Origin of the sequence: Bacillus sp. AFS088145 (assembly GCF_002564465.1) — a bacterium.
Lineage (GTDB): Bacteria > Bacillota > Bacilli > Bacillales > Bacillaceae_G > Gottfriedia.
Genome location: NZ_NUUX01000001.1, coordinates 57,672 through 115,342, shown reverse-complemented (window position 1 = coordinate 115,342; position 57,671 = coordinate 57,672). Strand labels below are relative to the sequence as shown.

Annotated in this window: 46 protein-coding genes and 2 pseudogenes (1 of these 48 only partly in view); 35 read left to right on the top strand and 13 right to left on the bottom strand. The window is 31.5% G+C overall.

Features of this window, described 5'->3' with window-relative positions; all coding sequences use genetic code 11:
• The 7 genes from COI44_RS00445 to COI44_RS00415 form a co-directional block, all read left to right on the top strand.
• Nucleotides 1-835, top strand: partial view of an ATP synthase beta subunit C-terminal domain-containing protein gene (locus COI44_RS00445; RefSeq protein WP_098426176.1) — the 3' portion only. It extends 209 nt beyond the left edge of the window; only the last 835 of its 1,044 coding nucleotides appear in the window; the start codon falls outside the window, past its left edge; it ends in the stop codon at nucleotides 833-835.
• A gap of 216 nt (nucleotides 836-1,051) precedes the next feature.
• Nucleotides 1,052-2,137 (top strand): sensor histidine kinase, encoded by a 1,086-nt coding sequence (locus COI44_RS00440; RefSeq protein WP_179886958.1) that lies wholly within the window; start codon nucleotides 1,052-1,054, stop codon nucleotides 2,135-2,137.
• Nucleotides 2,138-2,154: 17 nt separating this feature from the next.
• On the top strand, nucleotides 2,155-2,844 hold the full coding sequence (locus COI44_RS00435; RefSeq protein WP_098426175.1) for a response regulator transcription factor: 690 nt from the start codon (nucleotides 2,155-2,157) through the stop codon (nucleotides 2,842-2,844).
• Between the two features lie 293 nt (nucleotides 2,845-3,137).
• Nucleotides 3,138-3,689 (top strand): hypothetical protein, encoded by a 552-nt coding sequence (locus COI44_RS00430; RefSeq protein ID WP_098426174.1) that lies wholly within the window; start codon nucleotides 3,138-3,140, stop codon nucleotides 3,687-3,689.
• 245 nt (nucleotides 3,690-3,934) lie between these two features.
• Entirely contained in the window at nucleotides 3,935-4,960 is a 1,026-nt protein-coding gene (gene desA, locus COI44_RS00425) for a Delta(5) desaturase DesA (RefSeq protein WP_098426173.1), read from the top strand.
• Nucleotides 4,961-5,064: 104 nt separating this feature from the next.
• Nucleotides 5,065-6,201 carry a sensor histidine kinase gene (locus tag COI44_RS00420; RefSeq protein WP_098426172.1) on the top strand — a complete coding sequence of 379 codons (1,137 nt, stop codon included), beginning with the start codon at nucleotides 5,065-5,067 and terminating at the stop codon, nucleotides 6,199-6,201.
• The gene (locus COI44_RS00415; protein WP_098426171.1) at nucleotides 6,198-6,797 is read left to right on the top strand and encodes a response regulator transcription factor; all 600 of its coding nucleotides are present in this window, start codon (nucleotides 6,198-6,200) and stop codon (nucleotides 6,795-6,797) included. The genes COI44_RS00420 and COI44_RS00415 overlap by 4 nt, the downstream gene beginning before the upstream one ends.
• A 106-nt stretch (nucleotides 6,798-6,903) precedes the next feature.
• Here COI44_RS00415 and COI44_RS00410 read toward each other — a convergent pair whose 3' ends face one another.
• A complete protein-coding gene (locus COI44_RS00410) occupies nucleotides 6,904-7,764 on the bottom strand; it encodes an alpha/beta fold hydrolase (protein ID WP_098426170.1) in 861 nt (286 codons plus the stop codon).
• Between the two features lie 338 nt (nucleotides 7,765-8,102).
• Here COI44_RS00410 and COI44_RS00405 point away from each other — a divergent pair, with 338 nt between their 5' ends.
• On the top strand, nucleotides 8,103-8,342 hold the full coding sequence (locus COI44_RS00405; protein WP_098426169.1) for a hypothetical protein: 240 nt from the start codon (nucleotides 8,103-8,105) through the stop codon (nucleotides 8,340-8,342).
• 43 nt (nucleotides 8,343-8,385) lie between these two features.
• Nucleotides 8,386-9,255 (top strand): proline iminopeptidase-family hydrolase, encoded by an 870-nt coding sequence (locus tag COI44_RS00400; protein ID WP_098426168.1) that lies wholly within the window; start codon nucleotides 8,386-8,388, stop codon nucleotides 9,253-9,255.
• A gap of 716 nt (nucleotides 9,256-9,971) precedes the next feature.
• Here the strand turns inward: COI44_RS00400 and COI44_RS00395 are convergent.
• On the bottom strand, nucleotides 9,972-10,619 hold the full coding sequence (locus tag COI44_RS00395; RefSeq protein WP_098426167.1) for a 2OG-Fe(II) oxygenase: 648 nt from the start codon (nucleotides 10,617-10,619) through the stop codon (nucleotides 9,972-9,974).
• A 468-nt stretch (nucleotides 10,620-11,087) separates the two neighbouring features.
• Nucleotides 11,088-11,915 (bottom strand): 5'-nucleotidase, lipoprotein e(P4) family, encoded by an 828-nt coding sequence (locus tag COI44_RS00390; protein WP_098426166.1) that lies wholly within the window; start codon nucleotides 11,913-11,915, stop codon nucleotides 11,088-11,090.
• 216 nt (nucleotides 11,916-12,131) lie between these two features.
• Here COI44_RS00390 and COI44_RS00385 point away from each other — a divergent pair, with 216 nt between their 5' ends.
• The 5 genes from COI44_RS00385 to COI44_RS00370 all read left to right on the top strand — a co-directional run bounded on the left by COI44_RS00385 (nucleotide 12,132) and on the right by COI44_RS00370 (nucleotide 14,763).
• Nucleotides 12,132-12,596 (top strand): GNAT family N-acetyltransferase, encoded by a 465-nt coding sequence (locus COI44_RS00385; RefSeq protein ID WP_098426165.1) that lies wholly within the window; start codon nucleotides 12,132-12,134, stop codon nucleotides 12,594-12,596.
• Nucleotides 12,597-12,716: 120 nt separating this feature from the next.
• Nucleotides 12,717-13,568, top strand: coding sequence for an alpha/beta fold hydrolase (locus COI44_RS00380; RefSeq protein WP_098426164.1), 852 nt, complete (start codon nucleotides 12,717-12,719; stop codon nucleotides 13,566-13,568).
• 27 nt (nucleotides 13,569-13,595) lie between these two features.
• Complete coding sequence (locus tag COI44_RS00375) at nucleotides 13,596-13,934, top strand: NIPSNAP family protein (protein WP_179886956.1); 339 nt, start codon at nucleotides 13,596-13,598, stop codon at nucleotides 13,932-13,934.
• Between the two features lie 292 nt (nucleotides 13,935-14,226).
• Nucleotides 14,227-14,379: a hypothetical protein gene (locus tag COI44_RS23970; RefSeq protein WP_179886954.1), complete on the top strand. Its 153-nt coding sequence runs from the start codon at nucleotides 14,227-14,229 to the stop codon at nucleotides 14,377-14,379.
• A 24-nt stretch (nucleotides 14,380-14,403) separates the two neighbouring features.
• Nucleotides 14,404-14,763, top strand: coding sequence for a histidine phosphatase family protein (locus COI44_RS00370; protein WP_179886953.1), 360 nt, complete (start codon nucleotides 14,404-14,406; stop codon nucleotides 14,761-14,763).
• A gap of 58 nt (nucleotides 14,764-14,821) precedes the next feature.
• Here COI44_RS00370 and COI44_RS00365 read toward each other — a convergent pair whose 3' ends face one another.
• The gene (locus tag COI44_RS00365) at nucleotides 14,822-15,286 is read right to left on the bottom strand and encodes a hypothetical protein (RefSeq protein WP_098426161.1); all 465 of its coding nucleotides are present in this window, start codon (nucleotides 15,284-15,286) and stop codon (nucleotides 14,822-14,824) included.
• 198 nt (nucleotides 15,287-15,484) lie between these two features.
• Here COI44_RS00365 and COI44_RS00360 point away from each other — a divergent pair, with 198 nt between their 5' ends.
• On the top strand, nucleotides 15,485-15,865 hold the full coding sequence (locus COI44_RS00360; protein ID WP_179886952.1) for a FixH family protein: 381 nt from the start codon (nucleotides 15,485-15,487) through the stop codon (nucleotides 15,863-15,865).
• A 126-nt stretch (nucleotides 15,866-15,991) separates the two neighbouring features.
• Here the strand turns inward: COI44_RS00360 and COI44_RS00355 are convergent, their stop codons facing one another.
• Entirely contained in the window at nucleotides 15,992-16,432 is a 441-nt protein-coding gene (locus COI44_RS00355; RefSeq protein WP_098426159.1) for a cupredoxin domain-containing protein, read from the bottom strand.
• A gap of 200 nt (nucleotides 16,433-16,632) precedes the next feature.
• On the opposite strand from COI44_RS00355, the gene COI44_RS00350 reads away from it, so the two are divergent.
• From COI44_RS00350 to COI44_RS00330, 5 genes are all read left to right on the top strand, one after another.
• Nucleotides 16,633-17,388 carry a sporulation protein gene (locus COI44_RS00350; protein WP_098426158.1) on the top strand — a complete coding sequence of 252 codons (756 nt, stop codon included), beginning with the start codon at nucleotides 16,633-16,635 and terminating at the stop codon, nucleotides 17,386-17,388.
• A gap of 179 nt (nucleotides 17,389-17,567) precedes the next feature.
• The gene (locus tag COI44_RS00345) at nucleotides 17,568-17,864 is read left to right on the top strand and encodes a hypothetical protein (RefSeq protein ID WP_098426157.1); all 297 of its coding nucleotides are present in this window, start codon (nucleotides 17,568-17,570) and stop codon (nucleotides 17,862-17,864) included.
• A gap of 364 nt (nucleotides 17,865-18,228) precedes the next feature.
• Nucleotides 18,229-18,432, top strand: a complete 204-nt coding sequence (locus tag COI44_RS00340; RefSeq protein ID WP_142329202.1) for a hypothetical protein — start codon at nucleotides 18,229-18,231, stop codon at nucleotides 18,430-18,432.
• 14 nt (nucleotides 18,433-18,446) lie between these two features.
• Complete coding sequence (locus COI44_RS00335; protein WP_483295445.1) at nucleotides 18,447-18,770, top strand: DUF2085 domain-containing protein; 324 nt, start codon at nucleotides 18,447-18,449, stop codon at nucleotides 18,768-18,770.
• Nucleotides 18,771-18,859: 89 nt separating this feature from the next.
• Entirely contained in the window at nucleotides 18,860-18,991 is a 132-nt protein-coding gene (locus COI44_RS00330) for a DUF4023 domain-containing protein (protein WP_056466015.1), read from the top strand.
• 99 nt (nucleotides 18,992-19,090) lie between these two features.
• Here the strand turns inward: COI44_RS00330 and COI44_RS00325 are convergent, their stop codons facing one another.
• Nucleotides 19,091-19,243, bottom strand: a complete 153-nt coding sequence (locus tag COI44_RS00325) for a YpzG family protein (RefSeq protein ID WP_069032114.1) — start codon at nucleotides 19,241-19,243, stop codon at nucleotides 19,091-19,093.
• Between the two features lie 452 nt (nucleotides 19,244-19,695).
• On the opposite strand from COI44_RS00325, the gene COI44_RS00320 reads away from it, so the two are divergent.
• Nucleotides 19,696-20,481: a DUF4931 domain-containing protein gene (locus COI44_RS00320; protein WP_483295448.1), complete on the top strand. Its 786-nt coding sequence runs from the start codon at nucleotides 19,696-19,698 to the stop codon at nucleotides 20,479-20,481.
• Between the two features lie 104 nt (nucleotides 20,482-20,585).
• On the opposite strand, the pseudogene COI44_RS00315 reads toward COI44_RS00320, so the two are convergent.
• Nucleotides 20,586-21,071: pseudogene (locus tag COI44_RS00315) on the bottom strand (DinB family protein); the annotation flags it as partial.
• A 294-nt stretch (nucleotides 21,072-21,365) separates the two neighbouring features.
• Between COI44_RS00315 and COI44_RS00310 the strand changes: the two are divergent.
• The 6 genes from COI44_RS00310 (at nucleotide 21,366) to COI44_RS00285 (ending at nucleotide 28,774) form a co-directional block, all read left to right on the top strand.
• Entirely contained in the window at nucleotides 21,366-22,121 is a 756-nt protein-coding gene (locus tag COI44_RS00310; RefSeq protein ID WP_286163677.1) for a DeoR/GlpR family DNA-binding transcription regulator, read from the top strand.
• The gene (gene pfkB, locus COI44_RS00305) at nucleotides 22,118-23,029 is read left to right on the top strand and encodes a 1-phosphofructokinase (RefSeq protein ID WP_098426152.1); all 912 of its coding nucleotides are present in this window, start codon (nucleotides 22,118-22,120) and stop codon (nucleotides 23,027-23,029) included. Before COI44_RS00310 ends, pfkB begins: the two co-directional genes overlap by 4 nt.
• A gap of 11 nt (nucleotides 23,030-23,040) precedes the next feature.
• The gene (locus COI44_RS00300) at nucleotides 23,041-24,891 is read left to right on the top strand and encodes a PTS fructose transporter subunit IIABC (protein WP_098426151.1); all 1,851 of its coding nucleotides are present in this window, start codon (nucleotides 23,041-23,043) and stop codon (nucleotides 24,889-24,891) included.
• Nucleotides 24,892-25,067: 176 nt separating this feature from the next.
• Nucleotides 25,068-26,564 carry a spore germination protein gene (locus tag COI44_RS00295; RefSeq protein WP_098426150.1) on the top strand — a complete coding sequence of 499 codons (1,497 nt, stop codon included), beginning with the start codon at nucleotides 25,068-25,070 and terminating at the stop codon, nucleotides 26,562-26,564.
• The gene (locus COI44_RS00290; protein WP_179886950.1) at nucleotides 26,554-27,657 is read left to right on the top strand and encodes a GerAB/ArcD/ProY family transporter; all 1,104 of its coding nucleotides are present in this window, start codon (nucleotides 26,554-26,556) and stop codon (nucleotides 27,655-27,657) included. Before COI44_RS00295 ends, COI44_RS00290 begins: the two co-directional genes overlap by 11 nt.
• On the top strand, nucleotides 27,647-28,774 hold the full coding sequence (locus COI44_RS00285) for a Ger(x)C family spore germination protein (RefSeq protein WP_098426148.1): 1,128 nt from the start codon (nucleotides 27,647-27,649) through the stop codon (nucleotides 28,772-28,774). Before COI44_RS00290 ends, COI44_RS00285 begins: the two co-directional genes overlap by 11 nt.
• A 33-nt stretch (nucleotides 28,775-28,807) precedes the next feature.
• On the opposite strand, the gene trhA is transcribed toward COI44_RS00285, so the two are convergent.
• Nucleotides 28,808-29,455 (bottom strand): PAQR family membrane homeostasis protein TrhA, encoded by a 648-nt coding sequence (trhA, locus tag COI44_RS00280; protein WP_098426147.1) that lies wholly within the window; start codon nucleotides 29,453-29,455, stop codon nucleotides 28,808-28,810.
• A gap of 141 nt (nucleotides 29,456-29,596) precedes the next feature.
• Between trhA and COI44_RS00275 the strand changes: the two genes are divergently transcribed.
• The 3 genes and pseudogenes from COI44_RS00275 to COI44_RS00265 all read left to right on the top strand — a co-directional run.
• The gene (locus COI44_RS00275) at nucleotides 29,597-30,169 is read left to right on the top strand and encodes a DUF1836 domain-containing protein (RefSeq protein WP_098426146.1); all 573 of its coding nucleotides are present in this window, start codon (nucleotides 29,597-29,599) and stop codon (nucleotides 30,167-30,169) included.
• Nucleotides 30,170-30,832: 663 nt separating this feature from the next.
• A complete protein-coding gene (locus COI44_RS00270) occupies nucleotides 30,833-31,345 on the top strand; it encodes a methylated-DNA--[protein]-cysteine S-methyltransferase (protein ID WP_098426145.1) in 513 nt (170 codons plus the stop codon).
• Nucleotides 31,346-31,375: 30 nt separating this feature from the next.
• A pseudogene (locus tag COI44_RS00265) lies at nucleotides 31,376-31,495 on the top strand (radical SAM protein); the annotation flags it as partial.
• Nucleotides 31,496-31,871: 376 nt separating this feature from the next.
• Here COI44_RS00265 and COI44_RS00260 read toward each other — a convergent pair.
• Genes COI44_RS00260 through COI44_RS00245 form a run of 4 tightly spaced genes read right to left on the bottom strand, consistent with a single transcriptional unit; the run spans nucleotide 31,872 to nucleotide 40,340 of the window.
• Nucleotides 31,872-32,714 carry a hypothetical protein gene (locus COI44_RS00260; protein ID WP_098426144.1) on the bottom strand — a complete coding sequence of 281 codons (843 nt, stop codon included), beginning with the start codon at nucleotides 32,712-32,714 and terminating at the stop codon, nucleotides 31,872-31,874.
• Nucleotides 32,711-35,302 carry a hypothetical protein gene (locus tag COI44_RS00255; RefSeq protein ID WP_098426143.1) on the bottom strand — a complete coding sequence of 864 codons (2,592 nt, stop codon included), beginning with the start codon at nucleotides 35,300-35,302 and terminating at the stop codon, nucleotides 32,711-32,713. The genes COI44_RS00260 and COI44_RS00255 overlap by 4 nt, the downstream gene beginning before the upstream one ends.
• Nucleotides 35,303-35,342: 40 nt before the next feature.
• The gene (locus tag COI44_RS00250) at nucleotides 35,343-38,402 is read right to left on the bottom strand and encodes a tyrosine-type recombinase/integrase (protein WP_098426142.1); all 3,060 of its coding nucleotides are present in this window, start codon (nucleotides 38,400-38,402) and stop codon (nucleotides 35,343-35,345) included.
• Between the two features lie 39 nt (nucleotides 38,403-38,441).
• Nucleotides 38,442-40,340 (bottom strand): site-specific integrase, encoded by a 1,899-nt coding sequence (locus COI44_RS00245; RefSeq protein ID WP_098426141.1) that lies wholly within the window; start codon nucleotides 40,338-40,340, stop codon nucleotides 38,442-38,444.
• Nucleotides 40,341-40,998: 658 nt separating this feature from the next.
• Here COI44_RS00245 and COI44_RS00240 point away from each other — a divergent pair.
• Together COI44_RS00240 and COI44_RS00235 are read left to right on the top strand one after the other, a co-directional pair.
• The gene (locus tag COI44_RS00240; RefSeq protein ID WP_098426140.1) at nucleotides 40,999-41,226 is read left to right on the top strand and encodes an AAA family ATPase; all 228 of its coding nucleotides are present in this window, start codon (nucleotides 40,999-41,001) and stop codon (nucleotides 41,224-41,226) included.
• Between the two features lie 367 nt (nucleotides 41,227-41,593).
• Complete coding sequence (locus COI44_RS00235; protein WP_098426139.1) at nucleotides 41,594-42,370, top strand: methylamine utilization protein MauJ; 777 nt, start codon at nucleotides 41,594-41,596, stop codon at nucleotides 42,368-42,370.
• A 202-nt stretch (nucleotides 42,371-42,572) separates the two neighbouring features.
• On the opposite strand, the gene COI44_RS00230 is transcribed toward COI44_RS00235, so the two are convergent.
• On the bottom strand, nucleotides 42,573-43,025 hold the full coding sequence (locus COI44_RS00230; protein WP_025672097.1) for a site-specific integrase: 453 nt from the start codon (nucleotides 43,023-43,025) through the stop codon (nucleotides 42,573-42,575).
• A 358-nt stretch (nucleotides 43,026-43,383) separates the two neighbouring features.
• On the opposite strand from COI44_RS00230, the gene COI44_RS00225 reads away from it, so the two are divergent.
• The 3 genes from COI44_RS00225 to COI44_RS00215 all read left to right on the top strand — a co-directional run bounded on the left by COI44_RS00225 (nucleotide 43,384) and on the right by COI44_RS00215 (nucleotide 57,324).
• A complete protein-coding gene (locus COI44_RS00225) occupies nucleotides 43,384-47,484 on the top strand; it encodes a S8 family serine peptidase (RefSeq protein ID WP_098426137.1) in 4,101 nt (1,366 codons plus the stop codon).
• Between the two features lie 1,396 nt (nucleotides 47,485-48,880).
• Nucleotides 48,881-53,005 (top strand): S8 family serine peptidase, encoded by a 4,125-nt coding sequence (locus COI44_RS00220; protein WP_098426136.1) that lies wholly within the window; start codon nucleotides 48,881-48,883, stop codon nucleotides 53,003-53,005.
• A 797-nt stretch (nucleotides 53,006-53,802) separates the two neighbouring features.
• The gene (locus tag COI44_RS00215) at nucleotides 53,803-57,324 is read left to right on the top strand and encodes a S8 family serine peptidase (protein ID WP_098426135.1); all 3,522 of its coding nucleotides are present in this window, start codon (nucleotides 53,803-53,805) and stop codon (nucleotides 57,322-57,324) included.
• The last annotated feature ends 347 nt before the right edge of the window (nucleotides 57,325-57,671 follow it).

Sequence of the window (57,671 nt, the reverse complement as noted above, 5' to 3'; positions counted from 1 at the left end):
GATTGAGATGATTGAAACGGGAATAAAAACACTTGATTTATTTGCTCCATTAGTAAAAGGTGGTACAGTCGGGTTGGTTGCAAGACCAGGCATGGGTCAATTAGTTGTATTAGCAGAAATGTTCTATAAATTAAAGAATGATTCATATTTTACGATTTTATTAAAACCAGAAGGTGAGCATCCAGAAATAGAGGATATTTCAGCTGATGTAAATTTAGTATGTTATTCAATTGATGAAGTGTATGAAGTGATTGCAAAAGCGGGAAAAAATGTTGAGTTTGCTTTCGCAGCGGATCGTTCAAACGTTATTACAGGTGATATAAACCGTCTCCAGCAAAAATTAGCAGATATTGGTATTGAAGGTGTAACTACTTTTTTAGTTGATTTAAAAGGAGAAGCGGTGGACGAAGATTTTCCATACGGACCATTAGAAACATTATGGCAGTTTGATGCAGACTTAGCTTTCAGACATAAATACCCTGCAATTAATCCTATTCATTCAACATCTACAGTTTTAGAAGATAATCAACCAGACCAAACCCACAACCAAGTACAAAAAGCAGCTCAGAAATTACTACGAAGATATAGAGAGTTAAGGTCATTAGTAGCAGTACATGGAATTGATTCATTACCTGAAAATGAAAAATTAACATTTAAACGTGGTGAATTATTAGAAGCCTATCTAACTCAACCATTTTTCGTTGCAGAAGAATTCACAGGTACAAAAGGGGCATCTGTTAATTTGCAAAATACTTTACAAGATGTTCGAAAACTAATCGATGGTGCTTATGATTCAATGGAAGTAGATAAAATGAATTTTATTGGTAGCCTGTAGAAAAGTTAATGAAAAGTGTGACACTTATACATGTGTCACACTTTTTATTATTTTACTTAATTATAGTTTTCTGGAGGATGGTAGTATAAAATTTAAGAATTATTTAAGAATTTAATAATAGGTAATTAATTTTTTTGAATTATACTATGCCAAAAACAAGGATCAAAACTGAAAGAAAGTAATAGTTCATCACTCACTTGAAAGTTGGAATATATTTTGTCGATTCGAAAACGCTTAATCTTATCTAATATTGCTATGATTGTTATTCCAATCATTTCTTTTATCCTCATCGAGATTTTACTCGGTGTGTTTTACTATAAAGTTTTTGTACCTAAATTTAATGGTCATCCACCACATTCATTTTATTTTTTCCGTTTCGGAATCATTGTCCCTATTTTTGCAATTACAAATGGAGTACTATCATATTTTGTTTCAAGAAGTATACTAAGACCAGTAAAAAATCTTACAAATGCTGCTAAACAAATTAGTGATGGAAATTTAAATTTTGAAGTTAAACCAATAAACAAAGATGAACTCGGTCAATTAGCAATTAGCTTTGAATTAATGAGAAGAAATCTAAAAGAGGCAGCTGAAATACAGAAAAAATACGAAGAAAATCGTAAAGAATTAATTGCCAATATTTCACATGATCTAAAAACGCCAATTACATCAATAAAGGGATATATTGAAGGAATTAAAGATGGCGTGGCAAACACACCAGAAAAAATGGACCGGTATATTGAAACAATTTATCTGAAAACCTTGGATATGGATCAATTGATTAATGAACTATTCCTTTATTCGAAGTTAGATTTAAAACGAGTACCATTTCATTTTGAAGAAGTAAATATTCATGATTATTTAGTCGATCGGATCGAGGAATTGAAATTTGATTTAGAACCGATAAATGTAAGTATTACTTATAGTGAGAATGTGGATCGAGAAGATAGTATAGTACTAATAGACCGGGAACAATTCAAACGTGTAATGACTAATATCATTCAAAATAGTTTGAAATACATGGATAAAGCTGAAAAACAAATTACCATAAAATTAATAGATGCCAAAGAAAAAATAACGATAACATTTCATGATAATGGTAAGGGGATTTCTAAAGAGGCACTACCGTTTATTTTTGATCGTTTTTACCGCGCCGATCCATCAAGAAATCTATCAACAGGTGGAACGGGACTCGGGCTGGCTATTGCAAAAAGAATCATAGAAGAGCACGGTGGAGAAGTATGGGCAGAAAGTCAAATTGGTGAATATACTAACATTTTTCTTTCATTAAATAAGAAATGAATAGTAAAGGTGACAAAATGAAAAAGGTTTTAATTATTGAAGATGATCAAAGTATCGCATTATTACAAAGAGATTATTTAGAAATAAATGATTTTGAAGTTGAAATAGAATCAAATGGGAAAAGCGGACTTCAAAAAGCTTTATCGAAGGAATATGATTTAATCATACTCGACTTAATGTTACCAGAATTAAATGGATTTGAAATATGTAAAAAAATTCGAGAAAGTAAAGACATTCCAATCTTAATTGTTTCAGCAAAAACAGAAGATATTGATAAAATTAGGGGATTTGGTCTAGGGGCAGATGATTTTATCGTGAAACCTTTTAGTCCAAGTGAATTAATAGCCAGAGTTAAAGCTCATCTTTCAAGGTATCAACGTTTAGCAAGTAAAGGTCAAATTAATGAGGAAGAACTTCAAGTAAGAGGACTCACAATTCAAAAAGATTCTAGAAAAGTTCTAGTTAATGGAGAAGAAAAAATATTCACAACGAAGGAGTTTAACTTACTTACCTTTCTTGCTTCAAATCCAAATAAAGTATTCAGTAAAGAATTATTATTTGATCGAATTTGGGGATTTGAAACGGTCGGAGATATTTCAACTGTAACTGTTCACATCCGTAAAATCCGAGAAAAAATAGAAGTTGACCCATCCAATCCGAATTATATTGAGACGATATGGGGAGCGGGATATCGGTTTAAAGAATAAATTTCAATAATTTAAATTAAAGGGTGATCCTGTGAGTTAGTAAACTGGCTTATAGGATGGCTCTTTTTATTTGCCTAATCATTTTTAATGCATTTATCAATACTTCACCAAAGTAAATACAGATATTTTCATGTTATAACATCTTGAAGAAAGTTAAACTGGTTGTCACACAACAAGCAATATTTTCATTAAGAAATGATTTAAGAATTATTTAAGAAATTGATAATAGTAGTTTTATATCTTGCCACTATGATGAAAAGTATAAGATTAATGAAAACGGAGGGAACAGAGTAGTGGCTAAAAAGAAATTAAATTTAACGAAAAAAAATATATTAGTTAGTGTACATGTTTTAGCAGTATGTGCTTGGTTTGGAGGTACATTAAGTTTAATCATATTAGGTTTATATTTAAAAAATGCGCAAAACTCAGAGCAGCTTATTTATACATTATCCAGTATGCATATTATTGATGAAAATTTACTAAAATATCCTGCACTTGCAACTTTAGTTACGGGGATTTTACTTTCTGTTTGGACGCAGTGGGGATTAGTAAAGCATTATTGGGTTGTTATAAAACTCGTTCTAACTGTCTTAATTATTCTGATTGGCATCTTTTTGATTAATGATTGGTTCGCGTATTTAGTAAAAACTGCAGAAGGATTAGGGGTTAGTGCACTTAATCAAAATAAATTTGAGTCAACTTGGCTTTCGATTATTATTACTGGAATCTTTAACTTAAGTTGTTTAGCATTCATGACATTCATTACGTATTTTAAACCTTTTGGAAAAATAAAAAGAATAAAAAAGTGGCAACACCTTAAAAAATTGCTTGTTATGGAGTTCTAACTGATTAAAAAGTAATACTATTTGAGTATTACTTTTTTTTATGAAAAAACTATAATATTTATCAAAAAATTAAACATTCTAATTAATGTGTTTTTATAGAATCAAGATTGAAAGTAAGCGTTTAATTAAATATGACATTTGTCATCTTTTTCATATGACGCCTGCTACTACCAAAGGTAAAATTAACTTATATAATTAAGATAATATAACAATGAAAAGTTACAACATTAGGAAGGAACTTCTAAATGTCAAAAGAAAATCAAAAGAGTTTACGAAAGCAAATTATTCCTTATGAAAAATCAAATTTAAAAGCTAGTATTTGGCAAATGATCAATACTTTTATTCCATTTATCTTTTTGTGGTATTTAGCCTATAAAAGTATTTCTATTTCAGTAGTATTAACGATCTTTATTGATATAGTTGCTGCACTATTCTTAATAAGGATATTTATTATCTTCCATGACTGTTGTCATCAATCATTTTTTAAGAATAAAACAGCAAATAAAGTTCTTGGCACAATTACAGGCGTTGTTACATTATTTCCTTTCAGCCAGTGGAAGCATAGTCATTCAGTCCACCATGCGACCAGTGGTAACTTAGATAAGCGTGGAATTGGAGATATGTGGGTTTTAACTGTTGAAGAGTACGTTGCAGCACCTTTATGGACAAAAATACAATATCGTCTATACCGTAATCCATTAATCATGTTTGGATTAGGACCAATTTATATCGTATTAATTTCCAATCGATTCAATACGAAAAATGCAAAATTAAAAGAAAGACTAAACACTTATTTAACTAATATTTTAATTGTTGGGGTTTCAGCTTTATTTTGCTATACAATAGGTTGGGAAAATTATTTAATAGTGGAAGGTCCGATCTTTTTCATTTCGGCAGTATTAGGAATTTGGCTTTTCTATGTACAGCACCAATTTGAAGACACATATTTTGAAGAAGATGCGAATTGGGAATATGTAAAAGCAGCGGTTGAGGGAAGCTCTTTTTATAAACTTCCAAAATTATTACAATGGATAACTGGTAATATTGGATACCACCATGTTCATCATTTAAGTCCAAGGGTACCGAATTATAATTTAGAGTCTGTTCATAATAATACGCTTCCATTACAAAATGTACCGACGATTACACTAAAAACAAGTTTTACATCTTTAAAATTCAGATTATGGGATGAAGAAACAAAGCAATTTGTAGGATTTAAAGATATAAAATCAATCTATAAAGTAAATCGCAAAAGTTCAGACACTGTCTGAACTTTTGATGTATTTTATTTACATTTTTATAAAGATTAACTTTGCTTAAATATGATAAGATTGTTAAAGTAGGTCACAAAATGTTTGAATAATGAGGTAAATTTATGTTTAAAAGATATTTAGTTTTCCTAAAAAGTACAGGAATCTCACCATATATTTGGACAGTTTTAGGAATATTGCCATTTTATTTTATTTTTCTTTCTGCTCATTCCACTTTAAGAATCATAATCGGAATTTTACTAACAATTTCATTTTTTATAATCTATCGATTGGCGTACAGATCAAAAGGATGGTCAATTTTTCTATGGTCATCCATCTTAATCATCATATCCACTTCAATGAATATACTTTTTAGCTATGTATATTTTGCATTTTTTATAGCTTATATGATTGGAAAGAGAAAAAATCGAGCTACTTTTTTAACTTTATATATCCTTCATTTAGTAATCACTACAATATCAATCAACATCACGATTATCCTTCAAGAAGAATTAATCATTAGGCAACTTCCATTTATTATCATTACTTGGATTAGCGTTATTTTATTACCATTTAGCCTTTACAGTCGAAATGAAAGAGGGCAATTGGAAGAAAAGTTAGTAGATGCTAATAAACGTATATCAGATCTTGTAAAACTAGAAGAACGTCAAAGAATTGCTCGTGATTTACATGATACACTAGGTCAAAAACTTTCACTGATTGGCTTAAAAAGTGACTTAGCTAGAAAGTTAATTACAAAAGATCCAGATTTAGCTCAAAATGAATTAAAGGATGTACAACAAACGGCCAGAACAGCTTTAAATGAGGTTCGAAAAATCGTTTCTCAAATGAGAGGGATTCGAATTAAAGATGAACTAATAAGAATTAAGCAAATTCTACATGCTGCTGAAATTACAGTTGAATGTAACGAAAACTTTCAACTTTCAAATGTTTCCTTACTTACAGAAAATATTGTCAGTATGTGCTTAAAGGAAGCCGTAACAAATGTTGTAAAACATAGTAGTGCCACTTTATGTAAAATATCAATTAAACAAATGAAAAATGAAATAATTTTTTCGGTAATAGATAATGGAGTTGGTTGTAAATCGGAAAAGTTTACAACTGGCTATGGCTTAATTGGAATGAAGGAACGACTCGAATTTGTGAATGGAACATTAGAGGTAAACTGTGAAAACGGAATGACTTTAATTATGAAAGTTCCAATCGATGTAAAACAAATTGAAGTGGAGGAACTAGTATGATTAGGATCGTAATTGCTGAAGACCAACGAATGCTATTAGGTGCTCTTGGTTCTTTACTTAATCTAGAAGATGATATGGAAGTTGTTGGTCAAGCATCAAACGGAGAAGAAGCAGTTAAACTAGTCAAGCAATTACTACCTGACATTTGTATAATGGATATTGAAATGCCTGGTAAAACTGGACTTGAGGCCGCAGAAGAATTAAAACCTTTAGATTGTAAAGTGATTATATTAACAACTTTTGCTAGATCTGGTTATTTTCAAAGAGCATTAAAAGCGGGTGTAAAGGGCTATTTATTAAAGGATAGTCCAAGTGAAGAGTTAGCAAGTTCAATTAGAAGTATTATTGCCGGGAAGAGAATCTATGCTCCAGAACTTATGGATGATGTATACGCTGAAGAAAATCCGTTAACTGACCGAGAAAAAGAAGTTTTAGAACTAGTAGCGGATGGTAAGAACACACAAGAAATTGCGGATGAATTGAGTCTAAAAACAGGAACAGTTAGAAATTATATATCTATGATTTTGGACAAATTAGAAGTTAAAAATAGAATCGAAGCTATAAAACAATCAAAAGAAAAAGGTTGGTTTAAGTGAAGTTAATGGTAGGAAGAATGAAAACAAGAAAAGCAGGTAGAGCAAGAATTGAAAACAAAATTTTTCAATCCTTTAACGCCTAAATCCTGCATTCCTTGTTCATCATTTAGTTTCCTGCTTTTCTTTTTTCTTTTTTTCTAGATTTTGTTTTTCCTTTCCCAGATTTTTGTACTTCTTTAAAAAATTCGTCAAGCTCCTGATTGAACTTATCTGTTTCTTCCAAAAATAAAAGATGACTACTATTATAAAATGGGACAAATTTTGAACCTTTTATATTTTTTTGAATAAATTCACCAGCAGCTAATGGGAAAAATCCATGACTACCAAAACAAATTAATGTTGGAATATCAACATTACAAAGAGTATCCCGATAATCTACAGCCGTTTGATTAAATACTATTGTACTTGCAATCGCTGCAGGTAATTTATTCATTTCTTTTAATATCCATTTATGTTCTTTTGGATCTGGTTGATCCATATACATACCATATATAAAATCGCTATTAAATTTGTTCTGATCTTCTTGGATCGACTGCATTACATTTTTTAAAATCGTAAAATCAAATGCTCCAAACTCCCAATCTGGCCATATATAATCGGATGCAGATTGATCAACAACTGTTAGCGCCTTAATATTTTTACTCCCAAATTGATTAACATAATCCCACAAAACAAAAGCTCCCATTGACCAACCTACTAAAATTACATCCTTTAAATCAAGTTTTTCTATAAAACATTTTAAATCACGAGCGTACTGTGCTACTGTATGCCCATATTGAACTTTTGAGGACTTCCCATGTGCTCGTAAGTCTAAAGTAATGATTCGATAATTTTTACTAAAGTACTGTACTTGTTTATGAAAAAACTTACTACTCATCATAACTCCATGAACAAAAATAACTGTTTGACCTTCTCCATGATCTTCATAATAGAGCTTTGTATGAGAATCAAGTTCTACAAATGCCAATTTAATCGCCCCCATTGGCTTATAAATGTCTTACTTTCCTATATTATTTCATCTCATAATATTTCATGACTTTTGCGCAATTACTTTGAATAAGGCTGTTTATATAAAAATAACTGTTTTAATCACTTTATTACAATCATGGTAAGAAACTGTATAGGTAAGGATTAACTTGTAAATACATAATGTTTTTCTATTTAAAATAAAAATGTGGTAAAATTCAGATAAATACAGAAATTATCCAAGCATACATATGAAATAATACCTATCGTTTATTTTTTATCGGAATGATCTTTAAATATTTTCCTATAATACATAAAACTGAATAGGGTGTGAACTTAATGGAAAATGCTGGATTCTATTGGGTAGGGTTAATCTTTTGGTTGTTAATAAGTTCTGGATGCGTTCTTTTAGTTTTAGGACTATGGAAAAAATCCTGGAAAACATTAATATTAAGCGGAGTTGCATTAATACTACCAACACTATATTTTGGTGGCGTAGAGAGTTGGTTTAAGTTGGTTGCATTTCTTCCAATGATTTCATTAGCACTTGCTTATATTATTAAAAAAACCAATGGTTGAATGAGTATTAATTTACTGTTTTGAATGAAAAGGAGAGAAATAAATGAATGTGATTGAGGGTTTTATTGAAGTAACAGGCGGGAAAGTGTGGTATCAGTTTCATAATAAAAATTCATCTAAAATCCCTGTTGTTGTTTTACATGGAGGGCCTGGATCATCGCATTATTCCATGCAAGGTCTACACGTATTAGCAGAAGATCGCCCAGTTATTTTTTATGATCAGTTAGGCTGTGGAAAGTCTGACCGTCCAACAGATACTACTTTATGGAATATTGATAGATTCGTGGAAGAATTAGCTCAAATCCGAGAAGCTCTATCGCTTGATGAGTTTCATATACTTGGTCATTCATGGGGTACAACACTTGCTGCAGCTTATTATTTATCGAAACCAGATGGAGTGAAAAGTATAATCTTCTCAAGCCCTTGTTTAAGCGCACCATTATGGGCTGAGGATCAGGACCGAAATCGAAAACTACTCCCGCTTGATGTACAAGAAACATTAATAAAGTGCGAGAAAGATGGAACAACAGATTCAGAGGAATACAAAAATGCTAACTCTGTATTTAATAAGCATTTTGTTTGCAGATTAGATCCATATCCAGAATTCCTTAAAAAAGGAAAACACTATAGAAATCCTGAAGTATACAATATTATGTGGGGGCCATCCGAGTTTCATGTAACTGGAAACTTAAAGGATTTTGACTGTACTTCAAAATTAAGAGACATCCAAATTCCAACGATTTATACTTGCGGTAGATACGATGAAGCAACACCTAAATCAACAGAATATTTCAGCGAGCTAACGCCTAATGGAAAATTCCACGTATTTGAGCAAAGTGCACATATGCCGTACATAGAAGAAGCAGAAGAGTATATACGAGTAGTTGAAAGCTTTTTAAAGGAAGTTGAATAAACCATTAAATTGTGAAACGCAAGGTTGATACCTTGCGTTTTTGGTGGTGGTTTTTGTTAGTTGTGCAGGGGTTATGAGTAGGTGGAAAAGGGAAAAGATGATTTTTACTAACTTTTAGGGTATTTATGGGTAAGTAAAAAAAGAAAAAATTGAGATTTAAGAACACACAGAGTGTTCATGAGTAAGTTAAAAAGGAAAAAAATGATCTATAGTGCTTCTAGTGATTTCATGAGTAAGTAAAAAGGGAAAAAAGTGAATTATAGTACCTGATGGAGGGTTCATGAGGAAGTAAAAAAGGAAAAAAGTGATTTATAGTACCTCATGGAGGGTTCATGAGGAAGTAAAAAAGGGAAAAGGTGTACTGTATTACCTCAAAGAGGTTTCATGAGGAAGTAAAAAAGGAAAAAAGTGATTTATAGTAACTCATAGAGTGATCATGAGGAAGTTAAAAAGGAAAAAAGTGATTTATAGTAACTCATAGGGTGTTCATGAGGAAGTAAAAAAGGAAAAAAATGATCTATAGTACCTCATAGAAGGTTCATGTGTAATTAAATAGAAAAAAATGAGTTAAAGTAACTCATAAAATGCTCATAAGTAACTGAAAAAGCAAAAAGGATAGCACCTTACATAAAATAGGACCAAATATTATTAGAATTATCTGAAACATTCGATCCTAAAGATGCAAATTATTCTATTAAATAATTATTATTTCAATACTAGCGAATACGCTGTCGTCTCATCCACTGAGTCGTAACCCATTTTTCTCCTCTAATAACAGGGCTACCTGCATGAATCGTTAGTTCATTGATTGCTTCGTCCTGATAAAAATATTCAAAGTATAAAGCAGTGCCTTTTTTGGCGGCAACAGAATAATTAAGTGTAGGAAAAATCGTTTCGCCACCTTCTTCCACATCATTTAAATAGAGGATGAGTGTACTAATCCTATTATTATTTGTCCGATGATTGGAAAAGTAATCGAAATGCGGTTTATACTGCTGTCCAGGTTCGTAATGAAGTACTTGTAATGGTTCTGCATGTTCGATTGGAATATTCATAATCGTTTCGATTCGTTTTTCAATGCGTTTGATAAGTTCCGTTTCACTTTCCTCAAAAAACATACCACTACTTGTTCGCATCTCATTTTCCTCATGAGATAGCCCAATTTTTGACCGTTTCATGCGTAACTTTGCATGGTTAATTAGCTCATCACATTCTTCATCACTTAAAACATTATCAAGTAAGACAACTAATGGTTCCTCTTTGCGAGTAAGAATCTTAATCTCGCGATCAATTGTTTGGATAGTTGGGCCAGTATGATTAAAAATGGTTTGTTCGAATTCTTTTAATTTTCCTTTTTCTAACATTTTGTCACATCTCCTTGTATAGTTCATTAATACAAATCCTAGGAAAAATTGGTGAGATCATTGCTTTGAACAAATTTCGCAAATCATTTTTGTAGAAAAGAAAAAACTAATGTTTAAATTGATGAATCCAGGCTACAACACCTTTAGACAAAAAAATCGTTTTAAGAATAAATTCCTCATTGTGTTGTCATTTTCCTGCTTAAATCAAAGCTTATCAGACCTAGGTTTAAAGAAAATTTTGAAAATTAGTTTTAGAGCACTTTAATTGTGGTAATTTGGCGGGTTGTCGAATTTCATGTGTTGAAAACCTTTAGTTTTGATAATAAGGGGGATATTGAGTTGAATAAAACAAGAAATGATATAATTTAATCATATGAAAATAGTAATTATCCAATCAATTGTTGAATGTTTAATAAAGAAAAAAGGTTAGATAAGTTAAAACTAACTCATCTAACCTTAATAAGCAATCTATTTCATTGGTTGTAAAGCCTTATATCGATCGACTGCTTTTTCATCTGCAGTTTTTGACATTTTATAACGATAGATCGCATCTTCCCAGTCCCCATACATCGGATTTGGTAATTGGATATACTTTATACCTAGGTCTTTTGCAATTTTATCGACATTATCTTTTCGAGTTTTCAAATCCGCTTTATAAAAAATATCTGATAAATCGTTTGAATTATCGCCTACTAACATAACAATTTCATGAGTTTTTGCAATCTCTGCTTGTCTCGGTCCTTTTTGAGCTGTATCTGTTTTCAAAAATAAATGTTTTGAGTCAACATTCGGTAATCCATGTAAATTCAAATTTTTAATTGTATCATCTCGTGTTTTTTCAGGACGATTTGTAAGATAAAAAACATCTACATTCATTTTTTTCGCTGCGAGCAAGAAATCTTTTGCACCTGGAATTAAATCAGCTTTTGCCATATGGATCCATTCATCCCAGCCTTGTGGGTAGGAAGTATTATTTTTAATGGACCAAGCAGTATCAGGGGAATTATCAAGGATTGTCTCATCAATGTCTAAAACAACTGCGGCTGGTTTCGCTTTTTTATTTAATTTATCACTCGCTTTCTTTTTAACCATTGTTTCAGCAAGCTCTTCTTTTGCCTGATTATAAATTTGAATTTGCAAAGCCTTGTTTTCCGCAGAGGATTGAAACCAATTAGTAGACATAACAATATGTTCTTGTGTGCTTCTTGCAAATTCAGCTTTACTAAAACCAATGCCAGCTAATGAACCAAATGCAAATGCAAATAAGATAGAGAGAATAATAACAATTTTTTTCATAATAGATTCCTTTCATATTTATTAAATGTTCTAGCTAATTAAAAATTAGGTAGTACATATAAAAATTGCTTTTCAAGGTTGTTATTACCTAAAGACTAAAAAATATTCGCCTTTTTAAAAAATTTCATTTACCGTAAATTCGGAAATTTCTGAATTCAACCAAAAAAGTGATATGATATTAGGGATTAAAATTTTAAGTTTAAAGGGAGGCTATCGATGACTATTCATTTAGAAATCGTAACAAGAGAAAATTGGGAAGAAGCTTTAAAACTTGAAGTAGATAGAGAACAATTGAATTTTGTTCCTTCAGTTGCAGTATCCATTGCAAAAGTATATATAAAACCAGATGGCGAAAATGTGGAATATATCCCATTTGCAATTTATGATGATCAGAAAATGGTCGGATTTATTATGCATGCTTATGAAAAACATACAACAAATAGTTATTGGATAAATGGGTTTTTAATTGGTAAACAGTTTCAAGGTAAAGGTTATGGTAAATTAGCATTTGCTGAAATGATAAAATGGATTGTGAATAAATTTCAGCAATGCAATGAGATTCGCTTAACAGTTCATAAAGATAATAAATTAGCTATGAATTTATATAAGCTATACGGATTTAATCCGACTGGTGACTACTTTGGAGAAGAAGCAGTTTGGTATTACAATGTTCAGAGATAACTGAATTTTACGTATTATAAATTTTGAAAAATTTGTGAACAATTTTTAAAACAATTGGAATTTGTACCTATTTTCAAGAAATAGTAGGGTATGTCAAAAAGAATTAGGGGTTTTTACTCAATGAAGAAATGGGAACGAAGACTAATTAATACGAAACGAGGTACATTTGAAGTATTTTACAAAGGTGAGGGAGAACCTTTATGTGTCACACATAATTACTCTGAGTTTAATGATACTGGAGATTATTTTGCCAATTCATTTACTAATTTATTTAAAGTATTTTTAATAAATTTAAGAGAAACGGGTAATTCTGAAAAAGCACATTTTCCTTATGAATTGAGTATGTTAGAAACAATTTTTGATTTAGAAGAAATTAGGAAATCATTAGGTTATTCATCCTGGAATTTTGCTGGACATTCTACCGGTGGAATGCTTGGAATCATTTATGGGATCTATTTTTCAAATTCTTTAAATCATAATATTATTGTTGGGGCTGCAGCAAGAGACTATGCAACATTTTCAAAAAACTGTATTTATAACCGGGCTCATCCGCAATTTAATAACATGCAAGAATTAATTGAAAGACTAAAAAGTAGCGAATTGTCTAATGAAGAAAGAGAAGCTCTATCAATTGAGCGGACAAAGCTATCTTTACATAAGCCTGAGAGATATCATGAATATTTTAATTTACCAATCTCTAAAAAAATGTCAGCAATTCGACTAAATTATTTTAATAGAGAATTCCAAATTTACGATGTAACAAAAAAGTTAGCATTAATAAGCTGCTCAACTTTAATCATATGTGGCAAACATGATGTACAATGCCCAATCGAAAATTCAGAAGAAATGGCTGAAGGAATTGCAAATTCAAAATTAGTCATTTTATATGAAAGTAATCATTATCCATTTTTAGAAGAGAAGGAACTTTTTTTTAAGGAAGTAAATCAATTTACTAAAAAAACGCTTGTCTAAATTCACTTTATGGAGTGGCAAATAAAAATGATCTATAGAAAGAAGTCTTATAAAATAAATCCAGATAAATTGAAACATTTTAATGATTTTTTTCATCTTTATTTATATCCCAATCAAATTAAGCATGGCGCTAAATTGATTGGCAGGTGGGTAAACGAATCGAATGATAAAATTGAAGCGATTTGGCAATATGAAAGTATCGAACAGTATGAGCAGATTGAAATTATGATAAGGGAATCTGAGCTTCATCTAAAAGCAAAAGAGAAAAGGGCTCAATTAGGTGAATTATTTATAGAAAGTCATCAAGAATTTCTTACTTCAACTTCACCAATTGGAACATATGAACTTCCTAAACACAATGTTTAGGGTGAGTAGGTTATTATAAAAGATAACGGAGTAGTCTTAATTGTTCAAAACGAGAATCGTTCAGATATAATAGAAATGCCTGGGGGCAAGTAGAATTGATAATCGATTTGAAGTAAAACAAGAAATTTAGAAATAATCAACCAATAATCACTACAAAGCGATTCAAATGAATCGTTTTTTTTTTTTTTTTGAATTGTTAGAAAATGGTTAATTCATGGTAAAATATTTTTAATATAAAATAGTCTTAAATATGTCTAAAATAAATTAACTTTTCATTTAAGGAGAATACAAAATGAATTTGCCAGTCCTTTTCGTTATTATTGCCTTTTTTTTATCATTAGTTTGTGGTTCTGAATTTAGCCCATTGTTAATAACAAATGTTTTACTTGCCTTAATCGCAGGTATTTTATATGAACGAAGAGAAGAAAAACAAGTTAAGGAATAATTTATTAAAGTTGGAGGACTAAAGTTGGGTAAAACGAAAAAAGAAATTAATGAGTGTTTTGAAAGTGAATTTGAATCGCTTTGGAAAACACCACATTTATACGACCATAGTCGACATCAGGGCGAGAGTTTACTCGACTTAAGAGAAAGAGTTGGCAATGTAATTCAAAACATTTTAAAATCAAATGAAGAAGGAAATATATTAATTGTTACACATGCAGTTGTATTGGCAACAATTGTAGCTCAATTAAAACAAGCACCAATTGAAAAATTATGGGATCTACCTTATGTCCATGGAACAAGTTTAACAATTATTAATTATAGTGAAGAAAAAGAGTTTGATTTTCAATTACTTTGCGATATAGCTCATTTGGATCGTATTTAATGTTTTTACTAAAATATGATAGCCTACCTAATTTAAAATAGGTAGGCTATTTTTATAATCAAATTGATTGGAAAGATTTTTCATTTTTATTAAATTTGCTAACTTCTTGATCAATCACTTTAATTAATAGGATTGTAACTAATACAAAAACAACGTCTATAAAATAGATTAATATGTTTAAATAAGTTTCCTGTAGCATAATGCCAAGCATTGCTCCCATCATTCCACCCATAATTCCCGCAGTTATACCTTCTAATACAGCCATTAATGATAAAGGTTTACCTGTTAAGTATCCTATTAATATGCCTGCAGTCATTGAAATAATTGTAGGGATCGTCAAATCTGTATTCCGAAATAAAATACCAAAGATTGTACCTATGGTGACACTTGTCATCATTGAATTCGTCATACTAATCATTTTTCCGGATGTACAAGAAAGTTTTTCTTTTTTTCTATTTGCGATTATGATGACATATGATGAAAGTAGTACAGTTAATACAATGCTAGCCCATTCTAAGAACATTAAGTTAAACTCCTCCCTATGTAGGATCCTTAGTTGTTTGAGTTATAACGTTCAATTATATGTTGAAAAAGCTTAATTGTATGATTGAGATAAGAATAATTTTATTTTTAATTATGCTTTCACATATTTTTCACAAATTTAATTAACATTTTTAAATAAAGTAAGGAAGAGGATTTTAACTAAATAGGAGTGATGTTAATGAAGAAATTCTTTTACATATTCATTATTATGTTATGTATTTTACTAGTTTGTTCTGGCTGTGGTAAAAAGGCTGAAGTTAAATCGAACCCTTTTTTAGATCATATTCATTTATCAATTAACGAAAAAAAATTAACAAATAAAAACCATACACATGTGTATCGAGTAAATTTAGTAGATTTAAATGGAAAAGAAGTAGATGTAGATTCGATTAATTTGAAAATGGAAATGAAAAGTATGAATCATCATGTTGAAGCGAGTATGAAGAAAATAAATACAGGTTTATATGAAGTGAGCTTGGAACTCCCAATGGAAGGTACTTGGAGTAAACAAATTACTTTAAAAAAGGGTAAAAATGAACGTAGAGTATCAATTAAATAAAGAAGAATAAGAAAAAGATAGTAAATTTAGTAAACTAGACTATTTTTTACTATCTTTTTTTTGAAATACAATTCGTTGTCCAATTAAGCAAGATTGGTATAACTGCTTCTGTTAGTAAATAATTAATTAGTCTACAACAATATAACCAATCATTGGTGCCCCGTCATGAGAATGAGTATCACAAATTAATCGGTATGTACCTTCTTTTTTAAAGAATAATGGTACTTCAGTCGTTTTACCTTTAACAACTACACCCGTGATATTTGTTCCTTCGATATGGAAACTATGTTCTTTTCCGTTTATTCCATGAATTTTTAAATTTACTTTTTGGTTTTTTTCAATAACGATGGTACCTGGATCCCATCTATAAGCTTCAATTTCCGTTCCATCATCTAGCTTTGTACTGAATTCGGCTGTAATCATATCGATGTCTACTGTTTTTACTTGCTGCTGCTCTACTGCAGTTTGAACTGAATTTGGTGTTAAGTAATACCAACCACTTAATCCAATCACTACAAGGAGAAAGCAAATTAATAACCATTTTTTCTTAATAAAAATAAAGTGCATAAGACACCTCCAAAATTAATTTCATATTATAAAATATGCTTATCCTATTAATAACTTGTCTACTAATTCTACTTTCATAAGTTACATATTTATTTCTTTTATTTATAATGTATAGAAGGGAATAATTATTAAATTTGGATTATTCAAGACTGATAATCCACTATATAATGGAAATGTAGTAATTTTTTGGAGGGGATCTGATGTTTAAAAAAGTACTAGCTAGACTAGGAATTGGAGCAGCTTCGGTAGATGCAATTATTCATACTAAAGATTTATATCCAGGAAAAAATGTTGAAGGTGTAGTTGAAGTTAAAGGTGGTTCAGTTGCACAAGAAATTAATCATATTGGGCTTAAGTTAAAATCTTATGCTAAAAAGAAAAGTGGAGAAGATGAGGTAAACGTTAAAATTCAATTACATGAAGAGCGTGTATCCGGAAAGATGAAAATTGAAGCGAATGAAGAAAAAGTAATTCCTTTTTCGTTCCAATTGCCATTTTACACACCGATTACTATAAGACATGGCCAAGTTTGGATTGAGACTGATTTAGATATTGATTTAAGTTTAGACCCAACAGATACTGATTTCTTAAAAGTTCATGCACATGAAGAATTAGCAAACTTTGTAGAAGCATTTAATATTCTTGGCTTCCGTTTACGTCAGGTCGAGGTGGAGGCTCAAAATGGTCGATTCTATCAAGAGTGGGAGTTTGTTCCAAGCTCTAAAAGAGAATGGCGATTTGATGAAATTGAATGTATGATCGAACCGAATAAAGATGGACTGTTTATGATGGTAGCAGTAGATAAAGCTGGTTCATATCGTGGTTTAACAGGTTTACTACAGGAGTCATTCGGATTAGATGAAAAGAAAACATCTCTTAGCTTTAAAAATGATCAACTTAAAGATGTACAATCAATTGCAAATTCGATTAGGACTTTTTTGCAACAATATAATTGATAAAAAAGTAAGAGAGAGTTTTTGTCTCTTGCTTTTTAATTTTTACACGATCTAAAATTCTCATTCTTTAGACTGAATTTAAATGGAATTTATAATAAAAACTATCCGTAAAAGAATTTATCGAATACAATAGTATTTATTAGAAAAAATTAACATTTTTTTGTTGAGAAGGGGATTTTATGGGATCTAACGTAAAAAATATGAAATGGATTTCGGGTGGTTTTGAAGCCTTACTCGGGATACCTTTTTTAGGTGGTTCGATTGTTATTGGTTTTGGTTATACGCCATTATTTATAGCTTTAATCCTCCACATTATTACACTCGTGTTAGCGAAAAAGGCTGGTGTCTCAGCTAGTGGAAATATTTTTGGGATCGTAACTTCTTGTCTTGCATGGATTCCGATATTAGGTATGATTATGCATATTCTATCAGCCATTTTTATTTTAATTGGTGCAGCAACTCAACGTTCAAAATAGACTTATTTTTAAGTGAGATTATTGGATTATTAATAATTTTTATGTTTGTGACTAAGCACAAGACTAACATCTGTTTAATCTCAGTGAATACAAAAGTTTAAAAAATTTGATTATCAGACTGATTGCAAGCGCTTGTCCTTCGAGGCGCGGAGTTACCTTAGACGGTAATGAGCACCGCAAACAGGCGAAGCAACGAAGAAAGCGAGCGTTTGGCGGGCAGTCTGAGACTAACATCAGGTTAGTCTTTCATTATTTTTAAGAAAGAGTGGTAAAGTTGGTCTTTTTCTTAATCAGTGGTTTATTCATACTTCTTATTCTAGGAATTGTTTTAATTATAAAGAGTTTTTTAGTAAAAGGACTCATATTGATTAGTGCAAGTATCGTTTTTGGAATTATTATAATTATTTACTATGAGCGGAGAAGACAGAATAGGGGATTCGATTGGTGTGATTGCGGTGATTTTGGTTTTATACCAGATTGTGACATCCCTGATTGTCATCATCACATGCCTGATTGCACACCAGATTGTGCACCTGATTGTGATTGTAGCCCAGATTGTCCAAGTTAATAGGAGGATACATTTTGATTTTAAGTTGGATTCCATGTCATCGTAAGCAAGAAAGGTCATTACATATAGGCTCTTATACTTTTCCACTTTGTGCAAGATGTACTGCCATACTTCTGGGTTATTTGCTTCTTCCATTTCTATTTATGATCTCATCATTTATATTTTGGTGGTACATTCCTATTTTAATGACTCCGTTATTAATTGATGGGTTTACACAGAAGTGGAAATGGAGAGAAAGTAATAATTTCTTACGGTTCATAACAGGATTCTTATTTGGAATTGCTCAAGCAATCTTGATTGTAAGGTCTGTTTTATTTTTGATAAACATTCTTATGTAACTTCTACTTCTATATCATACTAATATGAATTTTTTCCTACCTGATTGGTTAAAGTAACATTTAGATTCTTTACGAAGGAGGATTAAAAAATGGAAGATACACATGAATTTGTCGAAAAATTACATGAAAAACAAAGAAAAGACCAAAAAAATAAAGAACACCAAGGTAATGGAACACCAAACGAAAAATTACCGACTAAACAACATGGAACAAATAAATAATGATTGTTTTACTAGCCGTGGCAATTGTCGTGGCTAGTTTTTATTTGTTAAAAGAAAGGAAGACATCTAAATGTCTTCCTGCTCCTTAATTATCCTTTTTTACCATCTATGTGCCTTAGCGTTGCTTCTTAAAATAATCGTGTTTTGAGACTCCATAGTATGTCCATTGACTTGTGATTTTGCATGTTTAGGTCTAGTCCAATTGTGGTAAAATTTCTGAGAATGAGGATCTAAATGATTTTTTAATGTCATGTTTGATTCACCTCTAAGATAATTTAGGATATCTTTGATATTCAATTGAATATCGTTGTTAGTATTTGAAAATTAGTTGAAAAAGATACTATTTTAAACACTAAAATTAATTTAATTCAATTTAACATGAGATTTTGGTATAGATAAATATAAATTAACTTCAAGTATTTTTGGGTTAAAATAGAATTTAATTTAAGTAAATTGTTAAATCTAAAAATTAATGGTTATTAATGAGCGTTTTAATTGATAATCCATCGTTTCGTTTATTATTATTTTAAGTAATAGAAAGTACATATCGCTAAATTTCTGAAATGTGACGGCAATTTTTAGGTAAGAAAAATACACTAATATATTAACTAAAAAATGAATGTATTTTCAAAGAGGAGAAATTTTTAGCTTAATTAATTTAGAAAAATTTTTACAATTTATTCAAAGGGGAAACCGTGATGGATATTCAAAATGAGGTCTTACAATTTAAAATGGATATAGGCGTTAAAAAACCTGATAGTATTAAAAATAAAGAAGTTAAATGCCCATTCTGTGATCGTGAAAACTTAACGGATATAATCGATACATCTGGCTCGATTATTTATTTGAAGAATAAATTTCCAACGTTAGAAGATACTTTTCAAACTGTTATTATTGAAAGCGACGATTGTGAAGGTGATCCTTCGAAATATTCTTTAACACATTTGACAGAATTATTAGCCTTTGCAATTGATAAATGGGATAAAATGGAATCGACAGGAGAATACAAATCTGTTATTTTATATAAAAATCATGGCCCATTATCAGGAGGAACACTAAGTCATCCGCATATGCAAATTGTTGGTTTGAAAAATATTGATTACAACAAAAAGGTAACAGATGTGTATTTCGAGGGGATTACCATTTCGTCGGATAATGGATATGAATTAAACATTTCTACTCATCCAATTATGGGATTTAGAGAATTCAATATTCTTATTGATGATCAGAAATTTATTCCACAAATGGCCGTCTACTTACAAACGGTTACCCATTATTTGCTTAACCATTTTTATAAAGGACTTCACAGCTATAATTTATTCTTTTATAAATGGAAGGGGAAAATTATTTGTAAAATTATTCCAAGATTTGTTGTATCTCCATTATTTATCGGCTATTCAATCTCTCAAGTGTCTAATCAGTTAGAAGTACATAAAGATCAAATACTTAGTCTTTACAAAAAAGAATTAGAGGCAATTTCTTCAATATAAAAAAGAGCTTACGCGTTGTAAGCTCTTTTTCACGTTGTTGAAAAACAAAATTGTTCATTTATTATTAAATTTTCGTAAAAGGAGGAGAGTGATGTTGATTTCCACTATAATTCGTTTTTTAATTCTCTAATTTGCTCAATATGACGTTTTTCATGAACACCTATAAAAGGAATCCATTGTTTTAAATTGATTTGTCCAAAAATCGGATGTGGCATGCCTTTATCAACTAATGTATGATCTTTGGTTAGTTCAACAAAATCATGTAGTGATCTTCTTGATTGGTTTAATTTCTCAGTCATTTCTTTTTTAGTAATGAATTGATCAGTTGGTTCAAAATGAGGTGGAGAGGTTATTTTTTTAGTTCGATCAGTCGCTAAGTGAATTGGCTTATCTTGAATAACTTCACTAGGTACTTCATTAAATGTACGTGTCATTAGTTTTACTAATTTAGATTCCATTAGGTACAAATGTTCAAGAACTTGCATTATGGACCATTTTTCATTATTTACCTTCTTATTTAACTGTTCATCTGTTAAATGATCAATAACTTCAATAAGTTCTTCACGAATTTGGATATTTTCCTTCAAAAGATGTTCCCCATTTCTATTTTAATAATTGTAAACCAAAATTCTTTACCAGACTCTATGAATCTAAAATTTGAGTATTACTTATTTAGATAAATATTATGAGTAATCATAAGGAATAATATAAAAAACAATTTTAAATTCTTATTTTTAGTTTAATGTAGCTCGAAAATTTTTACAAATTTGAACGGTTTTGATTGAAATTGAATGAATCAGATTGTTATTGAACGTTTTTGGAAGAAAATGATTGATTTTTTATTTTTCGTGTCTTATACTTGGTTTTATGAAAGGATGAATTCTATGTTAACTCCGGAAAGACAACAATTCATTATAGAGATGATAAAAAGAATGGGTATTGTGAAATTAAGGGATATCGTAGAGGCGACAAATACTTCCGAGTCTACAATACGTCGTGATTTAGTTGAGCTTGAGTCTCTTAATCTCTTAAAAAGAGTTCATGGTGGAGCGGCTTCAATCAATAGTAAAGCCACTGAATTAAGTATGACTGAAAAAACATCCAAAAACGTTCAAAGTAAAAAATTAATTGCCGGGCTTGCAGTAACTCAAATTAATGAAGGCGATTGTATATATTTAGATGCTGGTAGTACTACATTCGAAATGATTCCTTTATTAAAGGGATTAGATGTAACAGTCGTTACGAATGGATTAATGCATGTTGAAGCTCTTTTTGAAAATGAAGTGACCGCATATCTTATAGGTGGAAAAATGAAAGGGCATACAAAAGCATTGATTGGGAGTATGGCTTCTGAAAGTCTAAAAAATTATCGGTTTGATAAATGTTTTATTGGGGCGAATGGTATCCATCCTCAATTTGGCTATACTACGCCAGATCCTGAAGAGGCGTTTGTAAAGAAAACAGCAATCTCTATTTCAGAGAAAGTATTTATAATAGCTGATTACAGTAAATTTGGTGAAACAAGTTTTGCGAAGATTGGTGAAATTGAAGAAGCGATTATTTTAACGGACGAAATAGATGATGCTCTAGCCAAACAATTAGAGGAAAAAACATCTTTGATAAAGGTAGTGAAATCATGATTTATACAGTAACACTTAATCCTTCAATTGATTACATCGTTGAAGTAGAGGATCTAGGGTTAGGAAAAATTAATCGAATGAAAAGGGAAAATAAATTTCCTGGTGGTAAAGGAATTAATGTTTCTAGAGTTTTGAAAAGATTAGATGTGGAAAGCATAGCACTTGGTTTCGTTGGAGGATTTACAGGAGATTTTATTAAAAATGTCTTGGAAAATGAAAGCGTTACATCTGACTTTGTTCAAGTAGAAGGCGATTCTAGAATTAACATAAAATTAAAATCTCAACTAGAAACGGAAATTAACGGACAAGGCCCTGCAATTTCCGAAGAAAAACTAGATCAATTTTTTTATAAACTAAAACAAATTAAAAAAGGTGATTATGTTGTATTAGCTGGTAATATCCCTAATACATTACCGTCTGATTTATATGAACAATTGACTTTGTGGGGACAAGAAAATGGAATTCATATCATTGTAGATGCAAGTGGAAAAGTACTTTTAGATGTGGTTAAACATCGTCCATTTTTTATTAAGCCAAATCATCATGAATTAGGTGATTTATTTGATGTCAAAATTACTTCAATTGAACAAGCAATCCCGTTCGGTAAAAAATTAGTTGATATGGGTGCTCAAAATGTAGGGATTTCGTTTGCAGGTGATGGAGCGATTCTTATTACAGAGTCTTCTGTTTATATATCAAATGTTCCAAAGGGAGAAGTAATTAATTCAGTCGGTGCAGGTGATTCACTTGTGGCTGGTTTTGTTGGTACTTATGTAAAAACAAATAATATTGAAACTGCATTTAAAGTGGGTGTAGCATCAGGTAGTGCTACCGCTTTTTCAGAGGATTTAACAAAAAGAGAGAAAATTGAAGAATTACTTAATCAAGTAAAGATTGAAAAAGATTAGGGGGGCGAAATATGAGAATCACAGAATTATTAAAAATAGATACAGTTCTCATTGATTTGAATTCATCATCAAAAATGTCAGTAATTGATGAATTAATACAAGTTTTAGATCAAGCCGGGAAATTAAACGATCAACAACAGTTTAAAGAAGCGATTTTAACACGTGAAGGTCAAAGTACAACAGGAATTGGAGAAGGTATTGCAATTCCACATGCTAAAACTGCTGCGGTCAAGACTCCTGCCATTGCATTTGGTCGATCAAAAGATGGGATTGATTATGAATCACTTGATGGTCAACCGGCTCATTTATTTTTTATGATTGCAGCTAGTGAAGGTGCAAATAATGCACATTTAGAAACATTATCTAGATTATCTTCACTATTAATGGATGAAGAATTTCGCGGCTCTTTATTAAGTGCAAAGGATGCAAATGAAATTATTCAATTAATCGATCAAAAAGAAAAATCGTTAAATGATGAAAAAGAAGAAACAGTTATAGAAGATTCTTCACGTCCACTAGTCCTTGCAGTTACTGCATGTCCAACAGGTATTGCTCACACTTATATGGCGGCAGATGCTTTAAAGGCAAAAGCAAAAGAATTAAATATTGATTTAAAAGTTGAAACGAATGGATCAACAGGGATAAAAAATGAATTAACAAAAGACGAGATTAATAGAGCAGCAGCTATTATCGTAGCAGCGGATAAACAAGTTGAAGTAAATCGCTTTGATGGAAAACATGTCATCCAAGTACCAGTAGCAGATGGAATTCGTAAGTCAAAGGAATTACTTGAAAGAGCTGTTAAACAAGATGCACCAATTTTTCAGGCTAATCATAATGGTGGAGGAAGTTCTTCAACTAATCAAGGTTTGGGGATTTACAAGCACTTAATGAATGGTGTAAGTAATATGTTACCTTTTGTAGTAGGTGGAGGTATTCTAATTGCGTTAGCATTTGCTTTTGGAGGAATTCATACAAAAGGTCCTGTTGCTGAATTGTTAATGAAAATTGGAGGAACTGGTGCTTTTAGTTATTTAGTACCAATATTAGCTGGTTTTATTGCAAGTTCGATTGCCGATCGACCTGGATTTGTACCAGGGGTAGTTGGTGGATTTTTAGCTTCAAGTGCTGGCGCGGGATTCTTAGGTGGTTTAATTGCAGGTTTCTTAGCTGGTTATGTTGTACTAGGACTAAAGAAAGTATTTTCTAAGTTACCAAAATCATTAGAAGGGATTAAACCGGTTCTATTATATCCAGTATTTGGATTATTAATTACTGGTGTTTTAATGGAATTAGTTGTTAATCCTCCTGTAACTTATTTAAATTCAGCTTTAACTCATTGGTTAAGTAGTTTAAATGGTGGAAACGCTGTATTGTTAGGATTAATTCTTGGTGGAATGATGGCAGTCGATATGGGTGGACCTATAAATAAAGCTGCATTCACATTTGGTATAGCTGCAATTGCAGCAAATAATTTTGCACCACATGCTGCTGTAATGGCAGGTGGTATGGTACCTCCATTAGGTATTGCTTTAGCTACTACACTTTTCAAATCGAAGTTTACTGAAATGGAACGTAAATCAGGTATTACAAACTATATTATGGGGATTTCTTTTATAACAGAAGGAGCGATACCATTCGCTGCGGCAGACCCAGTAAGGGTAATTGTCAGTTCTGTTGTAGGTTCTTCAATCGCAGGTGGACTTGCAATGGCATTTGGTATTACATTACCTGCCCCACATGGTGGAGCATTTGTGATTCCGTTAGTAAATAAACCAATATTGTATTTACTAGCTATCTTAATTGGCTCTATCATCACAGCGATCATGCTTGGAATTTGGAAAAAAAGAGTAAATGAATAATTAAGTACAATAAAAAGGCGACCTTAAAGTCATTATTTTGACTTATAGGATCGCCTTTTTTATTCAAATTTTAACATTTTTACAAATACTGGAATTTACAAGTGAATAATAACCTTAATTTAACACAAAATAAATCTAATTTATTGTATGAGTTTGGAAATTAGGTGAAATGCATAATGCGTTCTAATAAACATAACCAAAATAATCGAGGTTCAATCATCGAAATTAGTGGAAATTTGGATCAGAATGTAGAAAATGTAAAAAAATCATTAATAAATACAAGTGATTTAACAATCAGACATTTAATGTTTCATCATAAAAAGATTGTAGTTGTCTATATAAGTACAATTGTAGGTAGGGAAGCTCTTGAAGTCCAAATTATTCAACAAATTATTAATAATCCAAAGGATACGATTCCGAATACAGTAGCAATTAATGATGTTAAAAGTTCGGATTCATTTGATGAATGTATTCTCAGTATTGTAAAAGGAAACACGCTCATTTTCACAGAATTTGAAAAAAATGTAGTTATTTTAGAAACTACTTCCTATCAAAATAGATCTATTCAAGAACCTAGTAGTGAGCAAACGATCAGGGGCTCCCATGACGGATTAGTAGAATGTATACTGACAAATATTAATCAAATAAGACGAAGAATTAGTAATCCTAATCTTGTTGTAAAAACTTTATCATTAGGGGTAGAATCTGACACGCGATTAGCAGTTATATATATTGATACGATTGCAAATGAGGAGTTAGTTAAGGAAGTCCATAGAAGACTTTCTTATATAAATGTTGATTATGTCCATTCACCAGGTAATCTTGAGGAATTCATAGAAGATGACCCTTATTCACCTTTTCCGCAAGTATTAACAACTGAGCGATCTGACCGAATAGCTGGAAACTTAATGGAAGGAAAGGTTGCTATTTTAACAGATGGTAGCCCTTCAGCACTTGTTTTACCAATTACATTTTTCACTTTTTATCAATCACCAGATGATTACAATAGCCGATGGATGGTCGCTTCATTTGCACGTATTTTAAGATTGGTTAGTTTTTTAATTTCTATATCATTGCCTGCTTTATATATTGCATTAGTTTCTTTTCACTTTGAAATTATTCCAATAGATCTAGTATTTAATGTAAAAAGTTCATTAGAAAACGTTCCATACCCACCGTTAATTGAAGCTCTAGGAATGCAAATAACGTTAGAATTGCTTAGAGAATCAGCAATACGGTTACCTAATCCAATTGCACAAACAATAGGTGTTGTAGGAGGTTTAGTTATTGGAACTGCTGTTGTACAGGCAAATTTAGTTTCAAATACGATGATTGTCGTTATTTCACTTACTGCAATTGCATCATTTGTTGTACCGGACAATGAAATGGGAACCTCTGTCCGATTGCTTGGATTTCCACTAATGTTTGCAGCATCGTTAATTGGATTAATAGGAATTGTTTTTGGACTCAGTTTTATCCTAATCCATCTATGTAAACTTGAATCGTTTGGGTCACCATATTTTGCGCCATTTGCTCCATTTAGAAAATCAGACCTAAAAGATACAGTTGTTCGTGCGCCATCATGGAAAATGAAAAAACGACCGTTTGCACCTTTACCAAAGAATTTTAAACGAGAAAATAATTCTAGAGGATGGGAAAATGATGAAAAATGAAAAGATGCTTTCAATAACTCAATTCACATTCGTCATCATTCAAGCTCAAATCGGTGTTGGATTACTTTCACTACCATATGTAGTCCATAAACATGCAGGTCATGATGGATGGATTTCTACATTACTTGCTGGTATCGGGGTGTTTTTACTCTTACTCATCATGTGGTTGCTTGGTTCGAGATTTCCGAAAGAAACGATTTATGAATATTCATCGAAAATTGTAGGGAAATATATAGGAATCGTTATTTCGTATCTTTATATTTTATTTTTCTTTATGGTCTCGATATATGTTGTAATGCTTACAATTTCGACTCTTAAAAAATGGATTTTAACATTTACGCCGCCTTATGTATTAGTTATTTTTATCGTTGGTACAGGAATTTATTTAGCGAAAGAAAATTTGAAAGTAATTGGACGATTTTTTGTATTCGTCTGTATTTTAATATTATTTTTGATATTCTTTGAATTTTGTTCTTACAATAATGTAAATTATCGATATTTATTTCCAGTCGGACAAGCGGAGGTTAAAAACATTCTTCTTGGAGCTCACGATGCGCTAATCTCCATGATGGGATTTGAATTTATTTTAGTATTATTTCCGTATGTAAAAGGAAAGCCAAATAAAATATTAAAAGCTGGAACGATCGCAATTAGTTTTGTTAGCCTTTTATATACATTTTTTTTAATTACAAGTTATATGAGTTTTAGCAAAGCAGAAATTGAAATCATACCTGAGCCAATCTTATATTTACTAAAATCATTATCATATGAAGTGATTGAAAGATTAGACCTTGTCTTTCTATCTATTTGGGTTGTACCAATCTTAACTTCATTTGTGACCTACTTATATTTAACTAGTTTCGGAATCAGCAAACTCTTAAAGTTTAAAAGCCATAGTAAAACAACTATTTTTATAGGGATTTTCATGGCGATTATCTGTACTTTTTTACCAAATAGTGAAGAATTTATAATGAAATTTGGGACAATTCTTTCTTTTACAAGTTATGTTTTTATCTTTGTATTACCTTTAATTTTATTAATTGTTTCGCTTATTAGAAAAAAGAAAGAACTCGGTAATTCATATGAAATATAAAATGGTATTGATCTCTTTAATTTGTATTTTGCCTTTAACTAGTTGTTGGGATCAAAGATTACTAAAGGAGTCTAGGCTTGTTTATAGTGCTGGATTTGACTTAGCAGAGGATAATAATATGCTAGTAACTGCAGTCATTAAAACAAATAGTCAAGGTGGAAGTGATCCTTCACAAGTTAAAACAACAAATGTCATTATTACTACTACTGGAAAAACAACAAGTGATGCAAGAATAAAAATTACTCGAAAAGTAGCGGGAGATTATGCTACTAATAAAACAAGGGTTTTATTACTTGGAGATGAATTGTCTAAACAGGATATTTATCCTATATTCGATATTATATATAGAGACCCAAGAAGTTCATTAGGGGCAAAAGTTATTATTACTAAGGGCCGAGCGGTAGATGTTTTAAAATTAAGCAAAGTAGAGGAAACCCTTGTAAGTGAAGAAATTTTGGATCTAATAACTAACGCAGAAAGCCATACGATGATTCCTATTGGAAATGTCCAAACGATTTGTACAATTATGTTCGACCCAGGTGAAGATATTTTTTTACCGCTAATTGAAAAAGATGATGATAAATTGATTGATATTTCTGGGGTAGCATTATTTAACAATCACAAATATACAGGGTATAATCTTTTAGGTGATGAACCTACTATGTTACTTTTATTTAAAGATCAAATGAAGAAGTATGCAAGATTTAATGTAGAAGTTAGTCCGAAAGAAAAAGATATTAGGGAACGGTATATAACGATTCAAGTGAAAAAAAATAAGCCAAAAATGGAAATTAAAGTATCAAAAGAAAATAAAATAACCGTAAATTTAAATCTAAAACTGGATGTTGATACACTTGAGTACGCACATGATGAATTAGATTCCAAAAAATTAATAGATATGTTAAACAAAAAAATATCAATGGAATTAACAAAAAAAGCTGAAAAAATTATTAAAACAGTTCAAGAATCAAATTGCGATGCATTCGGAATTGGTAGACAGTTAATTTCATTTCATCCAGACGTGTGGAAAAAACTGGATTGGAACAAAGACTATGCTAAAATTACAATTAAACCAAAAGTTGAAGTGAAAATTGTTGGAACAGGTATCTTAAAATAACAAAAAACCATCCATTGGATGGTTTTTTGTTTATTAGATTACAAAGTAATAAACGCAGAAGAAGTGACAAAGTGTTCCAAGCATAATGAAAATATGAAAAATTTCATGAAATCCCCAATTTTTAAAAGATAAAAATTTAGGCTTAATTCCGTAAATCACACCACCAACCGTATAGAAAATTCCACCTAAGATTAGCGCGAACATTCCTTTCATACTAATCGCATCAGATAAAGGTGCCGAAGCAAGAATAATGACCCATCCTAAAGCGATATAAAGGGCTGTTGATAACCATCTTGGACAACTAAACCAAATCAACTTAAACAAAACGCCAGAAAATGCAATGAAAGATACAATTGAAAAAATGATCCATCCCAATGTACCTTTTAGACTAATGATACAAAAAGGAGTATATGTACCTGCAATTAAGACAAAGATCATTGAATGATCCATCCGTCTTAAGAAAGCGATTATTTTATCGCTCGCTTTTGCCATATGATAGGTCGTTGAAGCTGAGTAAAGAAGAATCATACTTACACCGAATGCAATAACCGCAGATGTTTGTAAAACACTTCCACCAGAAAAAGTTGACTTTAAAATCATCGCTAGTAACCCAAATAGTGATAATACAGCACCGATTAAATGTGTCATGGAATTAATAGGTTCACGCATAAAGTTCCCCATGTATATCTCCTCCAACTATGTTATGTAGTTTTGATAACTACATATAAAGTTATCATCAACGACATTATATAGTCAAGTGTTTAAAGAACAATTTTTTTATGATAAAATTAAACCGTATATTACATAAAAAGAGGACGAAAAATGAAAAAGATAAATCAATTAATTGAACAAATAGATTTAGATAAAAAAATATTATTAGATGATATTCCTAATCTTGATCTTTATATGGATCAAGTAATTCAACTATTTGATAATAAATTTGCGAAACCGAATTCTAATGAAAAAGTAATGACAAAAACAATGATTAATAATTATGCTAAAGCTAAATTGCTATTCCCAATAAAAAATAAGAAATACACAAAGAATCATATAATTTTAATCAGTCTAATTTATCATTTAAAAGGTACACTTTCGATTAATGATATAAAAGAAACTATAAATGGATTAAATCAAAGAATCCTTGAAAACAACGAAATAAATATTGATGATATTTATTCAAGTTTTTTACATTTAAATGAACTAAACCACGAAAAGTTTAAAACTGAACTTCAACAATCTAGTGAAAATGTAAAGAAGGAAATTGATCAGATTGATGATGAAAGTAAAGAATATATCGAACAATTGCTCTTAATTACTTCTTTTGTTAATATGAGTAATTTATATAAAAATGCAGCTGAAAAATTAGTAATGGATATGATTGAGAAGCAGAAATAAAATTCATTTTTCGAGCTTTGTCGATGGGAAAAGGGCGGATTCATTTGTTTGGTCAAATACTAAAATTTGGACCCGTCTTATGTGAAGTAAAATGAAATGTACGAGGCTAGGGGTATTATTGATGGAATTGATCTCTTCTTTGCAGGTAATTAGCTGATTTTTATCAATTTTTTATTTATTCTAGAAAGGCTTAGAGTATATTTGCTAGCTTTTCACTTGAAATTTCTCTCTAGTTTCACAAGCATTAGGTTATAATACCCTAACTGGTATGGGTAATTTTTTATTTTATTTGCGATTCTTTTGAAATTAATTGCAGTTTAGCTATTTTATTTGCTATTTTCTAATTTTAATTGCAGTTAAACCGTTTTTAATTGCGTTTTTCAGATTTTAATTGCAGTACACTTTTATTTGCACAGAAAGACTTCCTAATTGCATTTCTCTAGCACTTATTTGCAGTTCTCAGGGAGGTATTTAGAGAGTTCTCCAGGGACCTAATTGCAGTTCTCAAGGCATTATTTACTGAGTTCTCCAAGATTTTATATGCAGTGCATTCTAAAATATTTTTCAAATTCTTGCTCTTTCATTCTAATAACAGCCCATTTTTCTTAATTAAGTCTATAATAAAATTTAAATAAGACAATGAAGAGCAAAGGGTGATTTAAATTGCATTCAATTGAAAAATTATATTGGACTTTAATTGAACATAAAGAATGGAAGATTCATATTGCTGCAACAACAAAAGGGCTATGTTTCGTAGGCTCACATTGTGGAACGTTTCAAGAATTAATTTTATTTAAGGATAAATACTTTCCTAGAATTGAAATGGAAGAAAATGAGCCAATATTAGAAGCATATAAAAAAGAGATAATTGAATTTTTAGAGGGCGAGCGGACTAATTTTAATAGTAGCCTTGATTTTCGTGGTACTGCATTTCAAAATTTAGTTTGGAGTGCGCTATGCTCGATCGGTTATGGAGAAACTAAAACTTATTCTGACATTGCGATTTACCTAAATAAGCCAAAATCTGTTCGAGCAGTCGGGAGAGCAATTGGTTCAAATCCATTATTAATCATAATACCTTGTCATCGAGTAATTGGTAAGGATGGATCATTAACTGGCTATCGTGGTGGTTTAGAAATGAAGAAAAGTCTTTTAAAAATTGAAACTAGAAACTAAAAATGAAGAAATTAATTAGGAGGTGTTTGGATGAAAAGCGAAATATTATATAAAAATCCAAAAACCATTCTAAATAAAGGTACAGGTTTTCTCTCAGGATATACTCACTCTTTAAATCCTTATACTGGTTGCTCATTTGCATGTTCATACTATGAAAGATTCAGTGGTGATTCTTTTTATAATTCGTATTCGCTACCTTTATTTTAATTTTCGAGTAGATAAATGAATCATAAAATCCTTTAAAGTAAGTTTTTTTTCTATGTTCATGTGGGAATGCTCAATTCCTATATTGGGATGTTTTTTTTGTTTTCAATTTTTCGCCACCTATATAAGCTGGAATAATTACGCTACTAAGATGGAATATAATGTTAGTTCAAAACTATAATATATTTTTCATTATGTAAAAAGGGTGTTTTTATTTTTTAAAAGAATTCGCTACCTTATATAAATGGAATTTTCCCCTAAAAAAAAAGCTTGATTTCTCAAGCTTTTAAAACCGTACAAAAATAAGTTCCGACAATGCGTATTAAAATTGTTTTTCCCTTTTTGATTTTTGACAAGTTTCAATAATCCTCATTACCAGGTTATAGGCATTTACTTCTTTTTGTCCATTAATAAGTTGAAGCAGATGTGGAAAGTAGCTTTCTAAAAGCTGTGGATCCAAGCGAGTTGACATCAATTTAGAATACAAAATGTCATTTTCAGAAAGTAATTTTTCATCTCCTTCAGCAATTACAAACATGTTCTTAATTAAAGCTTTGTTTTTGGCGATTGATTGTTTTAGATCTTGCTTTAGCTTATTATGTTCTAATGAAGTTATTATCTTTTGAGAATCTTTAGTATTTACATTTGTAACTTTTCCAATTAGTCTCGAATAGGCATCATGGAATATTTGCACATATTTTTCGTCCGAAAATATTGTAGTACCAAATGCCTTTTCATTTACGCAAACTTTAACTTGCTTGTTAATTTCATCAATTAAACATTTTTTTGTAAATTTGTTAATTTTAATTTTGTTTTTAAGAATCATATCAACAGTGTAAAAGGCTTTTTTTTCAAGCTCTTTATACTTTTTCTTTACATTTTCTTTTTTAGCTTTTATAGCTTCTTTCTGTGCTACTTGTAAATTTGGATTATTTCTACCAACCTCTGCTTTTATCCATTTCTTTAAATTTTCTTTATAAAATGGCTTAGAAAGAAGTCTATAATCAACTATATAGTCAGGATCATTTTGGTCTTTAAAAAGAGTTACAGTTTTATTAGCAATTTCTTTCTTCGTAAAGGAAGTGGCTCCAGTTGCTGCCAATTCCTTTATAACAGCCTTAATAGCGACAATTTTTTTACTTTTTAATAAATCATTTTTGTTCATAGTACCTTAAACACCTCTCTATTTGCAGCACTTCGATATAAAGTGAAATCAATGTGACTAAACATCCCTGATTTTTTTGATTTTTTAATGTATTTGACAATATCTTCGTCTAAATTTAGCTTTCTTGCTCTTTTCCAAATCTTACTAATCAATTTATCAGCTTCTTTTTCACTAAATCCAAAACCAGTTTCTTGAGATAAAAGTGTTATTTGCCTAGCTTCAATAATGGCTTTAAACTTGTCTATGAGCGGTGTAAAGAGGTTATGAATCACTTCAATACGTTTATCATCTTTTCGATTTACCTTTATTATTTCTTTTTTGCGTTTATTAATCTGATCAATAGCGCCATCAATATTTCGAAATTCTTTATCAAAAATTGTACTAACACTGAGTAAAGCCGTTAACGTCAATTTACCAGCTCTAAAATCATTGCACCTTAGACATCCCATTCCTGTATCACCACAAGAAATAGTTGTGACGCAATCACTATCTACCTCTGGAAATCGATTGGCTTCAGGGTTAATTGATATTAAAGAAGTTTCTACTTTAAATTCTTTTAAGAAGTCAAGGAAATTTGTTAATATAATGTAAGCATTTTTATTTTCAATCCCATTTGCTTCCTTGTAAAAGGCGCTAACAAGTTCTCTACCAGCACCTATATGACCTTCATCTTCTAAAGTTTTAAATACTTGAAATACGTTAGCAAAAATTTTAGTGTATGCACCAATAGATTTATTATTTCTGTGACCTATGTTTAAAACTACCTGTTCTAATGTTAAATTTGCGTTAGTGTGAATAGTATGAATATATGCGTGGCGTAAGTGGTGCAAGGAGAACAACGGTTTTCCGATTAACTTTTTCCATTCTGGTGAACTCGCATACATTAATTTGTTTCTAAAATCGACAGGGGAACCATGCACAATATCATATTCAATTTGTATATCTTTTAAATAATTACCTATGGCTACTGATTTTATTTCATTATAATCCCTAGCTACACTAGGAAATAGGAATTGATCCTTGATAGGAACACCAGTACCTTTATATACAAATTCTGCCACATTAATTACTTCTTTAAAAACATCAATGTGAATATAGTCGAATTCATAATTACCATTCTCGTTTAGTTGTCCTCTATCAAATTCTTCTTTTCTATCAAAATTGCCTTTTGCCGTTCTAATATAAACGTATTTATCATCTAGTGAAAGAGAATTCTTGACTCTTGCTAAATTTAATTGACGGATTTCTTTGACTCTTCTGCCAGTTAGAAGTACAAACCAAATTAATCTATATATGAAAAATTCATATAAAAAATTTTGAGTTTCTCTTGTATGGAGATTTTTACAGAATTTCTCTTCGTTTATAACTCCATTAACCAAACCTTTTTTTCTTGTTTCTGAAATCTTATGAGCTATTGCAGAAATAATTTGGCCGAAGGCGGCACCTTGTAGTGGGGTGTGATTAATATCCTTTCCAATATTCGGACTCCACTTAGTGCTAAAAATTGAAGTATCATAATAATAGGCAGTATGTTCTTGTATAACCTCGTTATAAAACTTTAAAATTGGAGGGATGTATCTTAATAATCGTTTTCCATCTATACCGTTATTCTCATAAAGCCATAGATCTCGATGTTCAGAAGTAATATCTTCAATCTTTTCTACTCCGTCTTCAATTGCGATAAGGGAGAGGTCACACCAACATTTAATGTTTGTTTTTAAGTGGTTTATGTGCCATTGTAGTTCTTCTTTACCATTTATTGTAATTATGTTATTTTCAACGTAACTGTGTAATAAAGTTCCCATCTCAGTACCATTAAGTTCTTTGATTTTTTTATTTAAAAAAACCCTTAACTTCTGAACATTATCCATTGGCGGATAAATAATTGATCGGAGATAAGCATATATATTATCTTTACGTTCCATTATTCCCAAAGTTATTAATTTGGGATATATTTTATCAATAAATTCTAATAAACCTGTTTTTTGAAATTTGATTATATTTTTAAAGATACCCGTTTTTCGGTAGGTATCCAAAGATATGGCAATTAAAAACTCCTTAATTATAGTTTCCTCGGTAAGATCACTTATCTTATAAAAAGCATTCAAAGAAAAAATAAATCTACGGTTTGTTAAATTCTCTAAATCACTCATTTTAGGAAAAGCGTCGGGTTTTGTTAAATTATAAAAATTTTCCATTAAAATCCATATTAAATTATGCTTTAAACCTGAATTGTAAATATAGAATTCACTAATAAAATTCCTATCTATAGGAATACGAGAAAAAGACATTAGCAAAATTAAATATGTTTCAAACACTTTATGGTTGTTAGTGTAAAGTTTATTAAAATCATCTTCGGTTTTAATACTTTTTTTGTGTTCATTTTCATACAACAACCAAGCTTGATATGGCGTTACTATTTCTCTAGTTTCAAAATATTTAAATAAGATTTTAAAAGCGCTTAAAGACCTGGAAGTTGAGGGGGCACCATACATTTTTATTAGCTGTATAACCTCGTCATAACTAAACAATTTATCTTTCTTTAAAAGAAAGGGGGGGAATGGTGTATCTGATATCTTTAATACCAAAACTAATCTCGACCTCTCTACTTAAATTTCTTTAATAATTTTAAATTTGATTCAAAACATTCATATTTTCTAGCTCGTTTATAAAAGCTTTAAGATTTATTTCAGACTCAATAACAGTTTCGCGCAGATGTTTCTGAACTTTCTGGATAATTTCAAGTTCATTTAAACCAAGCCATGTATTCAACTTATCAATACAAATAGAAATGCGGCTCTGAAGACTCCGAAGTTGTTCTTTATGAAAAGTATCATTATAATTTTGGTATATCTCTTGAGTTCTAAGGTGACAGTTTACAATCTCCCTTAGTAATCTAGGTTCATCACTTTTTTGAATTAAATGATCATTACAACTTATACATGTTATTTTCTCATTGTGCCTCCAACAGGTAGGATTAACGCATCTACCAAAAGCTGCTCCACTTATTGCAATGGTACCTTCACTCTTCTCACCATCAACTTGACGTATGAATTTTATGATTTTACTAACGTCTTGTGTATAGTTAATTACTCTGAATGCTTCATTTGGCAACATCGTAAGGGGAGAAGCGAGGAGCAATTTAATCCTATGTATTCCTGGCTTAGAAATCTCAGTTTCTAAGTCCTTTTGAATTCTCTTTTCAAGTGATTCAATAAGCGTTTTTTGTTCAAAAGCTTCGATATTATTTTTTGTGTTATAATCCTTTACACTCTTCAGATCTCGAAGAAAAACTATATTTTTTTCAGCTAACATGTCTAATAGAGAACTCCAAGCATATTTATTTGTCATATTAATATCTTGATGACGAAGTAATCTTTTTATTACTTCCATTTTGTAGTTTGCGTCATCACCGTGTTCAAACTCGTATTCACTCATTCCTAAAAAGAAATATTCAGCTGCACGGTGACGCAAAAAATGAAATCTCGTTTTAGGAGGACGAGTAATTCCTGCCTCATTGCAAATCTTATCCAAATGTTTTACTAAAGATTTTATATTTACACCTCTTATTGCACCATTTCTTTTATCAACACTAATAAATTGTCTAATGTATTTCTCTTCGATATACCCTTTGTCTCCAGTCATTTTCATTAAAATTTCTGAGTCAGGAAAAAGTGTCATTCTTAATTTTGAACATTCTTCAATCATTTTAGCAGTTTCTTTTCCGACAGGAACGACCCCAAATCTATCGCCTAACTTGCTCAATCCTAAAATTACTATGTTTACATCGTGTTCATTCAGATAGGAAAGGGTGTTATAAGGCATATTTATTACCTCGTCGCTTCTGGTTCCTGCGTCTCCCATGATTCTTAACATAGTCGTATATTGATATTCATGAAAGTACTCATGAGAACCTTTAGATGCTTTGGGATTGTATTGGTATATAGCTCGAACAATTTTATCAGCTAACAATATATCTGTTTTAAGTGTACCTGATCTTTCTGTTAGCCCCTCGGATAACTCATTATCATCGGTAGTGGAAGATAAAACAGTAAGTGAATTTAAATCTGGAAATTTTGTAAATTCAGATTTTTTAATTCGTCCATAAATAGTTAATTGTTCAGGAACTCCGGTATTATTATCTAATAATAACTTTTCATCGAAAGGAAAGTCGTAGGTAATACCAATTAGACTTTTTCTCTGTCCAAAGACTTGTTTCATTTCAACTAAAACTGAAAGAAATGTTCTTATTGTAGTTCGGCAACTTCTTTTATCAATTCTATTAACCTTACAGTGATTAATATATTTTTGACAACTTTCTTGTATATTCTCAACAGTTAATTGTTTAATTTCTGTAATAAATTTAGGCTTTTTATTGAACACAGAAGCGAATCTATTGAATTTGGATGTTGAAATTTTTTTCATTCTTAAATAGATTCGATAGTTTTCAACCATTTCCCTAATTTCATCAAATTTTTCTGGAGAATAAAGAATATGCTTTTTATTTGATTCATCTTCTATATACTTTTGATTTTCTTTAAATTTAACAGTAAAAAAAATGGAAGATAAATTTGTTTTAGTGCCGTATAGATAGTCCATTTGAGCTTTTTGCCTTTTTAACATAATTGGAGTAGTCAAATAATATTTTCTTAATTGACCTATAGTAATAATCGATACATCTTTCCAAGCGTTTTTACCGTTATCTAACAGAATAGCGAATAGATATAAAAATACATCAGAACCTTTCCTAACAGCAGAAATATTTTTTTCTACAATAACCACATTATCAAGATCATTCAAAAAATCTGGACCATCTGTGACATAATGGTATAGAATCTTTGTCACCCAATACATCAGTTCATAACAAGATTTTATGTTACTTTCGTTCGAAGCTTGGAGAGATTGTCTGCGCCCAAAAGTGTTTTTTAAGATCCTAATGGCAATCGAATAATCCAATTTAATTTGAAATTTTAAAGCAAGGCATAGACCGACTATACGTATTAATTGCCCATTATGACTAATAGGCGTCTTTATACATAAACGTCCAATATATTTTGCCATTTCATCTGTCACAAATAAAGCGTCTAATGGTGAAACTAAGTTTTGATTAATATAATTGGAGAGCTTTCGAATCCCTTCAGAATTGATATATTCAAAACCATTAAGTTTCCTAATATGGTTAATTTTTAGCAGAATATTATCTATATCAATACTTGTAATCTCCTTTTTTAGTAACCAACATTGTGTAGGGGGTACCAGTTTTTTAGAATGTTCAACTGCTTTCATTGTTTCAACTTCAATGTATTCTTCTAAGGAATCTTTATAGACCTGCCAAGGTGCAGTATTACAAGTAGGAGGTATTCCTTTAATAACTCCTTGTATTAGTAGTTTTCTGATGTAAAAGCAAGTAGCACTATGTGATTTGTTTAACCTTAACGCTTCCAAAAGTCTTGAAGCAGCTTCTTTAATACTGACAGTATTATGGCAATTCTTAAGTAAAATGTAATTTTCTAAGGAATCTTTATAGACCTGCCAAGGTGTTAATTTTTTAGTAAAGGGAATACCATGTATTACGCCTTGTTCTAGAAGTTTTCTTACCTTTTCATAAGGCTTTTTTAGGGATTTTTTTATAGTTCCAGTTTCCAAGAGTCTAGTTACAGCTTCTCTTATACTAATAGTTTCACGCAATTTTAGTTCCTCCTCACTAATCTACGATAAAATTAAGTTCTAATTATTGGCTAAGTTTGAATCATAATCTTCGTTAAATTTTATATTTTTTATATTTTTTTCTAAATAACGGTAAAATGCTGTGCTTGCTTCCTTTTTTGAAACATTGTCCGCCCAATAATAAACAGTTTCTGTAACTTGGGAGTTCTGTACATGACCAACTTCTCTTTTTAAATTAGCAGGGTTATATGTGCCTTCTTTTACCTCTTTTCCAATCCTTGCTGATATATAAGTATGGCGAAATGAATGGAGAGAAAGATCATTTTTTATCTTATGTCCATGAGCTTTGTTATAATGTTCGTAGGTATTTCTCTTAATATCCTGGTTTTTGCAAATTTCATTGAGCCATTTTAGTGGAATTTGGGATATGAATGGACTTGCATTTTCTGATTCTGGGTTAATAAAAAGATAGTGTTGTCTTAAAGCAATGGGTTTCTTTTCCTCCAATAATAAGTGTCTTTCTATAAAATAATTTCGGAGTAGTTTCCCAAACCATGAATTATCTATTAATGATCTGATTTTTTTAAGTTTCAATCTGTGTTCCATTGAAAAATTAATATCTGACATCTTAATACCTTGCTTTGTACAGTTCATATAGTAACAAATCGTTTCATCAACAATTTTAAATGGATCTTTTAATAATTCAGTATTTTGTATGATTTCACCCTGGAACATTTTGAAAAAGTCGATTGGTCTAACAAAAATTGATTCACAATCTAAATCTAGTAATTCTGGAAGATTATATACATCACGAAGTTTTATATGACGTTCTTCAGCCTTTTTGTTTTCTCTTCTACTTTCTTCGTAAGCTAATCTTTTTTTTACTTTTACAAAAAAGTTCAAGTTCCGATCCAGATATATGTCCTTTTTGTCTAATTCGTCTCTTTCAAACTTAAACAGATCCTCCCAATGAACCACTGTATGTTGTGAAAAAGGAAAGTCAACTCCTGAAATGTTATGGATAGAAACACGAACATTTTTTCCTAGAAGATTAAGACATTCAGAAATTCTCATTCCAGTTAATAGGAGAAGTATAAACATAAAGTAACGAAGGTGATTTTTCCTTAGAACTTTCGAGTTCTGAAAAAATGAGCGTAATTCACTTTCATAAAAAATTCTCTCTCTAGACATCCGTGGTTGTAATTCTTTTAATCTAGTGATTCTTGTAATATTAGGGTGACCAATCCACAAATAGAAATCTTTTTTGGATTTTTTGTTATAAAATTTTTCACGCATTACGACATCTCGTGTAATAGATTTGAAGTGATGACTCCATTTTGGGGATTTACCTAACCAATCTAAATAATCAAGCGAGAGCTGTAAATTGTGGTGGATATACTTATAAGGGTGTCTCCATGCTTCTTCATCAAGTTCAGCATTAAAACTCTCGGATATATGTAGAGGTAGCACTTTTTTCTCTTCATCTGCTAACATTTTTGTATTAGGCGAACCATACCACTCATTGTATATTTTCTTTACTGTACCTAAATCCTCAATGCCCATTATATAAGGGTGAACTGGGAGGTACTCTAAATCATTTGGATCTATTGTAATTCTATTTCGTAGATTCTTTGGAATCACCGAGAGGTAAAATATGTAGTCCCCTAAAATGGATTTTGTAATTGGTTCCTTCCCAGACATTCTTTGTACTCTCAAAAAGTTATACCAATGGCAAATTGCATGAGCATAATTTTTAAGATTTTGTTTTGAATGGGCATTATCAAATAGGCTTTTTAAATAATCAAACGCCGGTTCTACCAGATAACCTTCTGGACTAAAAACAACAGAAACTGCCTTAGGGTCACTTTCGTATGTTTTATCCAAATCATGTCCGTTAAAGACAGTGTACATTCCATTGATTCTTCGGTTTTCTTTCTCCCTATAATCAATATTTTTCATAATGTGTTGTTTTCCCCTTTACTTAGAATTAATTCATAAAAAACTGCTAGTTTTATCGTTAGGAATATCTCAATAAAATGCTAAGTAACTAGATTCAGAAAATAACATCCTTAATTTGTAAAAAAACAAAGGGTTAATTTTTGAAAATAAGATTAGTATAAATTACTTAACATTATATAAACAAAATTTATTGAGGATTTCAAACTTATTTCGAATGCGAATACGACACCGTTTCCTTTTGTTGAATAACATTTAGGTTTAATATATTTTTATTTTAAAAAAACTATTAAGTTAAAAATATATAAGAGAATGAAAAAATATATCGAAAAAAATAAATAGGTAACAAAAAGTAGATAGATTTGGAATCATTTTGATGAATTAGGAAAAATACAATACTGAAAAATCTTTTATTACAAAAATTTCTATGTGTCAAAATTTATCGCATTTTGTCGTAAACTTTTCGAAAACGGAAATTAAAATATATATGATATAAAATCAACGTTTATCAATTTTATTAGTTTGAAAATTCGCTTCCATATTTCGGTATTTATTTACATTATTTGATAATTAACTTTCCTAATTATGCTAATATTATGAAGGGATTAATCAAAATCAACTTTTATTTATAAAGTTAAATTAAAAAAGGAAGTGATTCATATTGTATATTTCAAATTTAAGTATTAAAGGTTACAGAAATATTAAGAAAGTTAATATTAAATTAGGTAAACTAGTTGTTTTGGTAGGTGAAAATAATAGTGGAAAGAGTAATATTTTAAGGGCAATTACCCTGGCATTACTAAGTGATGAAGTGGGAACAGTAAGTAAAAAACTAACGTGGGATGACATAAACAATGAAGCGAAAAATTTATATTTTAGATTTTTATAACACAGAAGCTGAGTTTGGTTCTCTGGCAAGTACAAATTAGAAAGTATTAAATGAGTATGAGGACATCGATAATTCATAGAATAATAAACTACTTTGCCAGGGCAAGTACCAAAAGAAACTTTAATTAGTGCAGAATGCGATTAGATAAAAAGTATCTTAGATTTAGAAATTAAATAACTGAAATATTATTTAATTCTGTGAGATCTTATTTGGAATTTCCAAAGTGTAATTTACCAATATCATTTCGAGATATTGCTAGATTACTGTAAATAAGAAGTGTAGTGAAAATGTAATGTGAATAAGAAGAGCAATACATTTCTCCAATTAATAATGAATCAGATAATCATAAAATATGAGGAGTAATATAATGAGAAATCGTAAATTATGGGAAGTTGACTTTGACGTAGTTGGCCCAATTTCTATTATTGATAATATTAATTTCCGCCAAGAAAAGGGCTTTGATCAACACCAATTTTATAGTGACATTAGTCTAAGGAAAAGTCCTAATGGAATAAGAGCAACAATAACTGCATATGCAGATAACATCAACATTGCTGAAACTGTTGCATATGTTTATTTTGGAAGAATGCGAGATGTTCTTTCATTAGAAAACGATATACCTATTCAGTTAAAAAAACATGAAGGGGCATTTAATAATAATCATGTGAGTTTTAGGCTTCGAAGAAAATTAAGTAAATCCGATATTATAACAGCATTTTTAATGGCTAGAAAATTTGAGATTGAACAACCAAAACTATTGAGAGCAATAGGATGGTACTCAAAAGGAAAAATATCACAAAACACTTTTGATAAATTTTTAGCATTTTGGAATGTAATAGAGATTTTAGGAAAACAATATCATACTGAAACTCGAAGAACTGCTAATGGTATAAAAAACAAAATATATCAATGTTTTATTGATTATTTTGGTGATATTGTTGTCTGGGGTTTGCCTGAAAAATGGATAGATGAAATGTATGATAAAAGAAATGAAATTGTTCATGGAGGTGAAGATACTACTATAGAAGCAATTAACGCTACTTCAGAGTTAATACCTTTGTTAGAACAAACTTCAAAAAAATTAATTGATAGTATTATAGAACATTACTATGACCGTGGAGAATTTATTCATCTTGATTTTTAGATAGCGGCTGGTTTTGTTAATAAAATCTTTTTACATATATTTTTTGTCAAATAAACGGTTTGTTAGGGAACCGTAATCTACCTTGACAGGGTAGGGGTCGCTGGTTCAAGTCCAGTTGGGATCATATGAAAAAAACAAGCTCAAACCTAAGTGTATCTAGGGTTTGGGCTTTTTCTTTGTTTACAATTATTTCCATTGCATATTAATCTGAAAATTTCTCATCAAAACGATTAGCAGTTTTTTTCTGCATTTCTTCATTTGAATGAGAGTAAATACCAAGTGTTGTTTCAACCCTTGAATGTCCCAATCTTTCACTTGCAATTTTAGGATTTTCGCCCATTCTCATTAATATTGTGGCATGAGTGTGGCGCAAATTATGAAACGGAATAACAGGCAAATTAGCTTTTCGAATTAGCTGTTTAAATTTTCGAATTAAATTTCTTGGCTCTAGATAATTTCCATTCTTTGCACAAACAACTAAATCAAGATCTTTAAAGCTTTTTATATTTGACTTCATTTGATACAGAAAGGATTTATGCTTTTTTAATGAAGTAATTACACTTTCTGGTATAAAGATTTCACGTAGTGAATGATCTGTTTTGAGTTCTTTTACATGAAACCCCCATATTTTTCGATCGTACAAGGCTTTCTTCAAATTAAATTGCACCTTTTACAAGGTTAACATTGCGCTATCTTAGAGCTAAAATTTCACCACTTCGCATTCCAGTAAAAATAGCTAACTGAAATGGGATCAAATAATTTTCTAGTTCACAAAGATTTCTTAATTTTTGAAATCTCTTTTTAAAATTTCAGTGAGCTTAGATTTGACTGTGGTATTGGATAACCCAGATAAAAGGAATGGTGTTAATCAACTTTACTTGAATTTCTTGATGGAAAACGTCGAAAATCATTTAAACGGTTGATTTAATAGGACATAAATAACCAAATTGATTGAATATTTGGAATAGTTAATAATTAAATTGACTTTTGTTTTACAAAATAGGAGGTAGAAAATGAGAAAAAATATTTCTAGAAGCAAGATTGTCAAAAGCTTTTCAGTGTTAGCGTTATCGTCCAGCTTTATTCTTGGCTCTTTAAGTCATGTAACAATCTCAACAAAAGCTGCAACTTATTCGAAAGTAGATGAAATGCTAGCTAATTTATCACCAGCTCAAAGATCAGCACTTCATCAGCTTTCAACGAGTAATGAAATAGGAATACAAGTAAATCCTGATATTGATTTAAAATCTTCAAACCAAACAGATGTAATCGTAGAATTTAAAAATAAACCCGCAAAAATAGCACATGTTGAATCAAGCTTAAAAGGCCAGTCATTAACAATGAACGAAGCGTCAAATCTAGTTGATCAAGATCATTCAACTTTTGCGAATGACTTAGGACAAGTATTAACAAATGAAAATAGTAAAAATGTAAATTATAAAGTTAAACGTTCATTTAAATATGCATTTAATGGTGTTTCAATGAGTTTACCAGCAAATCAAATTAAAAAGCTATTAAAATCGAAAGCTGTTAAAACAGTTTGGAGTAATGAAGAAGTACATGCAGAAATCGCTAATACGCAAGAAGAAATGCAAACTGGAGGATCTAGCAATAAATCTGCTCTTTCATTTCTAGGGGTAGATAAACTTCACCAAGAAGGTATTACTGGAAAAGGTATTAAAGTTGGAGTTATTGACACTGGTATCGACTATAATCATCCAGATTTAAAGGATGTATATAAAGGTGGATATGATTTTGTTAATAATGATAACGATCCGATGGAAGCAACATATGAAGATTGGAAAAAATCTGGATGGGCAGAATTTTTCTGGGCAACAGGTGCTCCATATTATACTGAACATGGAACGCATGTAGCAGGAATTATCGCAGGACAAGGAAAAAATGATGGTGACATCAAGATGGAAGGTATCGCTCCTGATGTAGATTTATATGCTTATCGTGTATTAGGACCTTATGGTGGAGGAACAGAAGCTAACGTTTTGGCTGGGATCGATAAAGCTGTAGCAGATGGAATGGACGTTATTAATCTATCCTTAGGTGCAGGAATTAATAATCCTTTATATTCTACAAGTATCGCAATCAATCAAGCTGTCCTTAGCGGAGTTACAGCAGTAATTGCTGCTGGTAACAGCGGAAATGATATGTACACTTTAGGCTCTCCTGGTACGGCAGCTCTTGCACTGACTGTTGGCGCAAGTAATGAACCAAATAATTTACATACATATAAGAGTACACTTCAAACAGGTACTGAAACAATTTCTGCTAACTTACAAGAAATGGCTAAAGGATATACTGATCATCCGGAGCAATTAAATGGTCAAACGTATTCAATCATAGATGTTGGTTATGGCGCATCGGCTGATAATAAAAACAAAGATGTAAAAGGGAAAGTTGTATTAATAAGTCGCGGGAATAATATAGCTTTGAGCGATAAAGTAAAGTTTGCTAAACAAAATGGCGCAACAGCTGCTCTACTTTTCAATAATAATCCAGATGAAGGGCTAATACCTTCCTACTTAGGTGAAGGTTTAGATTATATTCCAACATTCACATTAACAAATGCCCAAGGGTTAGCATTGAAATCAAAAGTTAATGCGGCAAGTACTTTTACATTTAATGAACTAAATGAAATTCAAACAAAAGCAGATGAATTAGCAGATTTCAGTTCACGTGGACCAGCTCGTGTTACATACGACATTAAGCCTGAAATTACAGCACCAGGTGTTGGGGTATTCTCAACTGTGCCAGCTTATATCATTAATAAAAATACGCCAAACGATTATAAATATGCATATGAACGTCTATCAGGTACGTCTATGGCAACACCTAATGTTGCGGGGATGGCTGCACTTTTACTTCAAGCAAAACCAAACTTACAACCAAGCGATGTCAAGACAATTCTTATGAATACAGCTGATCCTTTAAGTAAGGATTATAGCGTATATGAGGCTGGATCAGGTAGAGTTGACCCTTATAAAGCGGTGCATTCTTCAATTGAAATTAAAGTTCAAAATCAAACTCCAATGATAAAAAATGGAAAAGAAAAAACGATTAAAGATGAAACAGGTGCACTTAGTTTCGGTTCAGTCGATCTAAGTGCAGATGTTAATGAAGAACGTAAAATTGTAGTTAAAAATTCAGGTGATGAACCAAAAACATTTGATGCAGCAGTTAAATTTCAAACAGGTCTAAGAGGAGCTAAAGATGCTGAGAAAAATGGCGTAAAGGTTACGATTGAGCCAACTATTAAACTAGCTGCAAATTCTCAAAAAAATACAAAAGCTTCCATTTTTATACCAAAATCAGCAGAGAAAGGTAATTATGAGGGATATGTTATTTATACAAATGTGAATGATCCAGTGGAAACATATAAGATTCCTTTTGCTGTACATGCTGTTGAGGAAGGAATAGAAGTATTTGAAACGTCATCACCAGGCTTGTCAGTAGACCGAGATCGAGATTTTTATTCAAGCCCGAACACAATTAAAGGAATAAATGTTCAAGTTCAAATGAAATCAAACGTTAGAAATATTGATTTCATTTTGGAAGATGGAAAAACAAACCAGGAAATAGGTTATCTTGGAACAGTAAACGGATTTAGCATAAATGAAGGTGGTCTAGTTAATTTGAGTCTTTTTACTGGTACCTATTTCCCATTCGATAGCTCAACTCCTTCTGGTATAAGTTCAACCCGTGTTGTAGCAGATGCAGGATTTTATAAAATTAAAATGCTTGCAACATCTGACACGGGTAAGCAGTTCACAGAAACTCGTGATTTAGTAATTGATAATAGAAAGCCTAAATATACGATCAATGGACCAGTTGGAGATATCATTGAATATGAAGAAGGACAAAAATCAGTTACAATAACTGGTTCAGTGTTTGACCAGGATATTGAGGATTATAAAGCAGAGGGTATGAATATTGACCAGTCTGCTAACAAGGTTTACGATACAGCACAAGGTGATGTACCGATTGAAATACCTGTAAATAAAGATGGTACATTTAAATACGATGTCCCGGTTGGTACTGGAATAAAAGTTGTTAAATTAGTTGTATTCGATCCTGCAGGTAACGGTAGTGTCACACCTAAGACAATTAAAATTGTGAAAAAGGGTACACCATACATGGTTGCAATCGTAGATAAAGATAATGCGAAACCTAATGATTTAGTTAAAGCGGAAATTGTATTAAAAAACGCTATCAATTTTAAAAAGGGAACTGTAAACTTAAGCGTTGCTTCAGACTACTTAAATATTGAAAACATTGAAATACACCCAGACTCTAGTAAACTAGGAGAAATGAAATTCACAAAAACTTCAGCAAATAGTGTAACACTCGAAGCTGCTGATAGTAATACACAAACTTTAAATGGAGATATTCCATTAGCTGAGGTTACGTATAGAGTAAAAGATTATAATTTTGAAATAAGGCCTGATAGTTCTCTGGTTTTTACATCCGGCTCATATGTAGACCGATCAGGTAAGAGCGATTTTCCTCTCACAAATTTACCATTTGTTGATTTTGTTCCGACTTATTCAAAAATGAAATCTGTTTTATATGCTGAAGGTTTATTAACAAGTAGTGGAGGCTTCGATAGTAAAAGAGATTACAGTAAGGTAGGAGCAGATGTTTCGATTCAAGATTCTAATGGGAATACGTATAATCAAATCTTTACTCAGTTTGGAAAAATTGAAGCTTTACATTTAGCGCTTACCGACAAACCACTCCAAATGACTGTAAAAGTTCCGGGTCACTTTAGAAGTCTTTATGATTTCAAAATTGGCATGCTAAGTGAAACGGGTGAATTGACTGGTCAATTTAAAAAGATCAATCTTCCTGTATTACTTGGTGGAGATGTAAATGGTGACGATGTAATTGATGTAATGGACGCACTATATATTCAAACATACTGGGGAACAAACAAACGAAGTGCAGATATTAATGTGGATGGTAAAGTAGATGAAAAAGACCTTGCATATGTTGAAAAGAACTATTTAATGCAAAATCCATCAGTACAAAATGCACCTAAACCAAAAAGTAAGTATAAAACGAAAACGCTCGAGATTGTAAAGAGTGAACTAGGTTTGTAAAAAGCACAATCAAAAGACCCTTAAAAATGAAGAAAATCCTCAAGTGAACTGCACCCCGATAGTTAGACACAACTAACTATTGAAGTGTAGTTTTTTTATGGCTAATTTATTTTAAAACAAATAAAATAAGTTGCTTGCATAACGGTATGACTCGATACGGCTTGAGCGTATATTCTATAAATTGCCAGAACAGTAAAATAAAAAAAGATGTTAATTTTAGAGCTACTGGACCAATCACTGTAGCTACAAATGCTAGAATCGTTTCTGGAATTATTTTTCTGCTACTTTTTTAATGTTGGATCTTGTGTAAAGTGAGTAATGATGTCAGGTGGTTTTGTACTTGCTGTGTCGATTGTAGGATCGAAGTATTTGTCTTGTTCTTCGTTCTCTTGACTGTTAAGCGTAAGAATGACTTGAAAATAGCATACTAGTAGAACTTACTTTAAATGGACTTGAGTAACCCTTTTTCAATTTTATTTACACCCCTTAAAATGGTTTTCAAGTAAAATTAAATGAATACCTAGTTTAGATGACAAAAAATATAAATTTTTTTTTTCACTCTATTTGAAGTTTCTTTTAATTTACTTAATATTATGATTAATTAAGATGTGTAACTATTTGTCTATTGGGTTATTAAAGTCTTAATAAAGTAATGGCTCAGCTTTGATTTTGCAAAAAGAGCCATTATTTATAAAAATAATTGGCAAATATTGAGCAACTTTTTGAAGATTAATTGATAATCTCATAATAAAAAGAAGATCATTGCTTAGAGGGATCTACCCCTCACTGCAGCAGTTTATCGACTTGGAAAGACTGAACTTATAATACGATTAGTGGTACTTTGATGGGGGGTATCATATATATGATTGCACTAACTACGCGAAAAATAATGATTTTTAAATGAATCTGAAACAGTAGCAGGTAATGAACATGCATCAGAATTTGGGGTACAAACCGCAAACAAATAAAAAATAATTTAATGTCCTATTGGAATGATATTTTCCAATAAGGTTTTTTTGCACGTTAAGAAAATATAAATTGGCAGAAGGAAGTTTATTCGAAGTGATGGCCAATTTTAGGAATTAAGTTAGGTCAAACTACGCCTCTGTATTCGCCTTAACGGCCGCAAGTAGGTGTGTTTTATTTATAAATGCATTACTGAATACCAGGCTTGTTTATAACTACTAAGTAAATGTTGTTCACTATTCTTAGGGAATATAGTCGAAAATGGTAATATTTTTTTTGTACTATCGATAATAAAGGATTAAAATAACCCATTTGACTATAGATTGAATTTTCTGAATAATTAAAGTTGAAAAGAAATTAAATGATCGTTAAACAGATCTTAGCCATCATTTAATTTTAGTGGCAACAATTAATTACTAGGAGGAAGAAAATGGGGAAATCGGTACAAAGAAGTAAGATTGTAAAAAGCATGACTGTTTTAGCTTTATCGTCTAGTTTTCTTTTAGCTTCATTTGGTAATGTAAATGTATCAAAAGCTGTTAGCTCTACGAACGTTGAGGACATGCTCGCTAAGTTAACACCAATGCAAAGGGCTGCTTTAAACCAACTATCAACGAATGCAACAACAGGTCTTCAAATTTCTTCTGATATAGATCTAAGTACTATAGAACAAGCAAATGTCATTGTTGAGTTTGTACACAAGCCTGCAAAAGTTGCTCAAATTGAAGCTAGTCTAGATGGGCAGAAATTATCAGAAACTGAGGCTACACAATTAGTTGATCAAGATCATAATACCTTTCAAGAAGATGTGGACCAATTATTAACAGATGAAAATAAATCAAAAGTAAACTATACAATTAATCGTTCATATAAACATACTTTTAACGGTGTTTCGATTAGCCTACCAGCAAACCAAATTAAGAATCTATTAAAATCGAAGGCTGTAAAAAATATATGGAGTGATGAGACGTTTTCAATCGATCAACCTAATCAAAAGGAACAAAGTGAACAATTAAAGGCAGATGAATTTAACATTGCAAACTATTCACCTTATGATGGATTAGATCGTTTACATGCCGAGGGCTATACGGGGAAAGGCATTAAAATAGGTATTCTTGATACAGGAATTGATTATAACCATCCTGATTTAAAAGATGCCTATAAAGGTGGCTATGATTTCGTTGATAATGATAATGATCCGATGGAAGCTACATATGCTGATTGGAAAAAATCAGGAAAACCTGAACTCTCGGGATCAAATACATATTATACAGAACATGGTACACATGTTGCGGGAATAATCGGCAGTCGAGGTGTTGCTGATACTGAATATAAAACTGTTGGAGCTGCGCCAGAGGCAGATATTTATTCATACAGAGTTCTTGGACCATATGGAGCTGGAAAAGGTTCAGACATTATAGCAGCGCTAGATAGAGCAGTAAGTGACGGTATGGATATCATTAATATGTCACTAGGTGCAACAATAAATGATCCGCTTTTTGCGACTTCGGTAGCTGTAAACAATGCTGTTCTAAGTGGCGTTACGACTGTAGTCGCTGCCGGTAATAGTGGAAATGGAATGTATACACTTGGCTCTCCAGGATCATCAGCATTAGCATTAACAGTTGGTGCATCAACTAGTGCGATTAATCTTTTCCAGTTTTCAGGTTTTCAAAATAATAAAGAATATACTGTAAGAGAATTAGCCAGAAACTACACAGATGATCTAACGGCATTAAAAGGAAAAACGTTTAATCTAGTTGATGTTGGTTTAGGAAAAGGTATTGATTATAACGGAAAAGATCTAAAAGGAAAAATTGCTTTTATTCAAAGAGGGGAAACTTCTTTTATTGATAAAATCAAACTAGCGAAGGCTAAAGGGGCTGTTGCAGTAATAATTTATAATAATGACGTCAACAAAGCTGAAGGGATCATACAAGGGTATGTCGGTGAATCTCTATTAGCTATTCCTACATTTTCGATGTCAAATGAAGATGGCCTAGCAATCTCAAATGCGATTAAACAAGGAAATTCTGACTTTACTTTTGGAGATTATACGAAATTTAAAACACCTGAGGATGAACTAACATCATTTAGTTCAAGAGGACCATCTCGCATAAATTATGACATAAAGCCAGAAGTAACGGCACCAGGTGCAGCAATTCTTTCGACTGTTCCATTTTATGTAAATAATAAAACAGTGGATGGAACGAAACCTGAAGATTATAAAATTGCATATGAACGCCTATCTGGAACATCAATGGCGACTCCGTATGTTGCAGGAGTGTCAGCACTATTACTACAATCAAATAAAAATCTACAGCCTGCAGATGTGAAATCGATTTTGATGAATACGGCTGATCCTTTAAAGAAGGATTATAGTGTATATGAAGTTGGTAGCGGAAGAGTAGATGCATATGAAGCAATTCACTCAAACGTAGAATTAAATGTAGTAGATAGTACGCCAACAATTATTGATGGAAAAGAAAAATCAATTAAAGAGTTAACAGGTGCGATGAGTTTTGGGTCATTTAGTTTCAAAAACGAAGAAATTTCGGCGAACAGACAAATTATACTAAACAATAGAAGTGAAAAAGCGAAGACTTTTAGTATTGATGTTAAATATCAAACTGGATTAAGAGGATCTAGAGATGCAAGTTTAAATGATGTTACATTAACTGGTCCTTCATCAGTGACTTTAGATGGAAGTAGTCAAAAACCGATTAACTTTCATTTGAAAATACCTGCAAATGCCGAAAAAGGAATATATGAAGGGTATATCGTCTTTACGAATGATGCAGATCCAACTGAACAATATCAAATTCCATTTGGCGTTCACTATGTAAAAGAAGGATTTAATTCAGCGGCTACATACAATAAGATGATGACGTCAGATTATACTAATTATTACCCATTACTTGAATTTAACGCAGGTGCAACTTTTAATTTAAGTTCTAGTATGGAAACGATTGATTTTGTTTTACTTGATAGTGAAACAGATGAAGAAATCGGTTATTTAGGACAAATCCCTGCATCGCAATTGGATGAAAATACTGATTATTATGTCACTGGTGTATTTACCGGATACTATAATCCTTTCACTAATGACCCGAAAAACCCAGTATCCTCTACTGTAGTAAAAGGACCTTATGGTCCAGCACATTATAAAGTAAAAATGATCGGAACAAATAGAAATGGTAAATCATTTTCGATGACTGACCATGTAATGATTGATATTACTGGCCCTACTTTTACAACAGATTTAGAAGAAGGCGTTATTGAGGTTAAACCCGGTACAACTTCTTATCCAATTAAAGGTACAGTTTTTGATAAAACCCAAGATGATTATCATACGCAAGGTATTTCAATTGACCAATCGGGTAATTTTATACAGGTAAAAAATAATAGTGCTACCTTTACAAATGGTTTCAATGTTGATGCAAAGGGAAACTTTGCATATAATATCCCGATTAATCCCTCTGCTAAAAGTGTAAATGTTGAACTTGCAGGATATAATTCAGCAAAGATTGGTACAAGAAACAAATATTTTACATTTATTCCAGAAGGCACTCCACTTGTTTATGGAAGTGTTAATCAAAAAATTGTAAATGCAGGTGAAAATGTAAAGGTGAACCTAACAGCATATAACGTTACTGATGCAAAAAAAATAGCTAGTAGCCTTTCATTTTCAAATAATCAATTAGAATTTGTAGATGTAAAACTTAATCCAGCAATTGAAAAATTTGGTTCAGCGAAACTCACATCTAATTCAGCTCCATCAGGATTGAATACAAATGTAAATGTAAATATAGAGATGACTAACGGAACAGTGACAGGTGATGTACCATTTGCAGAAGTAACGTTAAAAGTAAAAGATAATACTTATAATTTTTATGCACCTTTTAAATCATCGTCTGCATCTTATATAAACGAATCTAACCAATCAATTGCAATGAATTCAACAATTCCACCGATTTGGAGTAAAGCAACTTATTCAAAAATATCAGGAAGTATTGGAAGTCCAGTATCATTGCAAAAAGAAGGTAAGAGTGCATGGAGAGTAGCCCCATCGCAGATTGGCGCAGTTCTTTCAGTAAAGGATCAAAACGGTAACATCAACCCAGGAGTTATAAATCAATTTGGCCAAGTATCCGTGGATAAATTACCGAAAACACTCGATGAAATGGTAGTATCACTCGATATTCCTGGCCATTTCACAATATATGAACCTTTCCATGTGGGCTTCCTAGATGACGAAGGCACACTAACTGCTCATTGGAATCCTGAAATCAATTTTAATGCTGCAATTCCTGGAGACGTTAATAAAGATAATGTCATTGATTTGAAGGACGCCTTAGCGATCCAAACTAATTGGGGAACTGAAAGTCGCAGTGCAGACATTAATTTTGACAAAATCGTAGACGCAAAAGACTTTGCATTCATCGAAAATAATTACTTAATGCAAAATCCAACGGTGGAAAACGCTCCAAAACCTCTAGAAAAATATAAATCAAAATCACTTGAGGATATTAAGAAAGAGTTAGGGTTGAATTAATTAATCGAATGGAAAAGACGACTGTTATTAAGTCGTCTTTTTTCAAGTTTAAAAAATCATACCGAGTTGTCTGAATATCTTCTGATTCTTTAAAATTTCACTTGAAGTACTTGAAAAAGTTTTAAGTACAACTTGGGGTAGTGGTTAGAAGTTTTATAGTATTTTAGTAATTCATTGCTTTAAATATTAATCTTAGAAGAGGAGCGTGTCCCAAAAGTACATCTTTTTAGGGGCACCTTTTTTTTGAAAAAACAAGAATATCCTCCCTTTTGATAGATTGACATTGATTCAATAAAATGGAGCCTATTATCTTTTCGTCTCTTCATTTAGGTAGCCATTGACCGCTATAGCATCCAAAAATGAAGATAGAGACTTGTCTTGAAAATAATAAAGTTGAACTATTTAAGCTATATTTAATTCTTTCTATTTTACTATTTTTATTTGTACTTCAAGTCAGAAATTCATAATTTTTTCCTTTAATTTGTAATTTAATCAATAAATTTGCTCATCCACTTAGTTGGATTATCCCGATTAAATCATTCTTTTTAGAAGCCTCTCGACCAAATAAGTTAAAATTCCCTTATTTTCTACTTGAATTTTTGTTTTTTTATTTTTATACATAGGTCTAAAGGTCATATAAATAACCCAATATGATTCTTGCAACAACGCAATTAAAATTAGTATTGTACCAGATTTGGCCAAAGAATGAGTAATCAATCTTTTTGGTGCTTTTGAGTTAAATCTATTTCATTTTAATAGATTAAGAAAATGAAAGTTTACTGTAGAGGAGAGTAAAAATGAAAAAGAAAAAAAGTTTTCCTTACAAGGTACTTGCAACAACAACTTTGGTTACAATGTTATTTACATCAACAGGATTTGCTGAAGGAACAGAGGAAAATCAGATCCCAGCTCCAAGTATTGAAGAAATTGTAAAACAAGGTCAGCAAATTTTTGTTGATGAGCAAAAACAAACTGCTGCAGATGCGGTAGATGAGTTTGGCTATAAAGATTTAAAAGAGAAGGGAATAGTAAAACCTTATAAACCAGAAGAAAAAGTACGTGTAATCGTTGAAGTTGAGAAGCCGGCAACAGCCTCGGAAGAGTCTAATCAAAGTAAAAGAGCACATTTTAAACAAAAACAAGATGAAGCGATTGAACACATTTCTGAGAAATCAGATGTGAAAGTTAAACAGCGTTTTTATGAAGGATTTAATGGTTTTAGTGTAGAAACTGAATTTCGTAACTTAGAGGAAATTCAATCGACTCCAGGTGTAACAAATGTACATATCGCAAGAAAATTTCAGCCTTCTATGGGGGCAAGCAAAGAATTAGTACAAGCTCAAAAAGTATGGCAGGATTATGGCTATCAAGGAGAAGGATTACTTGTTGCTATAGTCGACACGGGAATAGACTATACTCATAAAGATATGACGTTGACGGAAAAAGGAAAAGCAAAGGAAAAGTATTCGAAAGAAAGTATTCAAAAGAAATTCGCGGAAACTGGTGTGGGCGAAGTATGGTACAGCGACAAGGTACCAACAGGATATGACTGGGCGGATCATGATACAGATGTCATTCCACACAGTGCAGGGAATTCACACGGTATGCATGTTGCAGGTACAGTAGGAGCGAATGGTGACGAAGCAAATGACGGAGTAAAAGGTATAGCACCAGGAGTACAGTTGTTGGCAGAAAAAGTATTCTCTGATAATGCAAATGGAGCATATGAAGATGATATTATTGCTGGTATCGAGCACGCGGTGACAATGGGAGCAGATGTCATTAACATGAGTTTAGGAACTGACGCAGGTTTCGTAAGTGAAGAAGATGATCCAATTCAAAAGGCGATTCGTGAAGCAACCGAACAAGGTACGCTTGTAGTTGTAGCGGGAGGAAACTCTGCTTATAGCACAAAAAATAATCTAATACCATCTTCCGTAAAGCCGTATGCTGAAAGTCCAGATATTGGAACAGTTGGTGAACCAGGAGTAAGCCCATATGCTTTATCTGTTGCTTCCTATGAAAATACGAGTATACATGTGGCAGCCCTTAAATCTGAAGATGGTTTACAGTTACCATACCAAGACCAAACACAGTTTAATATGAGGCTTTCTAGTGTATTATCGCCACTTGAATCTTACGAGATGGTATATGTTGGAGAAGGTAAAACAGCTGATTTTAAAGATAAAGATGTGACAAATAAAATTGTTGTTGCAAAACCAAATGCAAAATATGGTTCATATACTTATATTCAAACCGAAGCGAAAAAGAAGAATGCAAAGGCAGTAATCCTTGTACCTGCGAATGAAGATGTTGACTATCCATTCGTATATTTTAGTCCTTACTTTACACCTGCTGCAACGACTAGCAGAGCAGTTGGAGCTACTTTGATTTCTCAGTTAACGAGCGGTCATATTGTGAAAATGAAACCGTCAACTGGAATCTATGTTGAAAATCCAAATAAGAATACGATGTCATATTTCTCATCTTATGGTACACCACATACATTAGACTTTAAGCCTGAGATTTCTGCACCCGGTGGTAAAATTTATTCGACTGTTCCAGGAAATCAATATGAGGTAATGAGCGGAACATCTATGGCAAGTCCTCATGTTGCAGGAGGTTCAGCATTAATACTGCAATCACTATATGAAAAAGGTTTAACTCATTCAGAAGAAACAGCTTTAAAAGCAAAAATTGCATTAATGAATACTGCAAAGTTAGTTCTTGATCCTTCTACGAATAATGAAGTACCGTACTCCCCACGCGTACAAGGTTCGGGCTTAATGCAAATTGAAAATGCGATTAAAACACCAGTACTTGTGACAAGAGAAAAAACTTCGCTTGAGCAAGCAGGAGCAGTTGCGTTAAAAGAGATTAAATCTGATAATGTACACTTCAAATTAAATGCAGAAGCGCTTCAAAATCTGAATATAAAAGATTTAGAATATCAAGTATATGTTGACGTTTTAACGGACGGAAAAGAAACAAAAGATTTTGACCTAGACAATGATGGGAAATTGGATTCAAAAGAATATTTAACGTTAAAAAGCGAGCGTGTACAAGGTGCTATCGCATCTGTGAATGGAGAAACAGTATCGTCTACAGCAGGGAAAACATTAAAAATTAAACCAGGACAAGAAAAAAATCTCGATATTCAAATTCAACTTCCGTCAAGCTTAAAGAAAGGTACATTTGTTGAGGGGTATGTCCGTTTAGTTCCATCTGGTAAAAACAGTGAGTCAGCAGTTCCTTTAACGCTTCCATACATGGGTTATTATGGTGAATGGGATCAACCACAAAATATTGATCCTGCAGCATATGAAAAAGATGCGTTCTTAGGATATACGACACTTTGGAATGACGAACCATTTTCTGAAAACACATTCCCATTAGGATATGATCCAAAAACAGCAACATTTAATAAGGATCGAATTGCTATTTCTCCTAATGCTGGATTAAATACAGTGTTCCCAACATTTACTGTATTACGTAATTTAGAAAAGACTGAAATGTACGTGGAGAATGAAAATGGAGAAATGATTAAATACTTAGGTGACTTTAGTGAATATACTGGAAAGCCATGGAAGTTCCGTAAAAATATTATGTCTTACCGCGACTATATGAATGGTGGTTATGTATGGGATGAAACAGACGAAAACGGAAAAGTTGTTAAGGATGGCATATATAACTATGTAATTAAATCAACATTAGATTATAAGGATGCGAAACCACAAACCGTGAAACTTCCTTTCCATGTTGATTCAGTTGCTCCTGTTGTATCCGATATTCAAGTAAAGCCTAAAGATGGTCAATATGAAATTTCATTCAAAGCCACAGACAATGAAAAAGGAAGTGGCTATTACGGTGCGATTGTATGGTATAACGGCAAATATAAGCCTTTACAACCAGGTCAAACATCTGTACTTATAAAAGAAGAGCCTAAGAGTGTTGTTGTATTAGGTTCCGACTATGCTTTAAACCACAGTTACACAGTTTGGGGAGACTCTTCTTATATTAATGAAGGAATGCTTGTTAGCTATTTCAGTGTATACCCAAATAAAAATGTTAATGCAAGTACTCCTGCTCTAATCAGTGGTTATGCGAATAACAAAGTGAATTGGAAAATTAATGTTAAGGATGTAAATGGCAACCTTGTGGATTCTTTTAATGTTGATAATCAAGTTGAAATTCACTTAAAATGGGCTCCGGAGTCTAGCATACCAAGTGGTACTTATACAATATCAGCAGATGTAGAAAATAAAGGTGGCTTTAAAGTAACTACAAAACCACAGACAGTTACCGTTTTACAAAAATAATGTATCAAAAATAAAAATGCAGGAAAGAATGTTTCCTGCATTTTTATTTTGTCATCTATTTTTATTCACACGGTAAAATTGAAGTAAGAAAATAAAACTAATTAGTATACTATTTAGAATTAATAGGTGAGGAAATATTATTTATCTCAATTTTGTATACTACTCTAATGATCGTTATATTCGTTTATCTTTTGGTATTATTGTCGCTTAAGTCATAGTTAAAAAGTATGCCCATTTTTGCATAGTCTGTCTTCTTTAGTGTCTACTTGAAAGAGGGTAAACTATTAAGTCGTCTTTTTTTCAAGTTTAGAAAACCTCACCAGTTGTATGAATATCTTCTGATTCTT

Bases quoted from the DNA above. Each gene is read 5' to 3' on its own strand.
- COI44_RS00290 (WP_179886950.1), top strand. From the start codon at position 26,554: ATGAAAAATGAAAAGATGCTTTCAATAACTCAATTCACATTCGTCATC.
- COI44_RS00330 (WP_056466015.1), top strand. From the start codon at position 18,860: ATGGAAGATACACATGAATTTGTCGAAAAATTACATGAAAAACAAAGA.
- COI44_RS00215 (WP_098426135.1), top strand. From the start codon at position 53,803: ATGAAAAAGAAAAAAAGTTTTCCTTACAAGGTACTTGCAACAACAACT.
- COI44_RS00300 (WP_098426151.1), top strand. From the start codon at position 23,041: ATGAGAATCACAGAATTATTAAAAATAGATACAGTTCTCATTGATTTG.
- COI44_RS00420 (WP_098426172.1), top strand. From the start codon at position 5,065: ATGTTTAAAAGATATTTAGTTTTCCTAAAAAGTACAGGAATCTCACCA.
- COI44_RS00390 (WP_098426166.1), bottom strand. From the start codon at position 11,915: ATGAAAAAAATTGTTATTATTCTCTCTATCTTATTTGCATTTGCATTT.
- COI44_RS00355 (WP_098426159.1), bottom strand. From the start codon at position 16,432: ATGCACTTTATTTTTATTAAGAAAAAATGGTTATTAATTTGCTTTCTC.
- COI44_RS00375 (WP_179886956.1), top strand. From the start codon at position 13,596: ATGATCTATAGAAAGAAGTCTTATAAAATAAATCCAGATAAATTGAAA.
- COI44_RS00275 (WP_098426146.1), top strand. From the start codon at position 29,597: ATGAAAAAGATAAATCAATTAATTGAACAAATAGATTTAGATAAAAAA.
- COI44_RS23970 (WP_179886954.1), top strand. From the start codon at position 14,227: ATGAATTTGCCAGTCCTTTTCGTTATTATTGCCTTTTTTTTATCATTA.
- COI44_RS00395 (WP_098426167.1), bottom strand. From the start codon at position 10,619: ATGTTAGAAAAAGGAAAATTAAAAGAATTCGAACAAACCATTTTTAAT.
- desA (WP_098426173.1), top strand. From the start codon at position 3,935: ATGTCAAAAGAAAATCAAAAGAGTTTACGAAAGCAAATTATTCCTTAT.
- COI44_RS00365 (WP_098426161.1), bottom strand. From the start codon at position 15,286: ATGTTCTTAGAATGGGCTAGCATTGTATTAACTGTACTACTTTCATCA.
- COI44_RS00235 (WP_098426139.1), top strand. From the start codon at position 41,594: ATGAGAAATCGTAAATTATGGGAAGTTGACTTTGACGTAGTTGGCCCA.
- COI44_RS00405 (WP_098426169.1), top strand. From the start codon at position 8,103: ATGGAAAATGCTGGATTCTATTGGGTAGGGTTAATCTTTTGGTTGTTA.
- COI44_RS00415 (WP_098426171.1), top strand. From the start codon at position 6,198: ATGATTAGGATCGTAATTGCTGAAGACCAACGAATGCTATTAGGTGCT.
- trhA (WP_098426147.1), bottom strand. From the start codon at position 29,455: ATGGGGAACTTTATGCGTGAACCTATTAATTCCATGACACATTTAATC.
- COI44_RS00345 (WP_098426157.1), top strand. From the start codon at position 17,568: ATGGGATCTAACGTAAAAAATATGAAATGGATTTCGGGTGGTTTTGAA.
- COI44_RS00245 (WP_098426141.1), bottom strand. From the start codon at position 40,340: ATGAAAAATATTGATTATAGGGAGAAAGAAAACCGAAGAATCAATGGA.
- COI44_RS00285 (WP_098426148.1), top strand. From the start codon at position 27,647: ATGAAATATAAAATGGTATTGATCTCTTTAATTTGTATTTTGCCTTTA.
- pfkB (WP_098426152.1), top strand. From the start codon at position 22,118: ATGATTTATACAGTAACACTTAATCCTTCAATTGATTACATCGTTGAA.
- COI44_RS00380 (WP_098426164.1), top strand. From the start codon at position 12,717: ATGAAGAAATGGGAACGAAGACTAATTAATACGAAACGAGGTACATTT.
- COI44_RS00260 (WP_098426144.1), bottom strand. From the start codon at position 32,714: ATGAACAAAAATGATTTATTAAAAAGTAAAAAAATTGTCGCTATTAAG.
- COI44_RS00385 (WP_098426165.1), top strand. From the start codon at position 12,132: ATGACTATTCATTTAGAAATCGTAACAAGAGAAAATTGGGAAGAAGCT.
- COI44_RS00360 (WP_179886952.1), top strand. From the start codon at position 15,485: ATGAAGAAATTCTTTTACATATTCATTATTATGTTATGTATTTTACTA.
- COI44_RS00225 (WP_098426137.1), top strand. From the start codon at position 43,384: ATGAGAAAAAATATTTCTAGAAGCAAGATTGTCAAAAGCTTTTCAGTG.
- COI44_RS00220 (WP_098426136.1), top strand. From the start codon at position 48,881: ATGGGGAAATCGGTACAAAGAAGTAAGATTGTAAAAAGCATGACTGTT.
- COI44_RS00325 (WP_069032114.1), bottom strand. From the start codon at position 19,243: ATGACATTAAAAAATCATTTAGATCCTCATTCTCAGAAATTTTACCAC.
- COI44_RS00295 (WP_098426150.1), top strand. From the start codon at position 25,068: ATGCGTTCTAATAAACATAACCAAAATAATCGAGGTTCAATCATCGAA.
- COI44_RS00400 (WP_098426168.1), top strand. From the start codon at position 8,386: ATGAATGTGATTGAGGGTTTTATTGAAGTAACAGGCGGGAAAGTGTGG.
- COI44_RS00435 (WP_098426175.1), top strand. From the start codon at position 2,155: ATGAAAAAGGTTTTAATTATTGAAGATGATCAAAGTATCGCATTATTA.
- COI44_RS00310 (WP_286163677.1), top strand. From the start codon at position 21,366: ATGTTAACTCCGGAAAGACAACAATTCATTATAGAGATGATAAAAAGA.
- COI44_RS00350 (WP_098426158.1), top strand. From the start codon at position 16,633: ATGTTTAAAAAAGTACTAGCTAGACTAGGAATTGGAGCAGCTTCGGTA.